The organism is Micromonospora sp. WMMD975 (assembly GCF_029581215.1).
Lineage (GTDB): Bacteria > Actinomycetota > Actinomycetes > Mycobacteriales > Micromonosporaceae > Micromonospora.
On sequence record NZ_CP120739.1, the window covers coordinates 6,460,810 to 6,516,691 of the forward strand.

At 72.1% G+C, this 55,882-nt stretch carries 58 protein-coding genes and 1 tRNA gene (1 of these 59 cut by a window edge); 27 read left to right on the forward strand and 32 right to left on the reverse strand.

Translation table 11 applies throughout. The features are described from left to right. Positions 1–83: 83 nt before the first annotated feature. The 3 genes from O7613_RS29105 to O7613_RS29115 form a co-directional block, all read right to left on the reverse strand. Positions 84–650, reverse strand: coding sequence for a hypothetical protein (locus O7613_RS29105; protein WP_282291068.1), 567 nt, complete (start codon positions 648–650; stop codon positions 84–86). Between the two features lie 62 nt (positions 651–712). Then, entirely contained in the window at positions 713–1,381 is a 669-nt protein-coding gene (locus tag O7613_RS29110; RefSeq protein ID WP_281585150.1) for a response regulator transcription factor, read from the reverse strand. Then, entirely contained in the window at positions 1,378–2,535 is a 1,158-nt protein-coding gene (locus tag O7613_RS29115) for a sensor histidine kinase (RefSeq protein WP_281585149.1), read from the reverse strand. The genes O7613_RS29110 and O7613_RS29115 overlap by 4 nt, the downstream gene beginning before the upstream one ends. A 168-nt stretch (positions 2,536–2,703) precedes the next feature. Here O7613_RS29115 and O7613_RS29120 point away from each other — a divergent pair, with 168 nt between their 5' ends. The 6 genes from O7613_RS29120 (at position 2,704) to O7613_RS29145 (ending at position 7,879) form a co-directional block, all read left to right on the forward strand. Continuing rightward, positions 2,704–3,465: an ABC transporter ATP-binding protein gene (locus O7613_RS29120; protein ID WP_282291071.1), complete on the forward strand. Its 762-nt coding sequence runs from the start codon at positions 2,704–2,706 to the stop codon at positions 3,463–3,465. Beyond that, the gene (locus O7613_RS29125) at positions 3,459–5,888 is read left to right on the forward strand and encodes an ABC transporter permease (RefSeq protein ID WP_282291073.1); all 2,430 of its coding nucleotides are present in this window, start codon (positions 3,459–3,461) and stop codon (positions 5,886–5,888) included. The genes O7613_RS29120 and O7613_RS29125 overlap by 7 nt, the downstream gene beginning before the upstream one ends. A 551-nt stretch (positions 5,889–6,439) precedes the next feature. Next, on the forward strand, positions 6,440–6,925 hold the full coding sequence (locus O7613_RS29130) for an IS110 family transposase (RefSeq protein ID WP_281585146.1): 486 nt from the start codon (positions 6,440–6,442) through the stop codon (positions 6,923–6,925). Positions 6,926–6,953: 28 nt separating this feature from the next. Continuing rightward, entirely contained in the window at positions 6,954–7,100 is a 147-nt protein-coding gene (locus O7613_RS29135; protein WP_282291075.1) for a hypothetical protein, read from the forward strand. Positions 7,101–7,112: 12 nt separating this feature from the next. Then, entirely contained in the window at positions 7,113–7,610 is a 498-nt protein-coding gene (locus O7613_RS29140; RefSeq protein ID WP_282291077.1) for a transposase, read from the forward strand. A gap of 193 nt (positions 7,611–7,803) precedes the next feature. After that, positions 7,804–7,879, forward strand: a tRNA-Arg gene (locus tag O7613_RS29145). A gap of 122 nt (positions 7,880–8,001) precedes the next feature. On the opposite strand, the gene O7613_RS29150 is transcribed toward O7613_RS29145, so the two are convergent. The 10 genes from O7613_RS29150 to O7613_RS29195 form a co-directional block, all read right to left on the reverse strand. Beyond that, the gene (locus O7613_RS29150; RefSeq protein ID WP_282291078.1) at positions 8,002–9,822 is read right to left on the reverse strand and encodes an ABC transporter ATP-binding protein; all 1,821 of its coding nucleotides are present in this window, start codon (positions 9,820–9,822) and stop codon (positions 8,002–8,004) included. Then, positions 9,819–11,531 carry an ABC transporter ATP-binding protein gene (locus tag O7613_RS29155; RefSeq protein ID WP_282291079.1) on the reverse strand — a complete coding sequence of 571 codons (1,713 nt, stop codon included), beginning with the start codon at positions 11,529–11,531 and terminating at the stop codon, positions 9,819–9,821. The genes O7613_RS29150 and O7613_RS29155 overlap by 4 nt, the downstream gene beginning before the upstream one ends. Positions 11,532–11,542: 11 nt before the next feature. Continuing rightward, on the reverse strand, positions 11,543–13,294 hold the full coding sequence (gene asnB, locus O7613_RS29160) for an asparagine synthase (glutamine-hydrolyzing) (protein ID WP_282291080.1): 1,752 nt from the start codon (positions 13,292–13,294) through the stop codon (positions 11,543–11,545). Between the two features lie 2 nt (positions 13,295–13,296). Beyond that, a complete protein-coding gene (locus tag O7613_RS29165; RefSeq protein ID WP_282291082.1) occupies positions 13,297–14,127 on the reverse strand; it encodes a hypothetical protein in 831 nt (276 codons plus the stop codon). After that, positions 14,124–14,963, reverse strand: coding sequence for a DUF692 domain-containing protein (locus tag O7613_RS29170; RefSeq protein WP_281585140.1), 840 nt, complete (start codon positions 14,961–14,963; stop codon positions 14,124–14,126). The genes O7613_RS29165 and O7613_RS29170 overlap by 4 nt, the downstream gene beginning before the upstream one ends. 80 nt (positions 14,964–15,043) lie before the next feature. Continuing rightward, complete coding sequence (locus tag O7613_RS29175; RefSeq protein ID WP_281585139.1) at positions 15,044–15,175, reverse strand: hypothetical protein; 132 nt, start codon at positions 15,173–15,175, stop codon at positions 15,044–15,046. 62 nt (positions 15,176–15,237) lie between these two features. After that, the gene (locus O7613_RS29180; RefSeq protein WP_282291084.1) at positions 15,238–17,163 is read right to left on the reverse strand and encodes a glycosyltransferase; all 1,926 of its coding nucleotides are present in this window, start codon (positions 17,161–17,163) and stop codon (positions 15,238–15,240) included. Between the two features lie 138 nt (positions 17,164–17,301). Continuing rightward, positions 17,302–17,454 (reverse strand): hypothetical protein, encoded by a 153-nt coding sequence (locus O7613_RS29185; protein ID WP_282291086.1) that lies wholly within the window; start codon positions 17,452–17,454, stop codon positions 17,302–17,304. Positions 17,455–17,610: 156 nt separating this feature from the next. After that, entirely contained in the window at positions 17,611–18,357 is a 747-nt protein-coding gene (locus O7613_RS29190) for an SDR family oxidoreductase (RefSeq protein WP_282291087.1), read from the reverse strand. Between the two features lie 36 nt (positions 18,358–18,393). Further along, positions 18,394–19,137: a class I SAM-dependent methyltransferase gene (locus tag O7613_RS29195; RefSeq protein WP_282291088.1), complete on the reverse strand. Its 744-nt coding sequence runs from the start codon at positions 19,135–19,137 to the stop codon at positions 18,394–18,396. Positions 19,138–19,296: 159 nt separating this feature from the next. Here O7613_RS29195 and O7613_RS29200 point away from each other — a divergent pair, with 159 nt between their 5' ends. Both O7613_RS29200 and O7613_RS29205 read left to right on the forward strand, forming a co-directional pair. Next, positions 19,297–20,073 (forward strand): HAD-IIB family hydrolase, encoded by a 777-nt coding sequence (locus tag O7613_RS29200; RefSeq protein ID WP_281585134.1) that lies wholly within the window; start codon positions 19,297–19,299, stop codon positions 20,071–20,073. A 160-nt stretch (positions 20,074–20,233) separates the two neighbouring features. Then, complete coding sequence (locus O7613_RS29205) at positions 20,234–22,039, forward strand: adenylyl cyclase (RefSeq protein ID WP_282291089.1); 1,806 nt, start codon at positions 20,234–20,236, stop codon at positions 22,037–22,039. 48 nt (positions 22,040–22,087) lie between these two features. Here the strand turns inward: O7613_RS29205 and O7613_RS29210 are convergent, their stop codons facing one another. Beyond that, positions 22,088–22,678 (reverse strand): ATP-dependent Clp protease proteolytic subunit, encoded by a 591-nt coding sequence (locus tag O7613_RS29210; protein ID WP_281585132.1) that lies wholly within the window; start codon positions 22,676–22,678, stop codon positions 22,088–22,090. 413 nt (positions 22,679–23,091) lie between these two features. Beyond that, positions 23,092–23,703, reverse strand: coding sequence for a helix-turn-helix transcriptional regulator (locus O7613_RS29215; protein WP_282291091.1), 612 nt, complete (start codon positions 23,701–23,703; stop codon positions 23,092–23,094). A gap of 252 nt (positions 23,704–23,955) precedes the next feature. On the opposite strand from O7613_RS29215, the gene O7613_RS29220 reads away from it, so the two are divergent. Then, positions 23,956–24,969, forward strand: coding sequence for a potassium channel family protein (locus O7613_RS29220; protein ID WP_282291093.1), 1,014 nt, complete (start codon positions 23,956–23,958; stop codon positions 24,967–24,969). A gap of 76 nt (positions 24,970–25,045) precedes the next feature. Here the strand turns inward: O7613_RS29220 and O7613_RS29225 are convergent, their stop codons facing one another. Beyond that, the gene (locus O7613_RS29225; protein ID WP_281585130.1) at positions 25,046–25,507 is read right to left on the reverse strand and encodes a MarR family winged helix-turn-helix transcriptional regulator; all 462 of its coding nucleotides are present in this window, start codon (positions 25,505–25,507) and stop codon (positions 25,046–25,048) included. An 82-nt stretch (positions 25,508–25,589) separates the two neighbouring features. Here O7613_RS29225 and O7613_RS29230 point away from each other — a divergent pair, with 82 nt between their 5' ends. Continuing rightward, positions 25,590–26,237: an NAD(P)H-dependent oxidoreductase gene (locus O7613_RS29230; protein WP_282291095.1), complete on the forward strand. Its 648-nt coding sequence runs from the start codon at positions 25,590–25,592 to the stop codon at positions 26,235–26,237. Between the two features lie 73 nt (positions 26,238–26,310). Here the strand turns inward: O7613_RS29230 and O7613_RS29235 are convergent, their stop codons facing one another. The 3 genes from O7613_RS29235 to O7613_RS29245 form a co-directional block, all read right to left on the reverse strand. After that, on the reverse strand, positions 26,311–27,345 hold the full coding sequence (locus O7613_RS29235) for a 2-oxoacid:ferredoxin oxidoreductase subunit beta (RefSeq protein WP_281585128.1): 1,035 nt from the start codon (positions 27,343–27,345) through the stop codon (positions 26,311–26,313). Continuing rightward, the gene (locus O7613_RS29240) at positions 27,338–29,185 is read right to left on the reverse strand and encodes a 2-oxoacid:acceptor oxidoreductase subunit alpha (RefSeq protein WP_282291097.1); all 1,848 of its coding nucleotides are present in this window, start codon (positions 29,183–29,185) and stop codon (positions 27,338–27,340) included. The genes O7613_RS29235 and O7613_RS29240 overlap by 8 nt, the downstream gene beginning before the upstream one ends. A gap of 201 nt (positions 29,186–29,386) precedes the next feature. Next, entirely contained in the window at positions 29,387–30,046 is a 660-nt protein-coding gene (locus tag O7613_RS29245) for a hypothetical protein (RefSeq protein WP_282291099.1), read from the reverse strand. 124 nt (positions 30,047–30,170) lie between these two features. Here O7613_RS29245 and O7613_RS29250 point away from each other — a divergent pair, with 124 nt between their 5' ends. After that, positions 30,171–30,548: an NADH-quinone oxidoreductase subunit A gene (locus O7613_RS29250; RefSeq protein WP_281585125.1), complete on the forward strand. Its 378-nt coding sequence runs from the start codon at positions 30,171–30,173 to the stop codon at positions 30,546–30,548. 3 nt (positions 30,549–30,551) lie between these two features. Here the strand turns inward: O7613_RS29250 and folP are convergent, their stop codons facing one another. Beyond that, complete coding sequence (gene folP / locus O7613_RS29255; RefSeq protein WP_281585124.1) at positions 30,552–31,421, reverse strand: dihydropteroate synthase; 870 nt, start codon at positions 31,419–31,421, stop codon at positions 30,552–30,554. A 179-nt stretch (positions 31,422–31,600) separates the two neighbouring features. Here folP and O7613_RS29260 point away from each other — a divergent pair, with 179 nt between their 5' ends. The 4 genes from O7613_RS29260 to O7613_RS29275 are packed head-to-tail and all read left to right on the forward strand — an operon-like array spanning position 31,601 to position 33,981. Beyond that, on the forward strand, positions 31,601–32,209 hold the full coding sequence (locus O7613_RS29260; RefSeq protein WP_281585123.1) for a DivIVA domain-containing protein: 609 nt from the start codon (positions 31,601–31,603) through the stop codon (positions 32,207–32,209). Further along, a complete protein-coding gene (locus tag O7613_RS29265) occupies positions 32,206–32,703 on the forward strand; it encodes an SRPBCC family protein (protein WP_281585122.1) in 498 nt (165 codons plus the stop codon). Before O7613_RS29260 ends, O7613_RS29265 begins: the two co-directional genes overlap by 4 nt. A gap of 44 nt (positions 32,704–32,747) precedes the next feature. Beyond that, positions 32,748–33,332, forward strand: a complete 585-nt coding sequence (locus tag O7613_RS29270) for a DNA-3-methyladenine glycosylase I (protein ID WP_282291102.1) — start codon at positions 32,748–32,750, stop codon at positions 33,330–33,332. 25 nt (positions 33,333–33,357) lie between these two features. Then, positions 33,358–33,981: a hypothetical protein gene (locus O7613_RS29275; protein ID WP_282291103.1), complete on the forward strand. Its 624-nt coding sequence runs from the start codon at positions 33,358–33,360 to the stop codon at positions 33,979–33,981. On the opposite strand, the gene O7613_RS29280 is transcribed toward O7613_RS29275, so the two are convergent. Both O7613_RS29280 and O7613_RS29285 read right to left on the reverse strand, forming a co-directional pair. Continuing rightward, positions 33,978–34,769 carry an enoyl-CoA hydratase-related protein gene (locus O7613_RS29280; protein ID WP_281585119.1) on the reverse strand — a complete coding sequence of 264 codons (792 nt, stop codon included), beginning with the start codon at positions 34,767–34,769 and terminating at the stop codon, positions 33,978–33,980. The genes O7613_RS29275 and O7613_RS29280 overlap by 4 nt on opposite strands. Positions 34,770–34,773: 4 nt before the next feature. After that, on the reverse strand, positions 34,774–35,592 hold the full coding sequence (locus tag O7613_RS29285; protein WP_281585118.1) for a PaaX family transcriptional regulator C-terminal domain-containing protein: 819 nt from the start codon (positions 35,590–35,592) through the stop codon (positions 34,774–34,776). 192 nt (positions 35,593–35,784) lie between these two features. Between O7613_RS29285 and O7613_RS29290 the strand changes: the two genes are divergently transcribed. Continuing rightward, complete coding sequence (locus O7613_RS29290) at positions 35,785–35,952, forward strand: DUF3117 domain-containing protein (protein WP_013283866.1); 168 nt, start codon at positions 35,785–35,787, stop codon at positions 35,950–35,952. Between the two features lie 145 nt (positions 35,953–36,097). After that, complete coding sequence (locus O7613_RS29295) at positions 36,098–37,609, forward strand: leucyl aminopeptidase family protein (RefSeq protein WP_282291105.1); 1,512 nt, start codon at positions 36,098–36,100, stop codon at positions 37,607–37,609. 30 nt (positions 37,610–37,639) lie between these two features. Here O7613_RS29295 and O7613_RS29300 read toward each other — a convergent pair whose 3' ends face one another. Further along, positions 37,640–38,212 carry an O-methyltransferase gene (locus tag O7613_RS29300; RefSeq protein WP_282291107.1) on the reverse strand — a complete coding sequence of 191 codons (573 nt, stop codon included), beginning with the start codon at positions 38,210–38,212 and terminating at the stop codon, positions 37,640–37,642. Between the two features lie 293 nt (positions 38,213–38,505). On the opposite strand from O7613_RS29300, the gene O7613_RS29305 reads away from it, so the two are divergent. Continuing rightward, positions 38,506–39,813, forward strand: a complete 1,308-nt coding sequence (locus tag O7613_RS29305; protein WP_282291110.1) for a trypsin-like peptidase domain-containing protein — start codon at positions 38,506–38,508, stop codon at positions 39,811–39,813. A gap of 72 nt (positions 39,814–39,885) precedes the next feature. Continuing rightward, complete coding sequence (locus O7613_RS29310) at positions 39,886–40,338, forward strand: preprotein translocase subunit TatB (protein ID WP_282291112.1); 453 nt, start codon at positions 39,886–39,888, stop codon at positions 40,336–40,338. A gap of 171 nt (positions 40,339–40,509) precedes the next feature. Here the strand turns inward: O7613_RS29310 and O7613_RS29315 are convergent, their stop codons facing one another. Genes O7613_RS29315 through O7613_RS29325 form a run of 3 tightly spaced genes read right to left on the reverse strand, consistent with a single transcriptional unit; the run spans position 40,510 to position 43,563 of the window. Continuing rightward, positions 40,510–41,655: an Mrp/NBP35 family ATP-binding protein gene (locus tag O7613_RS29315; RefSeq protein WP_281585113.1), complete on the reverse strand. Its 1,146-nt coding sequence runs from the start codon at positions 41,653–41,655 to the stop codon at positions 40,510–40,512. 26 nt (positions 41,656–41,681) lie between these two features. After that, on the reverse strand, positions 41,682–42,290 hold the full coding sequence (locus O7613_RS29320; protein WP_281585112.1) for a DUF1003 domain-containing protein: 609 nt from the start codon (positions 42,288–42,290) through the stop codon (positions 41,682–41,684). Next, positions 42,283–43,563 (reverse strand): CBS domain-containing protein, encoded by a 1,281-nt coding sequence (locus O7613_RS29325; RefSeq protein WP_281585111.1) that lies wholly within the window; start codon positions 43,561–43,563, stop codon positions 42,283–42,285. Before O7613_RS29325 ends, O7613_RS29320 begins: the two co-directional genes overlap by 8 nt. Before the next feature lie 33 nt (positions 43,564–43,596). On the opposite strand from O7613_RS29325, the gene O7613_RS29330 reads away from it, so the two are divergent. Then, the gene (locus O7613_RS29330; protein WP_281585110.1) at positions 43,597–44,466 is read left to right on the forward strand and encodes a PhzF family phenazine biosynthesis protein; all 870 of its coding nucleotides are present in this window, start codon (positions 43,597–43,599) and stop codon (positions 44,464–44,466) included. Positions 44,467–44,901: 435 nt separating this feature from the next. Next, positions 44,902–45,435: a hypothetical protein gene (locus O7613_RS29335; RefSeq protein ID WP_281585109.1), complete on the forward strand. Its 534-nt coding sequence runs from the start codon at positions 44,902–44,904 to the stop codon at positions 45,433–45,435. A gap of 152 nt (positions 45,436–45,587) precedes the next feature. On the opposite strand, the gene O7613_RS29340 is transcribed toward O7613_RS29335, so the two are convergent. Continuing rightward, the gene (locus tag O7613_RS29340) at positions 45,588–46,544 is read right to left on the reverse strand and encodes a DMT family transporter (protein WP_281585108.1); all 957 of its coding nucleotides are present in this window, start codon (positions 46,542–46,544) and stop codon (positions 45,588–45,590) included. Between the two features lie 53 nt (positions 46,545–46,597). On the opposite strand from O7613_RS29340, the gene O7613_RS29345 reads away from it, so the two are divergent. Next, positions 46,598–47,293 carry an HAD family hydrolase gene (locus O7613_RS29345; protein WP_281585107.1) on the forward strand — a complete coding sequence of 232 codons (696 nt, stop codon included), beginning with the start codon at positions 46,598–46,600 and terminating at the stop codon, positions 47,291–47,293. Positions 47,294–47,335: 42 nt separating this feature from the next. Further along, complete coding sequence (locus O7613_RS29350) at positions 47,336–49,477, forward strand: APC family permease (RefSeq protein WP_282291114.1); 2,142 nt, start codon at positions 47,336–47,338, stop codon at positions 49,475–49,477. Between the two features lie 4 nt (positions 49,478–49,481). On the opposite strand, the gene O7613_RS29355 is transcribed toward O7613_RS29350, so the two are convergent. Then, positions 49,482–49,769 carry a hypothetical protein gene (locus tag O7613_RS29355; protein ID WP_281585105.1) on the reverse strand — a complete coding sequence of 96 codons (288 nt, stop codon included), beginning with the start codon at positions 49,767–49,769 and terminating at the stop codon, positions 49,482–49,484. A gap of 40 nt (positions 49,770–49,809) precedes the next feature. Continuing rightward, the gene (locus O7613_RS29360; protein ID WP_282291118.1) at positions 49,810–50,634 is read right to left on the reverse strand and encodes an SDR family NAD(P)-dependent oxidoreductase; all 825 of its coding nucleotides are present in this window, start codon (positions 50,632–50,634) and stop codon (positions 49,810–49,812) included. Between the two features lie 125 nt (positions 50,635–50,759). On the opposite strand from O7613_RS29360, the gene O7613_RS29365 reads away from it, so the two are divergent. Then, on the forward strand, positions 50,760–51,716 hold the full coding sequence (locus O7613_RS29365; protein ID WP_281585103.1) for a CoA ester lyase: 957 nt from the start codon (positions 50,760–50,762) through the stop codon (positions 51,714–51,716). Between the two features lie 43 nt (positions 51,717–51,759). Here O7613_RS29365 and O7613_RS29370 read toward each other — a convergent pair whose 3' ends face one another. Next, positions 51,760–52,227: a DUF4190 domain-containing protein gene (locus tag O7613_RS29370; protein ID WP_282291120.1), complete on the reverse strand. Its 468-nt coding sequence runs from the start codon at positions 52,225–52,227 to the stop codon at positions 51,760–51,762. 116 nt (positions 52,228–52,343) lie between these two features. Here O7613_RS29370 and O7613_RS29375 point away from each other — a divergent pair, with 116 nt between their 5' ends. Next, a complete protein-coding gene (locus tag O7613_RS29375) occupies positions 52,344–53,234 on the forward strand; it encodes an SDR family NAD(P)-dependent oxidoreductase (RefSeq protein WP_282291122.1) in 891 nt (296 codons plus the stop codon). Positions 53,235–53,237: 3 nt separating this feature from the next. Here the strand turns inward: O7613_RS29375 and O7613_RS29380 are convergent, their stop codons facing one another. Next, entirely contained in the window at positions 53,238–53,660 is a 423-nt protein-coding gene (locus O7613_RS29380; protein WP_281585100.1) for a DUF4190 domain-containing protein, read from the reverse strand. 176 nt (positions 53,661–53,836) lie between these two features. On the opposite strand from O7613_RS29380, the gene O7613_RS29385 reads away from it, so the two are divergent. After that, positions 53,837–55,033: an acyl-CoA dehydrogenase family protein gene (locus O7613_RS29385; RefSeq protein WP_282294643.1), complete on the forward strand. Its 1,197-nt coding sequence runs from the start codon at positions 53,837–53,839 to the stop codon at positions 55,031–55,033. 45 nt (positions 55,034–55,078) lie between these two features. Here O7613_RS29385 and O7613_RS29390 read toward each other — a convergent pair whose 3' ends face one another. Continuing rightward, on the reverse strand, positions 55,079–55,723 hold the full coding sequence (locus O7613_RS29390; RefSeq protein ID WP_282291124.1) for a hypothetical protein: 645 nt from the start codon (positions 55,721–55,723) through the stop codon (positions 55,079–55,081). A gap of 87 nt (positions 55,724–55,810) precedes the next feature. Here O7613_RS29390 and O7613_RS29395 point away from each other — a divergent pair, with 87 nt between their 5' ends. After that, on the forward strand, positions 55,811–55,882 hold the 5' end (the start) of the coding sequence (locus O7613_RS29395) for a TetR family transcriptional regulator C-terminal domain-containing protein (protein WP_281585097.1). 585 nt of this gene lie beyond the right edge of the window; only the first 72 of its 657 coding nucleotides appear in the window; the start codon lies at positions 55,811–55,813; the stop codon falls past the right edge of the window.

Genomic DNA, 55,882 nt, shown 5'->3' on the forward strand with positions numbered 1-55,882 from the left:
GTAGCCGCCGGCCAGCGCGAAGCCGTATCGGTCGGCGGCCGCGAGTCCGGTACGGGCGAGGCGTTCGTGGAAGGGGTCCACCGCTATGCCGCGTCGCTGCGGGTGGCGGCGAGTTCGGGGAAGGCTTCCTCCCAGCGTTGGCGGAGCTGGGGCGGCAGCCAGAGGGTGGGCCAGAGCCGCCGGAGCAGGTCGGCATCGAGCCAGGTGTTCAGGTCCTCGACCGTGCTGGCTTCGGTGAGCACCACCTTGTACATGCTGGCCAGGCGCGCGGGCCGGTTCAGGTCGTACTCGGCGCGCCCGGACCAGTCGAGGTGACGCGGAAGCGTCACCGTTCCCTCGGTCGGGCCGTGCAGTTCGGTGAGGGTTTCGGCCACGACGTAGGGCTTCCCGTCACCGTAGGGCCGGTAGTCCACCGGCGGCTGGGGTGACGTCCGGCGCCGGTTGAGGTTGGTCGCCCGTCGGACTTCCGGTCGTAGTGCCTGACGGATCGTCTCCCGGCTGTAGCCGGTGACGCGTTGCAGATCCACCGGCCGCCAGCCGGCCGCATGGAAGGCCCGCAGTTGCTCGTCCCGCTCGGTCAACGCGGCCGCACGCGTCGCCTCGTACCGGGAGACAACCGCCTGCAGCTCATCCTCGGAGAACCGGCCCATGCCGGTAAGCCTACTACGCTAGGCCAAGCACGCTTGGTGTCTTCCCACGGAGGGCGATGCCCTCAGCGCGGACCGCCCGGCCCGACCAAGCCCGTTTCGTAGGCGATGATGACCAGTTGTGCCCGATCGCGTACCGCCAGCTTGGTCAACAGTCGTCCGACGTGTGTCTTGACGGTGGCCAGGCTGAGATGGAGATGCTCGGCCAACTCCGCGTTGGACAGGCCGCGGGCGATCAGTGTGAGCACCTCCCGTTCTCGCTCGGTCACCTCCGCCAGCCGCCGTGGCAGCGGCCGGGCCGGCTCCGGCCGACGCGCGAACTCGTCGATCAGCCGGCGGGTCACCGTCGGCGCGAGCAGCCCTTCGCCGGCGGCCACCACCCGGATGCCGGTCAGCAGGTCCGCCGGCGGGGTGTCCTTGAGTAGGAAGCCGCTGGCTCCGGCGCGCAGTGCCCCGTAGACGTACTCGTCCAAGTCGAATGTGGTCAGGATGACGACGCGGGTGCCGGCTGTCGCCGGCTCGGCGCAGATGCGTCGGGTCGCCTCGATGCCGTCCATCTCCGGCATCCGCACGTCCATCAACACCACGTCCGGGCGGTGCTCGGCGGCCAGCGCCACGGCCTCCACGCCGGTGCCCGCCTCACCGACTGTATTGAAATCCGGGGTCGAATCGACCAACAGTCGGAAGCTGCCGCGCAGCAGCGCCTGGTCGTCGGCGATCAGCACCCGGATCACGCGGCCACCCGGTAGGGCAGGGTGGCGGTCACCGCGTAGCCGCCGCCGGAGCGCGGCCCGGCGCGGAACTCGCCCCCGTGCAACGTCGCCCGTTCCCGCATGCCGATCAGCCCGTGCCCCTCCCCGCCGATCAGGACCGGACGGCGGCCGTCATCGGTCACCTCGATCCTGACCTCGCGAGGCGTGACGGTCACCGTTGCTCTGCAGGTGGCCGGTGCCGCGTGCTTCACCACGTTGGTCACCGCCTCCTGCACGATCCGGTAGACCCCCAGACCCACCGACTCCGGCACCGCTGCGGCCGGTTCCTCCTGCCGTACGTCAAGCCGTACGTCGACACCGGCGATCGCCGCCTGCTGGGCCAGCGCGGGCAGTTCGTCCAGCCCGGGAGTCGGGGCGTACGGGGTTTCCTCGCGCAGCGCGCCGAGTACCCGACGCACGTCGGTCAGTGCGTTGCGGCCGGTCTCCTCGATCACCCGCAGGGCGGCCCCCGCCTCGCCGGGATCGGTCCCGGCGACGTGATTGGCGACGGCCGCCTTCACCACGATGAGGCTCAGCGTGTGCGCGACGACATCGTGCAGCTCCCGGGCCACCCGTAATCGCTCCTCGGCAGCGGTCCGGCGGACCAGGTGCTCGCCCTCACGGGCGGCGATGGCACGCCGCTCGCGGACCAGCCAACCGATCAACCAGGCGGGCGCGATCATGACGGTGGCGTAGACGACTCCGCCGGTTCGCGACCAGAGGTCGCTCTCAGTCAGCACCAGGGCGACGCTCACCAGAGCGAGACAACCGGCGGCACACAGCAGTGACCGACGCATTTGCGTCGACACGGCCACCGTGTAGAAGGACAGGCCGATGGCGAGCCCGGGCGCGGCGGCGGCATAGTTGGGAATCACGCCGGTGATCAGGGCGACGGTGGCCACGGAGCTGATCACGATGGCGACGGTGATCGGCCACCGCCTCCGGACGGCCAACGGCAGCCCGAGGGCGAACCCGACGATCACCGACACCAAGAGCGGTTCGCGCACACCACCGTGCAGCGGCGATTCCAGCGCCGCGTACGGGCCGAGGAGCCCGCCGACCGCCACGGCGAGCACGGCGTCCACGATGGCCAGTTCCGCCGGCCGCAGCCGCCGGGTCAGCAGGAGGGCGGTCACCTGTCGAAGCGTATCGGTGGGCCGGTTCGGCCGCGTCCACCTGCGGGTGGTCATCCTCGGGTACGACGTCAGGCTCGTCCCGGACCCGGGCTCCGCCCGGGGGAGGGCCAGAATGTGCCCGCGCCGGCACGACGCGCGGCACCTGCCGGAGCCGGCACCCTGACGGTCATGACCACACAGGCAGTGACCCTGACAGGGCTCCGCGCGGTGTACGGCACCGGAGCACGCCGAGTGACGGCGCTCGACGGCGTGACGACCAGCTTCGCCAGCGGCACCTTCACGGCCGTGATGGGCCCGTCGGGCTCGGGCAAGTCCACCCTGCTGCACTGTGCGGCCGGGTTGGACAAGCCGACCGCAGGGACCGTCACGATCGACGGCAGGCGTCTCGACGACCTGGACGAGGACGAGCTGACCCGGTTGCGCCGCGATCGGATCGGTTTCGTGTTCCAGGCGTTAAACCTCGTGTCCACGCTGACCGCTGCCGAGAACGTCGAGTTGCCGCTGCGCCTGGCGAGGCGCCGTCCCCCGGCCCGGAACGTCCTCGCCGCGCTCGACGCCGTGGGACTGACCGACCGGGCCGGGCACCGGCCGAGCGAACTGTCCGGCGGCGAACAGCAACGCGTCGCCGTGGCCCGAGCGTTGATCACCTGTCCCGCGGTCGTCTTCGCCGACGAACCGACCGGGGCACTGGACAGCGCGGCGTCCCAGCAGATCCTCCGGCTGCTGCGCGTGCTCGTCGACGACCACCGGCAGACCGTCGTGATGGTGACCCACGATCCCACCGCGGCCGCGTACGCCGATCGGGTCCTCCTGCTCGCCGACGGCCGCGTCGTCGACGAGTTCACCGGCGGGATCACCGCAGCGGTCGTCGCCGCGCGGATCGCCGAGCGGGACACGGTCCCGGCGCGTCCCGTGGAGCCGTCGTGCTGAGCATCCGGCGGTCGGCCGGTGCGTTCATCGCCGTCGCCGTCGGCGTCACCCTGGTCACGGCGACCACCCTGCTGCTCGCCTCCGGCCGCCCACAGGTGCCCGATCGGCTGGCGTACGCAGCGGTCGTGGTGCAGAGCCCTGAGGCCGGTGCGCCGACCGACTCGTTCGCGCCCACCCGGCCGTGGTCGGCCGCCAGGACGGCGGAACTCACCAGCGGGCTGGCCGAGGTGCCGGGCGTTACGGCGGCAGTGCCGGACCGGACCTTCTACGCCCAGGCGCTCGTCAACGGCCGGCCCCCGGCCACCGATGCGCAGCGGGAGGACTCTCACCAGGGGCACGGCTGGTCCAGCACCCGGCTGGGTGGACTTCGTCTCACGGCCGGCGAGCCGCCCCGGCGGGCCGGCGAGGTGGTCGTCGACAGCGCGCTCGGGCTGCCTCCCGGCGGGCCGGTCACCCTGCTCACGGCAGCGGGACCGGAGCCGCACACCGTCACCGGTCTGGTCGATGCGCCCGGTGTCTACGTCGCGGACGAGGTCGCGGCCGTGCTCGCGCCCGGCGTCCGGGCCATTGGCCTGCTGGTCGCTCCGGGCGCCGACCCCGAGGCGATCGCCAAGGCGGCTCGCGGTGTCCTCGGCCGCGACGGGCGGGCGTTGACCGGGGACGGCCGCGCCGCTCTGGAGCCTCGGGGGGATGCCCGCACCCGCTGGATCGGCATGCAGGTGCTCACCGCCACGGCGGCTCTCGCGGGTTTCGTCACGGTCTTCGTGGTCGCCTCCACCTTCGCGATCACCGTCGCGCAGCGTCGCCGTGAGCTGGGCCTGCTACGCGCCGTCGGGGCCACCCCCCGTCAAGTCCACCGCATGGTCCACGCCGAGGCGCTGGTCGTCGGCGCCACGGCCGGACTCACCGGCCTCCTGGCCGGCGTAGCGCTCGCCCCGGTGTTGGGCGGGCTGCTCGTCGACGTCGGCTTCGAGCCGGCGACCTTCCGGGGCCGGTACGAACCCTGGCCGGTCGCGGTGTCAATCGTCGCCGGTCCGATGATCGCGCTGCTGGCCGTCTGGTCGGCGTCGCGCCGAGCGGCACGCGTACGCCCGCTGGAGGCGTTGCGCGAGGCGGCGGTGGAACAGCGGCCGATCGGACGGCTGCGAGTCGCCACCGGGGTGCTCCTCGTCGCGGCGGGGCTCGCCCTCAGCCTTGGCACGGCGACCGCCGACCAGGCCCGCGACGCTGCCACGTTCGCCCTCTACGCCGTGATGGCCCTGGTGGCCGGCGCCACCGTGTTGGCCCCGGCAGCCGTCGGCCCCGTGGTGCGGCTGCTGCGGTCGCCGGTGCGTCGACCGGGTGGTGCAATCGGGATGCTGGTCCGGGCCGGGGCGTCGACCGCGACCCGGCGGACGGCGTCGATCGCCGCCCCGGTGCTGCTCACGGTCGCGTTCGCGGTGCTGATCTCCGGGATGGTGCGCACCACCACGGCCGCCTACGCGGCGAGCCGGGCCGACAACGTGAACGCCGGCTGGGTCGTCGTGCCCGACCGCGCACCGGGCCTGTCGGACCAGGTCGTCGCGGCGGTTGGGGGGACCGCCCTGCTGCCGACGACGGTCTTCGAGAGCGACCCGGACTCGTCGCCGGCGAACCAGCCGTTGACCGCGCACGGCGTGGACCCTGCGGGCTTCGCCGCTGCCAACCGGGCGCTCACCGTGGTTGCCGGCTCACTGGACGACCTGAGCGGTGGTGACACGGTGGTCCTTCCCGCCTCGGCGAACCGGCAGCCGTCCGAGCCGTACGCGTTGGTCTTCGCCGATGGGGAGGTGGTGTCGCTGCGCGTCGTCGCGGTCGTCACCGACGACTCGATCCCCGGCGACCTGCTCCTGCCCCGGTCGATGGTCCGGTCGCACGACCCCTCGGCGCTCACCTCCGCGGTGTACGTCCAGAACCGGGTCGACCCTCCGGCCGGAGCGCGGATCGTCGACGTGGCCGGGTGGGCGGCCGAGGCGGACCGCGCCGAGGACCGCCTCGTTTGGCTGTTCACGCTGCTGCTAATCGGTGTGTCGGCCGGTTATGGGGCTGTCGCGGTGGCGAACACGCTGTTGATGGCCGCCGCCGGCCGGGTGGTTGATCTGCGGCTGATCCGGCTGGCCGGGGCGACCCGGCGGCAGGTCATCTGGCTGGTCACGGCCGAGGCCGCCCTGGTGGTGCTGATCGGCGCTCTGCTCGGCGGGGCTGTCGCGTTCGTCGGTCTGCTGAGCGTCCGTGCCGGCCTCGCCGAGCAGGCCGGCGTACCGGTCGACTTGGTGGTGCCGTGGTCGGTGGTCGGCTCGGTGGTGGGGCTCTGCCTGCTGCTGGCGGTGCTGGCGAGCGCGTTGCCGACCTGGCGGTCACTGCGTCACCGCCCCGCGCGGTCCCCCGTCGGCATCATGGGGTGAACCCGTGCCACCGCTCTCCCAGCTGGGCGGTCGCGCCGCCACCGCACACCGACGCGATCCATGCACCGAAATTCGCTCTCTCAGTCACTGTGCTCCTTCCCCCGCTCGACGGGGGTCTGATGCCCGCGGGCCGCACACCAAGTCCGAGATGCCGGCGGCAGGTGCGGCAGACTGGCGCCGCCGCGCCCACAGGGCGGGGAGTGGGGATGGCTGTGTGTGTTCCGCCGTGATTGTGGCTGAGCCTCGAGGTGCCACCCACTTCTCGCCTCGCGGGCAGGCCGGGTTGAACGGGCGCGGCCCTGGTGGCCGTAGACCCTGATGCCCGGGAGCGATGGGTATGGCTGCGTGTGTTTCGTCGAGATCGCTTGGCTCACGGTAGGAGATGCCACCCGCTGCTTCGTCGTCTGCGAGATTCGGTAGACCGCTGATGGAGATCCGCGACCTGCGTTCGCATTGACAGAAGATGCCGGCTAACCCGAACCCAGACGAGGCACATTCGAGCAAACCGACCGACGAAGGAGAGTACGACGGTGGCGAAGCTGTGAATCGGCGTGGACATCGGCAAGACCCACCACCACGTCGCCGCCGTCGACGGCGAAGGCCGGCTCGTCTACTCCCGCCGAGTAGCCAACGACGAGACCTCACTGCTCACCGTCATGGCCGAGGTGTCGACACACGGCCGTGCGGTCTGCTGGGCAGTCGACGTCACCACCGGCCTGTCCGCCCTCCTGCTGACCCTGCTCTGGCGCCGCCAGGTGCAGGTCCGCTATGTCTCCGGCACCGTCGCGTTCCACATGGCCGCCGCGTTCGCCGGAGAGAACAAGACCGACGCCCGCGACGCGGTCGTCATCGCACAGACGATCCGTATGCGCCCCGACATCCCCGTCCTGGAACCGTCTGACCGGCTCCTGGCCGAGCTAACCGTTTTGACGGGTTACCGCGGGGACCTCGTCGGGCAGCGCGTCGCCACCCTGTTCCGGTTGCAGGAACTCCTCACCGGGATCAGCCCCGCCCTCGAACGGGGGCCGTGGACCTGAACCGCAAGGCCCCGATGATGGTCCTCGCGTGCTGGCAGACACCGGCCGCGATCCGGCACGCCGGCGTCGACCGGATCACCGCTCTGCTCCGCCGCGGCACGTCAAGAACGCCGTCCAGGTGGCCGAGGCGATGGTCGCCGCCGCCCGGCAGCAGACCGTCACCCTGCCCGGCTAACGTGCCGCAGCCGTGGTCGTCGGGCAGATGGCCACCGAGATCCTCGCCATCGAACAACGCATCGCCGCCGTCGACGACCTCATCGCCGAGCAACTCGACCAGCACCCCTTGACGCCGATCATCGGGAGCCTGCCCGGCATGGGTCCCCTGCTCACCGCCGAACTGCTTGTCCACACCGCCGGCATGACCGAGTACGACAGCCCCGCCAAACTCGCCGCCCACGCCGGCCTGGCCCCAGTTTCTCGCGACTCCGGAACGGTCTCCGGGAACCATCGCCAGCCCCGCCGATACCACCGAAGACTGCGCCACATTCTGTGGATGGCCGCCTTCACCGCCGCCAGAGAATGCCCCACTTCGCGCGCCTACTACGAGAAGAAACGCGCCGAAGGCAAAAACCACCGCCAAGCCATACTCGCCCTCGCCCGACGACGCGTCGATGTCCTCTGGGCACTCATCCGCGACCGCAAAACCTTCACCCGACCGGCGCCAGCGATCCGCGCCGCAGCCTGAACCAGCCCGCTCCACGCCGACACGAACCCATCGCGCCGGCCACTCCACCCTGCCCGCCAAGATCAACCAGAGTCACATGGAGACTCGGGGTGTGGTCCTGGGCTGGGCGAACGGCGGTCCGGGGAACGTGGGTGAACGTGGGCCACTCCCTGCCACCCCAGGTGAACCCCAGGTCGCTAGACTAGGCGCTCGCGCCCTCGTAGCTCAGGGGATAGAGCATCGGTTTCCTAAACCGTGTGTCGCAGGTTCGAATCCTGCCGGGGGCACCAATTCGAGGTCCTGACCAGCAAAAGTCGGCCAGAGCCTTGATTCTTATCTATGCGACGAAGGCGCTGACCAGCCGGTTCGCTGCCCTCGCGGCAATATCACCCACTGCGCACATCAGCGGAGATCAACTCAGGTCCGTCCGTATGCCGACCGTCGGCACCGGTTCCTCGGCATAAGCGGCGGGCTGGCCGTGGGTCGCGAGGGTCGGCCGCTGGATGCCCTCGGACAGCCAGCGCTCCGTGGCCAGCAGTTCCGCAGGCGTCCCGTACGCCACCACCCGCCCGTTCCGCACCAGTGCTACCGAGTCGGCGTCCAGGCTCCGGAGCAGGTCGTGCGTTACGACGATCATGGTGCGCCCGGTCCGGAGCAGGCGGGTGGCGTCCTGAACCCTCTGGTCGGTCTCGACATCCAGGCTGCTGGTCGCCTCGTCCCAGATCAACACCGTCGGGTCCGCCATCCACGCGCGCAAAATCGCGATCACCTGGCGCTGGCTCGCGGACAGAGCCGTACCACGCACCCCGACGGGTGTGTCGAGCCCCTCAGATGTGGTGGACAGGACTGACCAGACTCCAAGCGTGCGTGCGGCGGCTTCGATCTCGTCGTCGGTGGCCGTCGGGCTGCCCATCCTGATGTTGTCCGAGATGGAACCGGTGAACAGGTATCCCTCCTGCGGCACGTAGGCGATCGCGCGACGTAGGTCCGAGTGGGCCAGTCGACGCACGTCGACCCCGTCCAGCGTGACTCGCCCCCGCTGAGGGTCGTAGAAGCGCAGCATCAGTTTCACCAGCGTGGACTTGCCGGCGCCGCTGGGGCCGATGATGACAAGGGTGCTGCCCGCGGCAACGGCCAGGTTGACGTCGTGCAGCACGTCCGGTCCGCTGAGGCCGTCGTGGTCGGGGTAGGCGAAGGTCACGTCGGACAGGGTGACCGCGCCGCGTGGGTCCGGGAGTCGCGCCGGCGACGCCGGTTCGGACACCGTCACCGGTGTCGCCAGGATGTCGATGACCCGTTCGGCCCCCGCCACGGCCGACTGGAGGGTGTCGTACACGGAGGACAACTCGTAGATCGGACTGAAGAAGCCCCGCAGGTAGAGAAGGAAGGCGGTGAGGGTGCCGATCTCCAGCCCCTCGGCCGAGACGGAACGAGCCCCCATGGCGAGGACGGCGACGGTGGCCAGGGCCGAGCAGAGGTCGAGGGTGGGGAAGTAGACCCCGGCCGTGCGGACCGTGGCGGCTTTGGCCTGCCGCTCCTCGCCGTCAGCCGCGGCGAACCGGTCGAGTGTCGTCCGCTCGTGGCGGAGCGCCTGGATGACCGCGATGGCGCTCAGGGCCTGCTGCAACTCGACGGTGACTGCGGTCGCGGTCTCCCGTACCTGTCGCCAGGCGACCGCCGACCGACGGCGGAACCATCTCGTCGCCAGTGCCAGCACGGGCATCACGACGAGGCAGGCGACCGCCAGCCCGGGGTCGAGCAGAAGGAGCACGACCGCCGTACCGGCGAGGGTGAGCGTACTGACGAAGAGGGTGACGAATCCCTGGGTCAGCAACCCGCTCATCGCTTCGATGTCCGCGGTCAGGCTGGCGACCTGCCGCCCCGGACGGTGGTGTTCGTGGTACTGCATCGGCAGCCGTTGCAGGTGCGCGAAGAGCGCGACCCGAGTGCTGGAGAGCATGCCGTGCCCGGCGCGGGCCACCGCGCGGATCTGTGTACGGGCCGCGAGCACCTCCAAGCCGGCCAGCGCGACGCCGGCCAGTGCCGCGAGGGACAGCACCGTGACGTTCCCGACCAGGATTCCGTCGTCGATGGCGACCTTCATCAGGTACGGGATGGTGAGCGCGGCAGCGGTCTGGAGGATGGCAGCACCGAGGCCGAGCAGGACCGGCCCTCGGTGCGTCCGGAGCAGCGGACGCAGGAACGCGACCACGCGACCTCGTCGCGCGGTCACCGCTGACCACCGCCCGCGCCGGTGGTCTCGCACAGCGCACCGTCGGCGGTCAGGGTGACCACCCGCCCGCGAGGTTGTCCCCCAACTCCGGGTCGGGTCAGATGCAGGATGGTGACCGCGCCGGCCAGTTCATCGAGCCGGTGGCGAACGCGTTGCCTGGTCTCCGTGTCGATCTGGGTCAGTGCGTCGTCGAGGACGAGGACCCGGGGTTCTGGCAGGACTGCGCGGGCCAGGGCCAGCCGCTGGCGCTGCCCGCCGGACAGCAGATGTCCGTGTTCACCGACGACGGTCTGCAATCCCTCGGGCAACGTCCGCACCAACTCGTCGGCGGCGGCCAGGCGCAGCGCCCGGTCGAGTTGGGCCGCGGTCGCGGTGGGGTGACCGACGAGGAGGTTGTCGCGGACGGTGCCGTTGAACAGGACGGCGTCCTGTGGCACGTAACCTACCGCGGCGCGTACCGAGCCGAGCGTGAGGTCGGCGACGTCGATGCCGTCGGCCATCAGGCGGCCGGAGTCCGGCAGCCAGAGTCGCACCAGCAGCCCGGCCAGCGCCGACTTGCCGGAACCACCGACGCCCTCGATTGTCACGTGTTCACCTGCGGCCACGTCCAGTCGGATCCGGCGCAGGCCGGGCCAGGTCCCGCCGGGGTACCGGAAGCAGAGGTCGTCGAAGGTGACGGAGGCGCCACCTGACGCTCGGGGCAGGTCGACCGCACCGGGACGGTCAGCCACCGTCAAGGGCTCGTCCAGAACCGCGTAGACCCGAGCGGCGCTGGCGGCGGCCCGCCGGGCGGAGCCGAACAGCCCGACCATGGAGCTGACCGGCCACACCAGCAGAGCCATGTAGGTGCTCAGCGCCACGAGTGTGCCCACGGTCAGCGATCCCCGGATCGTCAGGTAGCCGCCGAACCATACGATGAGCACCAGGCCGACCTCGGGTAGGCCGATCGTCCACGGCAGGTAACGGGCCTGGAGCGCGGACAGGGCGACATTGTGGTCACGGACCTCGGCCGACCGGCGAGTGAACGCCTCAACTTCCTCGTTCTCGCGGCCGAGGCCCTTGATGACGCGCATCCCGGCCGCGTTCTCCTCGGCGTGCGTGGTGAGGGCGGCCACCCGTTCCTGAAGCCCGGCGGAAGCGGCGAACGTCCGACGCCCGTAGCCGATGGTGACCAGCCCGAACAGCGGCAGGACAGCGGTGGCGGCCACCCCGACCGGCCAGGACAGGAGCCAGATCTGTATCAGGGCGGCGGCGGCGGTCAGCGTGTTGAGGATGATGAACAGGGCGGAGTAGGAGACGAAGGCGCGAACGATTCGCAGGTCGGAGCCGACGAGGGAGAGCATCCGCCCGGCCTCCGTGCGGCCGTGCCAACCGGCGTCCAGCGAGAGCAGGTGCCCGAAGAGCCGGGCCCGTAGATCCGCCTCCAGACGCAGCCCGACCTGGCCGCTGACCTCTCGGCGTACCACGTCCGCGAGCCAGCGGAGGGCGGCGAGCCCGAGCAGCAGGGCGAGCCCGGCGGTCGTGGCGTCGCTGTCGTCGGGCAACAGGCCGTGGTCGATGATGCGCCGGATCACCAGCGGCAGCGCATTGGTCAGCAGGATGACCACGACACCGAGTGCCACCGCGGTCGCCGCCGCCCACCACCGCCGTCGCAGCAGGCCCAGGACGCGGAGCAGGGCGTCCCGCTGGTGCGCGGTGTCGGTTGGCATGCCGGGCGAGCTCAGCCGGCCACGGACAGGGCCGGCCGGCGAGCCTGCTGCGCCATGAAGTCCAGCATGGTGAACCCGTCGGGAAGCACGCCGCGGCATCGGACGAAGATCTCCTGGTAGAGGTTGAAGACCAGCAGGTCGGACTTCTGTTCGAAGTACGCGCCGTACTCGTCGTCGCGGAGATAGTCCGCCGGCAGCACCTGTTCGCAGAGGCGGATGAACCGCTCCCGGTGCCCGAGGACCGAGGTCGGCGCGCCGATCTTGCGTCGCAGCACACTGCCCACCAGATCGACCTCGTCACCCCAGGTCCTCAGGACGGCCTGCTTGAGCAGTCGCTTGGTGATGCCCAACTCCCAGTCGACCCGGTGGGCCAGCGGTTGACGAAACGCGAACTCGACCACGTGGTGGTCGAGGAACGGCACCCGCATCTCCAGGCTCGCTGCCATCGACGAAGCGTCCAGGAGTTCGAGGTGGTCCCGGGTGAGCTGCTCCCGCATGTTCTCCGCGAACAGCTTCCGCAGGTAGTGCGGGAACGGCTGGTCCGCGGTGAGCGAGTCGAGGTATTCCCGCCCCCGTCGGCTGACCGGACGACCCGACGCTTCGAGAGCGGCGAGACGGTCGACCATCCGCCGGGTCCGGAACGACCGGTTGACGTACTCGCCGTAGCCGCCGAAAACCTCGTCCGCGCCTTCCCCGTTGAGGCACACCTTGACGTCCTCGCCGATCCGCCGGCACAGGAAGTTGAGCGCGATGCCGCCGAGACCGGCGGGCTGCTCGGCGGCGGTGAGGTAGGACGGGATGGTCGCGACGAAATCCTGGAACGTCAGGATCGACACATGGTGGTTCAGGCCGAGTCGCGCGGCCAGCCGCCGGGCCTGGACCACGTCGGGATGGTCCGCGTGGTCCCCGATCGTGTAGGCGCGGATCGGACCGTCGTGCAGTTCGCGCATGAGCCGCGCGAGGATCGTCGAGTCGAGGCCGCCGGAGAGAGTGATCCCGATCTCCACCTCGGCCATCAGGTGCGACCGGACGGTGGCCCGCAGCAGTTCCGTCAGGTCGGCGGCGGCCTCCGCGAACGGCATCGGGTCGGCTTCCGCCTCCGGCAGCGTGTGGTAGCGGGTGACGGAAGTGACAACCTGGTCGTCCGTTAGAACCGCGCTGAGCGTGTGGCCGGGTGGCAAGCTCACCACGCCCCGCAGCAAGGTGCCGGGACCGGCGGGATGACCGAACACGGCCGTGTCGGCCAGCGCTTCCTCATCGATCTGCGGGGTCAGCAGCCGGCTCTGTAGCAGCGCCTTGACCTCCGACGCGAACAGCAGGCCCGCGCCTACCTCGGCGTAGTGCAGCGGCTTGATACCGAAGCGGTCCCGGGCCAGCAGCAGGCGGTCCCCGTCAGCGACCGCGAACGCGAACATCCCCTGTAGATGCTCGACGCACCGGTCGCCGTACTCCTCGTAGAGGTGCACGATGACCTCGGCGTCCGAGTCCGTGCCGAAGTGGTGTCCCCGCCGCCGCAGGTCGTCACGGAGCTGCCGGTAGTTGTAGATCTCGCAGTTGGCCACCACGTACACGTCGCGTCGGTCGCCGCGGATCGGCTGGGCGCCGTTGTCGATCCCGATGATGCTCAGACGCCGGTGGCCCATGCCCGTGAGCTTGCCGAGGTACCGGCCTTCGTCATCGGGGCCGCGGTGACGCAACGAGTCCGTCATCGCCGCCAGGGCCGAGTGGTCGGCCGTACCGAAGATCCCGGTGATGCCGCACATCCTCAACACGTCCTTTCGGCGGTGAAGGCGATCGCCCCGAAGCGGTTCAAAGCGCGGAGCGCCGTCACGACCGGTTGCGGGTCGGGGTAGCGGGACGCGATGTCGTCCACCGTGCGGGTGCCATCGCACCGGAGCCACACCGACTCCATCCCGGCGTTGAGCCGGCAGGTCTGGACGAGCGCCTTCAACGGCCGCTTCACGAACATCATCCGCATCGGCTCCGCGAGCGGCGGGGCGTCCTCGGGCACCTCGCCGGCCTGCAACCTGGGCAGCAGGGCGGTCAGGTCATGCTGGAAGTGGTCGACGAGCACATGCGCGCCGGTGATCGGGACACAGTCGCCGAGCAGCTCCGGCGGTGCCGGCCGACGGGCGAACTCGGCGGCGTCGTGACAGGACGCGGCGCCGAATCCCTGCACCAGTAGGTGCTTCTCGTAACGGAGCAGGTCCCAGGCGTACGCGGGCCGCAGCTCCCCGTCGGCGAAGAGCCGCTCGGCGAAGTCGCACAGCCGTGTCGTGGCCAGGATGACGGCGCTCTCCGCGGCCGGAACCGGCGGGTACTCCCGGCAGAAGCGCACCAGGTGCCGATCGAGTTGACCGTGCAGGACCAGCGCGGAGAGCGGAGCCGACTTGAGCGCCAGGCCCATCCGGGCGTGAGCCAGGTTGCCGGCGTGCAGCCGGAGCCGCTTCCGGTCCATCCGGCGCAAGCTGTCCAGCTCCCGCTCGGTCAGGTCGTACCCTGATGGCGCCTCCGCGTCCTCGCCGAAGAACTCCCGTTCGAAGTGGGGATCGGTGAGCAGCCGGCTGAACGCCCGTTGCATGTCGAGCAGGCTCATGACCCGGCTTTCGCCGGGGCGGGCAGCAGGTCGCGAGCCCGGTCGAGGTGGTCCAGCAGTTCGGCGAACTCCGGCCAGTCGGAATCCCATTCGAGCAGGATCGCCTTGACCGGCGCCCGTTCCACGACGTGGGCGGCCAGCGCCCACACCTGCTCGTTGACGGCGCTGCTGTGAGTGTCGACGAGCATTCCGGCCAACTCGACCCCGCCGGCGATGTGCATCTGCACCACCCGGTCCAGTGGAATCGAATTCAGGAATTCGTACGGGTCGAAGCCCAGGTTTACTGAGTTGATCCAGACGTTGTTCACGTCGACCAACAGGCCGGTGTCGGTTTCCTCGAGCACCCGCGTGATGAACTCGGCCTCGCTGAGGTCGTTGTCCGGGATCGGGAAGTAGTAGGTGACGTTCTCCAGCAGGAACGGCGGTTCCGGGATTCGCGCCTTCAATTGCCGCACGTTGCGGCAGACCGCTTCGAGGCTCTCCTCCGTGAACCACACGGGGGTGAGTTGTTCGACATCGACATCGGGCGTTCTGGTGAAGCTCAGATGGTCGCTGAACCAGTGGCCACGCGTCGCCTCGACGAATTGCGCCAGCCGATCGAGGTAATCGCCGTCGAGGGGAGCCGCCGTACCGACGGACAGGCCGACCCCGTGGGGAATGAGGGGGAACGCGTCGCCAAGCTCCAACAATCGCAGGAGCTTCTCCGGCGGTGCGTACAGATATTGGTCGGAGATGACTTCGAGAAAGTCGATCCGGTCGGCGTTGGCGACGATGTCCTGATGTAGCGCCGTGCGGTACCCCAGGCCGGCGCCGAGCCGTGGTAGAGCCTTGCTCATTGCATCCTCCTGTGGAAGCTTGTGAGGGTGCGGGCTGCGGTGCCGGCCTAGGGCCTGCGCGGCGTGGGCGGGAGGGCTGGTCAGTTCTCCATGCCGCAGCCCGTGCACCCACCGCAGCTCGAGCAGCTCGCGCAACCGGGGGCCTCGATGTCCGAAACGTTGCTGAGCGAAAGCTCCTCCATCTCGAACACGATGTTCTCCAAGGTCTCCATGTGATTCACCTCCCTCCCGCTGGCAGTTGCCGACCGGCGGCGCGGGCCGCGCCGCCGGGGTATCAGGGCGTGCCCTGGGCGGCGTCCTCCAGCACCACGACGCCCTCTCGGCGGAGGTCGACGAGGGCCCGGAGAACGTCGGCCTCCGCGGCTGGAGCCAACGCGGCCACCAGGTCACCGACGGTGCGGTGGCCGTCGCAGAGGTCGAGCAGCCGATCGGTGGCGGCGTTGAGCCGCAGCTCGCGGTGGTCAAGGTTCGGTCGGCGGACGAAGCAGACGACACTCCGCTCACCCGGCTGCGTGGTCCTGACGCCGACCGGGCCCGTCGGCCGACAGAACAGGTCGGTGACGTTGTGGTCGAACGACTCCACCCGGACCGTGCCGGCGCGACGGGGTGCCATCTGCCGCAGCAGCGCCGGGGAGAACCGGATGCCGGCGTGCCCGTCCCGGTCGTGTGGACCGTCCTGACTGGCCCAGAGTCGGGCCTGTTGGAAGCGCAGCGCGTCGGCCAGGTAAGCGGGACTGACGCCTGCGGCCAGCGCGGCTTGGTCGAGTCGTCGGGTCAGATGCTGACAGAACGCCTCCGCGGCGGCGAAGTCGCCGGAAGCGGCGTCGATGTCGCATGCCGCCTCGAACTCGACGACGACGCCCGGCCACGCCGGCCCGAACAACTCGGCCAGTTTCGGCGTGAATTCGACCAGCAGGTCGGCCGTGGTGCGGGGCGCGGGAACCCGCCGAGCCGGCGACTCGATGTCGACAAGTGACTCCCAGGCATCGGCGAAGGTCTCGAAGCTGTCGAAGTCGGCACCGAGCGCACCACCGGCCGCGCCGATGCGGGCGGCCCCCGCCGGGTCCCGAACGACGATCTCGAGCTGGGCCGCCAGCTTCTCGTGTTCCTTGGGGTCGGTGACGACCAGAACGTTGCCCTGGTCGGTGAGGCGGTGTGCGTACGACTGCTTTTCGAGGATCTCCCCGGAGAGCACCAGGCAGACGCCGCAGGCGAGCACCTCCCGCGGTACCACCGGGCCGTGGATGCCGATCGGGAAGTCCCGCTCCAGGAAGCACACGGCGTCGCAGGTGCGAATGAAGCGGCCGACCCGCCACGGCGGCACGAAGTCGAGAATCGTGGTCCGGTCGGCGAGGCCGGCGGCGCGGAGGTCGGCGCGCATCCGGTCCAACTGGGACCGCCCGCTGAGGAAGAGCGCGTTGAACCGGAGCCCGCGACCGGCGAGGACAGCCAGCGCGGCGATCAGGTCGAAGGTGCCCTTCCGGTCGCCGGGCTTGCCGTACATGCCGATCGTCGGCAACGCCGGATCGAACCGGGAGCCGAACTCGTCGATGGACGCCGCGGCGATCTCCCCGGGGTCCAGGGGTACGGCCTCGGGTGAGAACGCCGACGTCGGTAGCGGGTACGGAGGCCCGAACCGCAGCGCCTCGCGGGCCACCCCCATGCCGAGGAAGCGGTGCACCAGAGACGGTTTGGTCACCACGGTGGCCGCCGACCGCAGGATCTCCTTGTAGACCGTTGCCAGCTCGGGCACGCGCATGAGCCGATCGAGGTCGCTGCCGGCGTGCTCGACCATCATCGGCGTGCCGGTGAACGTCGACGCCAGGTGACCGGCTACCACGTACGGCTCGAAGTAGTAGGCGACGATGAGTTCGCAGCCATTTTCGCGGATGGTTGCGGCGGCCAGGCCGGCCAGCTTCGACACGGACGGGTTGCTCGACGGGATGTGCGCCATTCGACGTGGCGTCATCGGCTCCGGACGAATCACTCTGACCGCGCCGCCGGTGGCCGGGAATTGCGGTTCGTAATCTGCCGCCTCGGCACCGTCGAGACGTTGCCGGAAACGTTCCTCGACCTCATTTGAATTGGTCACGACATAGACCTCGTGACCGCGTGAGGCCAGCGCTGCCGCGGCCCAGTAGTTCTGTGCGCTGACTCCGCCCTCGATCGGAGGATATTTTCCGACGAAACAGATCTTCAATGATCTACTCCTCCGATTCGACCGGGAGTCACAAGAGGCAGAGTAAAGGAGGTGGAGCGCCGCGTCAATGTATCAATTATTGCGAATCCCATGAGCGGGAATTCCGATTGGTGTATTTGTTTGACGACCCGCCTAAGCTCATCCGGTACCGGCCCCACCGCGCGGCAGCCGGATCTCCAACACCGGGTGACTGCGCCGCGGTCGCATTTGCACGAAGTTGTCGGCGATGCCATCGCGGGCGCGTATTTGGATGGCGAAAAGGGGAATGGCCCGGTTGAGCAGACTGGTCATCGTCAGGAACCGGCTGGTGATGTGTCCTGGGCGACCAGGACTGCGGGTAACGGGACCGCTCGATGTCCCGGTACTCGATGGTGCGGATGATGTGCGCCTCGTCGGTGGGACCGAGCTGGATCTCCACCGCGTACCGGGTGGGCTCGTCCGGCTCGCCTACCGCAGGAAACGCCCGCTGTTCACATCGACCACCGTCCCGGTCATGAACTCGTTGACCGGGCTGGCCACGAACGCGACGGCCTGGGCGACCCGGCGGCTCGTCGCGTACGCCTGGAGCAGCAGGTTGCGTTGGGCGTAGTCGGGCGCCAGCGCGTCGATCGTGTCGCGGCCCATCGGCGTGATCGTGATGCCTGGTGCCACGCAGTTGACCCGGACCGCCGGGGCGAGTTCGCGGGCCATCGACCGGGTCAGGTTGACCAGTCCGGCCTTCGCGGCGGCGTAGTGCGGGTGGTGTGGCGCGCCGGTGTGGGCGGCGATGCTGGCCACGGTGGTGATGGAGCCACCGGGCCGGATCGCCGGGGCGAGCGCCTGGAGGGCCAGGAACGGTCCGGTCAGGTTCACCTCGACCAACTCGCCCCACTCGGCGGCGGTCACGTCGGCGAACGGCGTGACGATGTTCTTTCCGGCGCAGAGCACCACCAGGTCGAGTAGTCCGGTCTCGTCCACCGTGCGGCGCGTCGCGTCCGTCACCTCCGTACGCCGTGCCAGGTCCAGCGGCATGACCCAGCTTCGGCGGCCGAGTTCGCGTACCCGGGTGGCGACCTGCTCGGCGCCGGCCACCGACTCGCGGTAGGTCACGGCCACGTCGCAGCCTTCGGTGGCGAACACCTCGGCCAGGTCCGCGCCGATGCCGCTGGAGCCGCCGATCACGAGCGCCGTCTTACCGGTGAGTTCGAGGTCCACGTGTCGATACTGGCACCCGCGAGGCGTCCGGGCAGGTCAGGGCAGCGGGGGAAGCCGGTAGACCGACACGTGGTTGCGGGACTCGGCGGTGAACTCGGCGCCGGTCCAGTCGGCGTGCCGGCTCTCCAGGGTGAAGCCGGCCAGCTCGCCCATCAGGTCCAGCTCGGAGGGCCAGATGTAGCGGTGTGGGGTGCGGAAGACACGCGCCTCCCGGCCGGCGCCGAAGCGGAAGTGGTGCGACACGACCTGCTGCCGCAGCACGTCGTAGGTGTCCAGGCCGATGTAGCCGGCCTCGGTGTGCCACACGGTCGCCTGCTGGCCCGGGGGGAGTTTGCGCAGCTCCGGTACCCACAGCTCGATCACGAACCGTCCGCCCGGCCGGAGGTGGCGGGCCGCGTTGCGGAAGCAGGCCACCTGCTCGGCCTGGGTGAGCAGGTTGGCGATGGTGTTGTAGATCAGGTAGACCAGGCTGAATTCGCCCGGCACGGTAGTGCCGGCCATGTCGCCGACCTCCACCGGGATCGTCGCCGCGTCGACCTTCGTCCGCAGCCGCTCCACCATCGGTACGGAGAGTTCGATCCCGCTGACCCGCACGCCGCGTTCGGCGAGGGGTACGGCGATCCGGCCGGTGCCGATGGCGAACTCCAGGGCCGGGCCGCCGTCGGCGAGCGCGGCGAGCCGGTCGACGGTCGGCCCGAGCACCTCCGGCGCGAACATCCCGCTGCCCGGCGTGTCGTAGTCCCGGGCGGCTTCGTCGTCCCAGATCTCCTCCTTGCGCATGCGCCTCACCGTGGCCGTCGACGCGGATGCTGTCGAACGCTTTTCCACAACCCGGCATGCCGAAATTGTTACCCTCCGTCAACGAGGGCGCTCAGGACGGCGTCAGGTCATGTCGGTACCCTGCTAAGCCGACCCGTCGCGACGACACATGAGGTATTCGTGAACGATCTTCGAGTGGTGGCATTCGACCTCGACGACACGCTGGCGATCTCCAAGTCCCAGATCGATCGTCGGATGGCGGACCTGCTCGGCCACCTGCTCACCGAAGTGGACGTTCTGATCATCTCCGGCGGCCGGTTCGAGCAGTTCCAGTCGCAGGTGCTGGCCCACCTCGACCTGACCGGGGAGCAGCGTGACCGGCTGCATCTGATGCCGACCTGCGGCACCCGCTACTACCGCTGGTCCGACGACGACTGGCGGCTGGTCTACGCCGAGGACCTGAGCGAGGCCGACAAGGCGCGCGTGATCGCCGCGCTCACCGAGTCGGCGCGGGCGCTCGGCCTGTGGGAGTCGAAGACCTGGGGCGACATCGTCGAGGACCGGGGCAGCCAGATCACGTTCTCCGCGCTGGGCCAGTCCGCGCCGCCGGCCGAGAAGTACGGCTGGGACCCGGACGGCAGCAAGAAGCAGCGGCTACGCGACGCGGTCGCCGCGAAGCTGCCCGAACTGGAGGTCCGTGGCGGCGGCTCGACCTCGATCGACGTCACCCGTAAGGGCGTGGACAAGGCGTACGGCATGCGGAAGCTGCTGGAACACCTCGACCTGAAGATCGACAACGTGCTCTTCGTGGGGGACCGGCTCGACGTGGGTGGCAACGACTACCCGGTCAAGGCGATGGGCATCCGCAGCGTGGCGGTCACCCGCTGGGAGGAGACCGCCGACTACGTCGAGACCCTGGTCGACGACCTGGTGAAGCGGCGCGCCGAGCGCGCCTGACCGACTGGCGCGCCTGACCGCCGGTTGCGGCGGGCAGGCGCGGCCCGGTCGCGGTGCGCGGCGTCCCGGTTCCGGAACCCGGAAGGCTGGCGAGATCGACGGGGATGAGGTAGGAACGGCGAGAGAGCGCTCTCCGTCCCATCACCGAACAGGCAGGCAGATGCGATCACCCGACCCCTCCCGCCGCCGCTTTCTCACGCTCACCGCCTCCGCGGCCTCCCTCACCTCGCTCACCGCACTCGGCCTCCCGGCCGGCGCCGCCGTCGCGTCCCCGGCCGCGCGCCCCGCCCGACCGGCCCACGAGCCCGACTTCGGCCCGAACGTCTTCGTCTACGACGAGAGCACGCCGGTCGCGGAGATCCAGTCCACGCTGGACCGGATCTTCGCCGCTCAGGAACGCAACGAGATGGGCCTCGACCGGTACGCCGTGCTGTTCAAGCCCGGCCGCTACGAGGTGGACGCCCGGCTCGGCTACTACACGACGGTGGCCGGTCTCGGCGCCCACCCGGACGACGTGGAGATCCACGGCGCGGTCCGGGTGATCGGCCAACCCGACCCGAACTCCCCGGCCGGGATCTCCGCACTCACCAACTTCTGGCGCTCGGCGGAGAACCTCGCCGTCACCCCGACCGACTGGTCGAACCAGTGGGCCGTCTCCCAGGCGTCGCCGATGCGCCGGGTCCACATCAAGGGCGTCCTCTGGCTGGAACCCGGCAACGGCGGCTACTCCAGCGGCGGCTACATCGCCGACTCCAAGGTGGACGACGTCACCATCAACGGGTCCCAGCAGCAGTGGCTCACCCGGGACAGCGAACTCGGTGGCGAGTGGACCAACGGCGTGTGGAACCAGGTCTTCTCCGGGGTGGTCGGCGCGCCCGCCCAGGGTTTCCCCGACCCGCCGTACACGACGCTGCCGACCAGCCCGGTGACCCGGGAGAAGCCGTACCTCTTCGTCGACGGCGCGGGCCGCTGGCGGGTGGCGGTGCCCCGCCTGCGCCGCGACACCGCGGGCACCACCTGGGCCGCCGGCGGCGCGCCGACGCCCTCGCTGCCGCTCACCGACTTCTTCATCGCCCGGCCCACCGACTCGGCGAAGCGGATCAACGCCGAGCTGGCCCGGGGCCGGCACCTGCTGCTCACCCCCGGCGTCTACCGGTTGGACCGGGCGCTGCGGGTCCGCCGCCCGAACACCGTCGTGCTCGGCCTCGGCATGCCCAGCCTCGCGCCGACCACTGGCGACGCGGCCCTGCGGATCGAGGACGTGGACGGGGTACGGATCGCCGGCGTGCTCGTCGACGCCGGGCCGGTCGAGTCCGACGTGCTGGTCGAGGTCGGCGGGCGGCACTGCCACCGGTCGCACGCCGGCAACCCGATCTCGTTGCAGGACGTCTTCTTCCGCATCGGCGGCCCCTACGCCGGGCGCGCGGTGACCAGCCTGGTGATCAACAGCCGGCACACGCTCATCGACAACATCTGGGCGTGGCGCGGCGACCACGGCAACCCGGGCACCATCGGCTGGACCGTCAACACCGCCGGCACCGGCGTGGTGGTCAACGGTGACGACGTGACCGCGTACGGGCTCTTCGTCGAGCACTACCAGCGTTGGCAGACCATCTGGAACGGCGAGCGCGGCCGGACCGTCTTCTACCAGAGCGAGCTGCCCTACGACCCGCCGAGCCAGGCGGCATGGCGCAGCCCGACCGGCAACGGCTGGGCGTCGTACAAGGTGGCCAACCACGTCCGCACGCACGAGGCGTGGGGTCTGGGCGTCTACGCCTACTTCAACCAGGGGGAGGACATCCGCTGCGACCGGGCGATCGAGGCGCCGCGCCGGGCCGGGGTGCGGTTCCACGACGCGATCACGGTGTTCCTGGACGGCAGCGGCGGGATCGAGCGCACCATCAACGACGTCGGCACCCCGGTCGTCGGCTCGTACGGCACCAGCCCGGTGATCAGCTACCCCTGACCGAGACGGGCGGCCCGGCCGGCGGCACGCCGGCCGGGCCGTGCCCGCTCAGGCCGCCAGCTGGTCCACGCGGGAGAGCACCTGGTCGACGAGGCCGTACTCGCGGGCTTCCTCGGCGGTGAACCAGCGGTCCCGGTCCCAGTCGCGCTGGATCTCCTCCAGCGTGCGCCCGCTGTGCTCGGCGATCAGCTCCTGCATGGTGCGCTTCACGTGCAGCATGTTCTCGGCCTGGATGGTGATGTCGGCGGCCGTGCCGCCCATCCCGCCGGACGGCTGGTGCATCATGATCCGCGAGTGCGGCAGCGCGAACCGTTTGCCCGCCGCCCCGGCGCAGAGCAGGAACTGCCCCATCGAGCCGGCCATCCCGAGCGCCAGCGTCGCCACGTCGTTCTTCACGTACCGCATCGTGTCGTAGACGGCCATGCCGGCGCTCACCGAGCCGCCCGGCGAGTTGATGTAGAGGAAGATGTCCCGCTCCGCGTCCTCCGCCGCGAGCAGCAGGATCTGCGCGCAGATCTGGTTGGCCGAGTCATCGGTGACCTCGGTGCCGAGGAAGATGATCCGTTCCTTCAGCAGCCGTTCGAAGACCCGGTCGCCGAAGGCCGGCTGCCCGTCGTCCCGCATCCAGATGCCACCCATGACCGCCCACCTCCGTAGCGCCGGCGGGCGGGGGACCGCCCGGCGATCCGGCGGTTTCCAGCGTCCGCCGGCCACCCCCGCGCGGCCCAGGCTTTCTGCCCGGGGCAGATCCGCCCTCGGCAGAAGCCGGGCCCGCGTCGACGCCGCGCCCGGACCGGCCTTCGCCCGCCCGAACCGCGAGCGCCAGGACCACGACCCGGTGCCACGTCGTGCCGGGGCCGCCGTCGGGCCGCCCGGGCCGTGACGCGGCGCTTGTGTCGTGACCGGCCGCCGTCGGGCCGCCCGGGCCGCGAGGCGGCGCTTATCTCGTGACCGGCCGTCGTCGGGCCGTCCGGGCCGTGACCCGGCGTTACGTCGTGACCGGCCGTCGTCGGGCAGCCCGGGCCGCGAGCGCCGGGGCCATGAGCCGGTGGCTACGCCGTGACCGGGCGTCGTCGGGCCGCCCAGACGCGTCGCCGGGCGAGTGCCGGTGAGGTACGCGGGCGCGGGCGGGCGGCCGGCGTCGGGATCAGCCAGATCCGGGTGCCGGTGCCGAGCAGCTCCGGCGTGCCGTGGCCGAGCGGCATGGGGGGCGGACCCACCTGGCGCAGCGCGCCGCCGAGTAGCGGGGTTGGGTGGACCGGGCGGGCGGCGTACGCCGGCACCGGAATGTGCGGGCGGGCCGGGTGCGGGCCGGCCGGGCGGCGGGTGACGTGCAGTCGGGGCGGGCCGACCCGGAGGTGCGGGCCGCCGCGGGCGGCGGGCACCCGGTCGAGCCGGGCCGGCGGGACGCCGGAGCCGACCGGCGTGGGCCGCTCCCGGCGCAGCTCGTCCCGCGCCTCCTCCAGCAGGTCCGCGAGGTGGATGCCGAGCGCCCGGCAGATCGCGGCCAGCACCTCGGAGGAGGCTTCCTTGCGGCCACGTTCGACCTCGGAGAGATAGGGCAGGGAGACTCCTGCCGCCTGCGCCACCTCGCGCAGCGTGCGGCCCTGACGCAGGCGGATCCGCCGCAGCACCCCACCGATCACCCGTCGCAGCAACGACATGCCGGCCTCCTCGCGGTCGCCGTTCGCCGACGCCACCATCATGCCCCGTCCCGGCGACACGGACCGGCCCGGTCGGCGCCCCTGGCACCGAACGGCCGGTCGCGGATCGGCGACAGTCGGGATTCTCCCGGCAGGGTGTCGAGGTCCCGCGCCGCTCGTGCAGCGGGACCGGTTCCCCGCCCGCCGGGCCGGCTCGGGGCGTACCCGCTATCTTGAGGGCGTGCAGGCGACGGTGGCGGAGCGGGACCGACGGTGATCCATTTTCCCGCGCAACGGCGGGGGCCGCTGAGCGCGCTGAGCCTGCGCCTGCTCGCCGCGCTCGGGTTGGTCCTCGCCACGGTCTTCGTGGTCTGGCTCGACCGCGACGGCTACCGCGACACCAACGGCGACGGGCTCACCCTGCTCGACTGCTTCTACTACGTGGTGGTCTCGCTCTCCACCACCGGGTACGGCGACATCGCCCCGGCCAGCCCCTCGGCGCGCCTGGTGAACGTCCTGTTCGTCACCCCCGCCCGGGTGCTCTTCCTGATCATCCTGGTCGGCACCACCCTGGAAGTCCTGACCGAGCAGTACCGGACCGGCCGTCGCCTGTCGCGGTGGAGGAGAACCGTGAAGGACCACGTCATCATCTGCGGCTACGGCACCAAGGGGCGGAGCGCGGTCTCCGCGCTGCTGGAGAACGGGGCGGACAAGGCCAGGATCGTGGTGGTCGAGCGGAGCGCGGCGGCGTTGCGGCAGGCCACCTCGAACGGGCTGGTGACGATCGAGGGCTCGGCGACCCGCTCCTCGGTGCTGGAGGAGGCGCACGTCCGCACCGCCAAGGCGGTCATCATCGCGACCGACAGCGACGACGCGTCGGTGCTCGTGGCGTTGACCGTCCGGCAGCTCACCGCCGGTCAGGTCCGGATCATCGCGGCGGTCCGGGAGGCGGAGAACGCGCCGCTGCTCAAGCAGAGCGGTGCGCACCACGTGATCGTCTCGTCCGCGACCGCGGGCCGGCTGCTCGGCCTCTCCACCTCGGCTCCGCCGCTCATCGACGTGGTGGAGGATCTGCTCACTCCGGGGCAGGGGATGGCGCTGGCGATGCGTTCGGCCGAGCGGAGCGAGGTGGGCCGCTCGCCACGTGAGTTGGAGTCGCTGGTGATCGCGCTGGTTCGCCGGGGCAAGGTGATCACGTTGAGTGACCGCGCCGGCGCGCTGATCGAGACCGGGGACATGCTGGTCCACGTCCGCGACGACCGCCCCCAGGCGACCACCACGGCCTGACCGGGCCGGCGATGAGCTGTTAAGCGGGGCCCCCTGCTCTACCGCAGGCGTTAAGCGGGGGCCCCTCCTTACACCGTCAGCAGGTTTCGGCGCAGGGGGGTGGGGCGCAGCCCTGGCTGGCCCGCCTCAGCAGGTCGTAGAGCAGGTTCCGCTCGTCGGGGGTCAGCGCGCTGAGCACGTCGTCCTCCGCGCCGGCGAGCCCGCACTCGGCCTCGCGGAGCCGCGTCGTGCCGGTGCCGGTGAGGCTCACGACGTGCCGGCGGCGGTCTTCCGGCGAGCGGCGTCGCTCGACCAGGCCGGCGGCCTCCAGCTCGTTGAGCAGCCCGACCACGTTCGTGCCGTCGAGCTGCAACGTCGCGGCGAGCCCCTGTTGGCTGATGCCGCCGGAGTCGCGCAGCACGGTGAGTGCGACCAGGTGCCGGGGGCGCAGGCCGAGCGGCGTCAGCGCCGACTCCGAGCGCAGCTGCATTCGCCGGGCCAGGTGCTGGAGCAGCGGCCCGGAGCGGCGCTCCGACTCGTGGGTGGGCCCGGCTGACATGTGACCCAGTCTACGCGGAGCAGGGAACATCCATCTGCTATAAATAGTTGGCGCTACACAAACGATCTGCGGAGGAGCAGCAATGGCACACCTGTTGCACATCGACTCGAGCATCACCGGGGAGCGGTCGGTCAGCCGCCGTCTCACCGCCCGCGCGGCGGACGCCTGGCACGCCGCCCACCCGGACGGCACGGTCACCTACCGGGACCTCGGCCGGGACCCGCTGCCGCACCTCGACGCCGCCGGCGGCCTCGCCCGGGCGGTGCCGCCCGACCAGCACACTCCGGCGCAGCGCGAGTCGTGGCGGCTCAGCGAGGAGCTGGTGGCCGAGGTGAAGGCGGCCGACACCGTCCTGCTCGGCCTGCCGCTCTACAACTTCGGTCCGCCGAGCAGCGTGAAGGCGTGGGTCGACCACCTGATCGCGCCCGGCATCGCGCTCGACCCGGACACCGGGGCCGGGCTGCTCGGCGGTCGCCAGTTCATCGTGTTCGGCACCCGGGGCGGCGGTTACGGCGCGGGCACCCCGCGGGCGGGCTGGGACCACGCCGAGCCCTGGCTCCCGCACGGACTGTCGCGTACCGGCCTCGAACCGCGCTTCATCTCGGCCGAGCTGACTCTCGCCCCGGTCAACCCGGCGATGGCCGAGCTGATCCCGCTGTACGAGGCGAGCCTCGCCGCCGCCGAGCGGGCCATCGACGAGCTGTGGGTGCCGGCCGCGGCGGTCGCCTGAGCCGCGTTGACGCCGAGAAGGGCGGGCCGTTCCGAGGGGAACGGCCCGCCCTTCCGTGCGGATCAGCGGTGACTCAGAGGATCGTCCAGGTGTCGCCGCCGGCGAGCAACGCCGAGAGTTGCTCCTCCGGGGCCTGGTCGACGCCGGCCCGGGCCGACGCGACCTGCTCCTGCACCACGCTGTCGTAGGAGGGGCGGCGCACCGACCGGAACACCCCCATCGGCGTGTTACGCAGGTCGAGCCCGGGCAGCCGGGACAGCGCGAAGGCGTACGCCGGGTCGGCGACCGTGGCGTCGTGCACGACGATCTCCTCCGCCGGGGTGACCGCGGTTTCCCGGACCTCAAGCCCGAAGCCGCCCGGCGGGTGGACGACGCAGAACTGCCCGCCTGCGCCGAACGTGATCGGCTGCCCGTGCTCCAACCGGATCAGGAAGTCGTCCCGGGTGGCCGGCTCCTTCAGCGGCTCGAACGCGCCGTCGTTGAAGATGTTGCAGTTCTGGTAGATCTCCACGAACGCGGAGCCCTGGTGCTCGGCGGCGGCCCGCAGCACCGACTGGAGGTGCTTGCGGTCCGAGTCGAGGGTCCGGGCCACGAACGTGGCCTCGGCGCCGAGCGCCAGCGACAGCGGGTTGAACGGCGCGTCCGCCGAGCCGAGCGGCGTCGACTTGGTGATCTTCCCGACCTCCGAGGTCGGTGAGTATTGTCCCTTGGTCAGCCCGTAGATCCGGTTGTTGAACAGCAGGATCTTCAGGTTGACGTTGCGGCGCAGCGCGTGGATCAGGTGGTTGCCGCCGATCGAGAGCGCGTCGCCGTCACCGGTGACCACCCACACCGACAGGTCCGGCCGGGACACCGACAGGCCGGTCGCGATCGCGGGGGCCCGGCCGTGGATCGAGTGCATGCCGTACGTGTTCATGTAGTACGGGAAGCGGGACGAGCAGCCGATGCCCGAGATGAAGACGGTGTTCTCCCGGGGGATGTTCAGCTCCGGCATGAAGCCCTGCACGGCGGCCAGGATGGCGTAGTCACCGCAGCCGGGGCACCAGCGCACCTCCTGGTCGGACTTGAAGTCCTTCGCGGTGAGCTTCAGGGCGACGGGCTCAGACATTCTTCAGGACCTCTTCCAGCATCGTCTCCAGCTCGGCGGCGGTGAACGGCAGGCCGCGGACCTGGTTGTAGCCGATCGCGTCGACCAGGTATCGGGCCCGGATCACGTGGGCGAGCTGGCCGAGGTTCATCTCGGGAATGACCACCTTGTCGTAGGCGCGCAGCACCTCGCCGAGGTTGGCCGGCATCGGGGCCAGGTGCCGCAGGTGCGCCTGGGCCACCGGGAACCCGCGCTGGCGCAGGCCCCGGCAGGCGGCGCCGATCGGGCCGTACGTCGAGCCCCAACCGAGCACCAGCACCCGGGCGTCGCCGTCCGGATCCTCCACCTCGACGTCCGGCACCGGAATGGTCTCGATCCGGGCCGCCCGGGTCCGCACCATGAAGTCGTGGTTCGTCGGGTCGTACGAGATGTCGCCGGTCTTGTCGGCCTTCTCCAGGCCGCCGATCCGGTGCTCCAGCCCGGGGGTGCCGGGCACCGCCCACGGACGGGCCAGGGTCTGCGGGTCGCGCAGGTAGGGCAGGAACGTGGTGCCGTCCTCGCCGTTGGGGCGGGTGGCGAACTCGACCCGCAGGTCGGGCAGCGACTCCACGTCCGGCAGCAGCCACGGCTCGGAGCCGTTCGCCACGTAGTTGTCCGACAGCAGGATGACCGGGGTGCGGTAGGTGAGCGCGATCCGGGCCGCCTCCAGCGCCGCGTGGAAGCAGTCCGACGGGGACTTCGGCGCGATCACCGCGACCGGCGCCTCGCCGTGCCGCCCGTACAGGGCCATGTTCAGGTCGGCCTGCTCGGTCTTCGTGGGCATGCCGGTGGACGGCCCGGCGCGCTGCACGTCGACGATGACCAGCGGCAGCTCCAGCGCCACCGCCAGGGAGATCGTCTCGCTCTTCAGGGCCACGCCCGGGCCGCTCGTGGTGGTGACGCCGAGCGAGCCGCCGTACGAGGCGCCGAGGGCCGCGCCTACCGCCGCGATCTCGTCCTCGGCCTGCATGGTGACCACGCCGAACTTCTTGTGCTTGCTCAGCTCGTGCAGGATGTCCGAGGCCGGCGTGATCGGGTACGCGCCGAGGAACACCGGCAGCCCGGAGCGCACCCCGGCGGCCACCAGGCCCAGCGACAGCGCCGCGTTGCCGGTGATGTTGCGGTAGGTGCCGGGCAGCATCCGGGCCGGCTTGACCTCGTACCGGACGGAGAAGTCCTCGGTGGTCTCGCCGAAGTTCCACCCGGCCCGGAACGCGGCCACGTTCGCCGCCACCAGCTCCGGCCGGGCGGCGAACTTGCGCTCCAGGAACCGCAGCGTCGAGGCGTACGGGCGGGAGTACATCCAGCTCAGCAGCCCGAGCGCGAACATGTTCTTGGCCCGCTCGGCATCCTTCTTGGACACGTCGTGCTCGGCCAGCGCGCCGATCGTCATCGAGGTGAGCGCGACCGGGTGCACCGCGTAGCCGTCGAGCGAGTCGTCGTCGAGCGGGCTGCTCGCATAGCCGACCTTGGCCAGGTTGCGCCGGGTGAACTCGTCGGTGTTGACGATGATGTCCGCCCCGCGCGGCAGGTCGGCCAGGTTGGCCTTGAGCGCCGCCGGGTTCATCGCCACCAGCACGTTCGGGGCGTCGCCCGGGGTCAGGATGTCGTAATCGGCGAAGTGCACCTGGAAGCTCGACACGCCGGGCAGCGTGCCGGCGGGGGCGCGGATCTCGGCCGGGAAGTTGGGCAACGTGGAGATGTCGTTGCCCAACTGCGCCGTCTCCGAGGTGAACCGGTCGCCGGTGAGCTGCATGCCGTCGCCGGAGTCACCGGCGAACCGGATGACCACCCGGTCCAGCTGACGGATCTGCTTGGTCACTCCACGCACCTCGCTTCGCTGAGCGCCGTCGCCCACACCGGCACGGCCCGCTCCGTTTCTCACGTCAGAGCCTACGTCGGACGGTTAGGGCGGCCTTGGTGGAGGTCCGACGTGTGGGACTCGTTTGCGCAGGTGTATGCCCTGCTTTGCGGGCTTTAGTACCCCACCCCGTAATCCAACTCACCAAGATTTAGGGGGGTGTCAGCGGTCCGCGGTGGGGTCCGCCACGGTGATGTCGCTGCGGCGCCGCAGCGATCGGGTGGCGAGTGTCAGCGCGAACACGACGAGCAGCCCCGACATGACGATCAGGACGATCGCGATCCGGCGCGCCGGCGTACCGGGTCCGCCGGACCGCCCGGCCACGGCGCGCATGCCCTGCGATGCGGTCGGGGCGGGGTCCGTGCTGACCTGCGCCCCCAGCGGTCCGGCGGCCGGCTGGGGCTGGGTTGGCGGCGGGGGCTGCACGGGCGGCACGACCGGTGGTTGCGCCGGGGCGGTGGTGGTCGGCGCGGTGGTGATCGGCGTCGTCGTCGTCGGCGGGGCCGGTGCCGTCGTCGTCGGCGGTGCCGTGGTGGCGGCCGGCGCCGCGGGCGTGGTGGGGGTCGGGGCCTCCTCGGTCGGCGGCGCCGGCGCCGTGGTGGTCGTCGCCGCCTCGGTGGGCGTCGGCTCGGTCGGCTCGCCGCCGGGATCGCCGCCCGGGTCGCCGGGCACGTCCGGGCCGGCCGCCCGGACCACCCCGGCCGGCGGCGCGGGGGTGGCCGCGGCCCATCCCGGTGCCACCGCGACGACCGCTGCGGCTGCGGCGACCAGCGCGGGCGCGAACAGCGCGAGGGTACGGCGGGGCGCGCGGGCGCGGGTCATCTGACCTCCGGGGCGGTGACGAGGTCTCATTATTCGGTCACAGTTGCCATCCGGCACCAGTCCCGCCAGGAAACAAATTCGTAACGTGTTCGAGACGCCTCGACGGGACCGGTACGCTCCGGTCGTGACCGGATATCTCGGCTCGTACGCCACGCTCGGTCTGCTGTTGCTCGCCGCCGTGCTCTTCTTCGTCACGGCGTTCTCCGCGAACCGGGTGTTACGTCCGGCCCGTCCGGCCGAGCCGTGGGGCAAGCGGGCCCCGTACGAGTGCGGGCTCGACCCGGTCGGCGGCGACTGGGCCCAGATGCAGATCCGCTACTACGTCTACGCCTACCTCTACGTCCTGTTCGCGGTGGAGGCGGTCTTCCTGTTCCCGTGGGCACTCGTCTTCGACCGCCCCGGGTTCGGCGCGACCACGGTGGTGGAGATGGGCGTCTTCGTGGCGATCGTCGCGCTCGGCATCCTCTACGCCTGGCGGCGTGGCGTCCTGCGCTGGACGTGAGACCTAGGCGAGCCCGCGACGGGTCGCCGCCGGCGGCCGGTCCCCCCGGATCGACGCCACCATGTCCAGCACCCGCCGGGTCTCGCGGACCTGGTGGGCGCGGAACACCCGGGCGCCGAGCCAGGCCGAGATCGCGGTGGCGGCGAGCGTCCCCTCCAACCGCTCGGCCACCGGCAGGTCGAGCGTCTCGCCGATGAAGTCCTTGTTCGACAGCGCCACCAGCAGCGGCCAGCCGGTGTCGGCCAGCTCGGCCAGCCGCCGGGTGATCTCCAGTGAGTGCCGGGTGTTCTTGCCGAAGTCGTGCGCCGGGTCGATCAGGATGCCGTCCCGGCGTACCCCCAGCCCGGCCGCGCGGTCCGCCAGCCCGGTGACCGTGGTGACCACGTCGGCCACCACGTCGTCGAAGGCCGCCCGGTGCGGCCGGGTCCGCGGCGCCAGCCCGCCGGCGTGCGAGCAGACCAGCCCGGCGCCGGTCGCCGCGGCGACCTCGGCCAGCGCCGGGTCCGCCCCCGACCAGGTGTCGTTGAGCAGGTCCGCGCCGGCCGCGACGGCCTCCACCGCCACCTCCGCCCGCCAGGTGTCGATCGAGACGACCACCTCCGGAAAGGCGGACCGGACCGCGGCGATGGTGTCCACCGTCCGGCGGATCTCCTCGGTCACGTCGACCTCGTCGCCCGGTCCGGCCTTCACCCCGCCGATGTCGATGATCTCCGCGCCCTCGGTCACCGCCCGCTCGACCGCCCGCAACGCGCTGTCCCGGGCGAAGGTGGCGCCCCGGTCGAAGAACGAGTCCGGCGTACGGTTCACGATCGCCATCACCACCAGCTCACCCGGCGTGAAGGTCCGCCCGCCGAGCCGCAAGCTCCCCGCCATACCCGTCCCTCCCTCGTACCCACGCGCCCCTCGACACGGCGACGCTCCGAGATCTTGGTACGAAACTGCCCCTCCGGGGGAACTTTCGTCCCAAGATCTTCGCGTTTTTCGCCACTTCGTTCCGGACCGGAGGCTCCGGAGGGCTCGCCCGATTGCGGCCCGCATGCCACGATCTCTGCATGGGTCAGGTTCTGCTCCTCTTGGTCGTCGCGCTGACCGTCGCGGCTGTGGTGTTCGGAGTGACGGTGCTGGTCTCCGGACGGGATCCGGGCTTGGTGCCGGCCGAGCCGGACGGGCGGTCGGTGCCGCTGCCGGGCGCGCGCCCGCTCGGCGAGTCGGACGTGACCGGGGTCCGGTTCGACACCGCGCTGCGCGGATACCGGATGGCCCAGGTCGACGCGGCGCTTCGGCGGGCCGCCTACGACATCGGCTACAAGTCCGAGCTGATCGGCGTGCTGGAGGCCGAGAACACCGCGCTGCGGGAGGGGCGGACCGAGGACGCCGACGCGCTGCGCCAGGCTCGCGAGGAGGCCGCCGCGACGAGCCTCGAAGCCGATCCGTCGGACGCCGATCCGTCGAGCACCGGGCCGGTGGTCATCGACCTGTCGGCGCCCGAGTCACCGGCCACCGCCGAGGCGGGCGTGGCGGAGGCGCCGGCCGCCGCCGCGGTGGAGGACACCACCTCCCCCGCGACCGGGGCCGCACCGGCGCCGGCCGGTGAGAGCGTGCGCACGACCGACGCCGACGACCGGGAACGCGGGGCGCCGCTCCGCTCGGAGTCGGCGTGACCGGCGCGGAGGGCTCCGCCGGCTTCACCGAGGCGGCCCAGCCGGGTGCCGCCGAGGTCACCGCCACGGTGATCGTCGACGCGCCGGCCGAGCGGGTCTTCGCCGCCCTGACGGCGTGGGAACGGCAGTCGGACTGGATCCCCTTCACCACGGTCCGGGTGGTCGAGGGGGACGGCGGCGAGGGGAGCCTGGTCGAGGCGGTCACCGCGCTCGGTCCGGCCGCGCTGCGCGACGAGATGCGTGTGGTCCGGGTCGACGCGCCGTACGAGGTCGGCGTCGTCCACTGCGGCAAGCTGCTGCGCGGGCCGGGCGTGCTGCGGTGCACCCCGATGGAGCGGGGCCGAACCCAGGTGGTGTGGCACGAGTGGTTCCACCTGCCGGGCGGTGCGGCCGGCCGGGTCGCCTGGCCGCTGCTCTGGCCCGGCCCGAAGGTCAGCCTGACCCAGGCGTTGAAGCGGTTCGCCCGGTTGGTCGAGCAGGGCCGCCTGCCCTGAGCTGGCAATCCAGCCTGTCGGTGCCTTGACCTACGGTGTACGGCGTGACTGACCTGGTGACCGGTGCCGACGGCCTGCCCCGCTGCGCCTGGGGAGCGAGCACCATCGACTATGCCGTCTACCACGACGAGGAGTGGGGCCGGCCGCTGCGCGGCGACGACGCGCTCTACGAGCGGCTCACGCTGGAGGCGTTCCAGTCCGGCCTGTCCTGGCTGACCATCCTGCGCAAGCGGCAGGCGTTCCGGCTCGCGTTCGACGGGTTCCGGATCGAGAAGGTGGCCGACTACGGCGAGGCGGAGGTGGCGCGGCTGCTGGCCGACGTCGGGATCGTCCGCAACCGGGCCAAGGTCGAGGCGGCCATCGCCAACGCCCGCGCCGCGCTGGAGCTGCCCGAGGGCCTCTCCGCGCTGCTCTGGTCGTTCGCGCCCCCGCCCCGGCCGGCGCGCCCCCGGTCCTTCGCCGAGGTGCCGGCGCTCACCCCGGAGTCCACCGCGATGGCCAAGGCGCTCAAGAAGCGGGGCTTCCGCTTCGTCGGCCCGACCACGGCGTACGCGCTGATGCAGGCCACCGGCATGGTCGACGACCACCTCGCCGGCTGCCACTCCAGCGGTGACCGGGCCGGGGTGTGACGACGCGGCGTGATGGGATTGGGGCATGACCGACACCGAGCCGCGGACGAGCGGGACGACCGACGGTGACCCCACGGCGGGCGCCTGGGCGGTGCTGCTGCCCGCCGAGCGCTACCAGGCCGAGCGGCTGGTGCACCACGACGTGCTGGAGCTGACCGGGCTGCCGGGGGCGGGCCGGCCCCGCCCCGGTGACCGGGTGGCGGTGCTGATCGAGGCGCCGTTGCGGCTGGTGGCGCTCGGCCGGGTCGCCCGGCCCGGCGCCGGGGGCCGGGAGGATCCGGACGACCCGCAGTCCGACGCGACGGGCGGGGCGTTCGTGGTGACGTACACCCGACGGGCGCTCGACGAGCCGGTGGCGGTCGACGGCCCGGCCCCCGACGGGCCGGTGGCCGCGCTCGACCCGGCGCGGTGGCGGGCGTTGGCCGACCGGATCGGCCCGCCGCCGGCCCGGCGCACCTGGCTGGTCAGCCTGGACCTGCCGATCGAGGCGGCCTCGCGGGCGGAGGCGGTCCGGATCTTCTGGTCGTACGTGCAGGAGTTGGGGCCGCGCGAGCTGCCCGCGTTCGTCTCGCCCGCCGGCGACGAGTTGGCCATGCAGGCGTTCGTGCTCGGCGCCGAGGCCAACCAGGACCCGGAGGAGGACGACTAGCGGCCCTCGAAGACCGGCTTCCGCTTGCCGACGAAGGCCATCGTGGCGGCCCGGTGGTCGGCGGTGGCCCCGCAGATCGCCTGCGCCTGCGCCTCGGCGGCAAGCGCGTCGGCCAGGGTGCCCGCGTCGGCGACGGAGAGCTGGCGCTTGATCGCCCCGTAGGCGACGGTCGGGCCGGCGGCGAGCCGGGTGGCCAGTTCCTGCGCCGACGGGAGCACCTGCTCGTCGTCGTCCACCAGCCGGGTGAGCAGGCCAAGCCGGCAGGCGTCCTCGGCACCCACCGGTTCGGCGAGCATGAGCAGCTCGACCGCCTTGGCGTGGCCGACGAGGCGGGGCAGCGTCCAGGAGGCGCCGGTGTCGGCGGCGAGCCCGACGCCGGCGAACGCCATCAGGAACCGGGTCTTCGGGCCGCCGATGCGGAAGTCGGCCAGGAACGCCAGCGAGGCGCCCGCGCCGGCGGCCATTCCGCGTACCGCCGCGACCACCGGCTTGGGCAGGTTGGCCAGCCGGGCGGCGATCGGGTTGTAGTGCGCCCGGACGGTGCCGAGCGGGTCGGTGTCCGCCGACTCCAGCGTCTGCACGTGCTCCCGCAGGTCCTGCCCGGCGCTGAACGAACCGCCCGCGCCGGCCAGCACCACGGCCCGGCAGGAGCGGTCGGTCTCCAACTCGGCCAGGGTGTCCCGGAGCGCCTCCTTGAGCGCCACGTCGAGCGAGTTCATCGCCGTCGGTCGGTTCAACGTCAGGGTGACGACGGCGTCGGTGCGGTCGACGAGCAGCGGCTCGGTCACGTGTCTAACGACCCTTCTGTCGGGCGAGGCGGTTGCCGGCGTCGAGGCACTGCTCGACGTACCGGTCGGCGGCGGGCCGGAGCCGGGCCGCGTGCCGGTCGAAGAACCCGGCCGCGCTGGTGCCCGGCCAGCGCTCGGGGAGCAGCGCCGGTGGGAGCTGCGGGTCCCGGAACAGGAACGTACGCCACGCGTGCACGAGTCGGAACCGGGCCGCGTACGCCTCCTCGTCGCCGCTGCGTACCGTGACGCCGTGCAGCAGCGGTTTCTGTTCGGCGACGAAGCGCTCGTACGCCCGGCCGATCTCGGCCAGGTCCCAGGCGCGACGGACCACGCCCATGGCGCCGGGGGTGCCGGCGGCGTGCGCGGCGGTGAACCGCTCGAAGCGCACACCCGCCTCGGCGAGCAGCAGGTCGACGTCCTCACCCGGACGGGTGGCCACCCAGGTGCAGTCGTCGAGGGTGCCGTACCCGAGGAAGCTGAGGTTGGCGGCGAGCCGCTGCCGGTCCCGGCGCGACGGGGGCGCCGTGAGGACGATGAGATCGAACCGTCCGTCCCAACTGTGCCGGCCGGTCCGGTAGATCCGGGAGGCCGCCTCGTCCAGTCGACGACCCGCTTTCGGGGTGATCGAATACCCGGGTCCGGAGGCGAGCCGCAGCGGTTCCAGCCAGCCCTGGCGCACCATCCGGGAGACCGCGGTGCGCACGGCCGGTGGGGCTATCCCGAGCGGTGCCAGCAGCTTGACCAGGGCAGCGACGGGCGCGCGGCCACCCCTGGCGCGGAGGTGGTCGCCGTAGAGGTCGAAGAGTGCCGACCGTGCCTGCATGACCGCACATTGTGACAGGCCTATCCAAGATAAGCTAGGTGCTGTTACATCAATACTGCTTCGGTTTGGGTCCGGCGGTGTTCATCAGGGAAAATCGTTTGTTGACGCCTCCGCGACGGTTGCGGCTGGCGATTGGCGAATGTGGCTGTGGGGCAACCCACCGACCCTGGTGTAGGTCTGAGGGGAGACAACATGGCGGCGATGAAGCCGCGGACGGGCGACGGTCCGCTGGAAGTCACCAAGGAGGGCCGGGGCATCGTCATGCGGGTCCCGCTGGAGGGTGGTGGCCGGCTCGTCGTCGAGATGACTCCCGACGAGGCCACCGCACTGGGTGACGCGCTGAAGGCGGCCGCCGGCTGATTCGAGGAGCAATCCGCACGACCTCCGGTCGTGCGGGCGGTTCGTCCTACCCTGAGCCACCGGCTTGGCCGGTGGCTCAGGGCCTTCATCGGCCGGTGAGTGGCAACCTGTCCGCCTTGAAGCATTTTCGGAGGTACGTTCCAGCGTGCTGGCCATTCGTCTGGTGAGCGGGTCCACGGGACCCGACGCCCTCGTCCTGCCCGTTCGTCCCGGTGCCCCGGACGCCCCGCCCGAGGTGGTGCCGACCGCGACCACGCCCGGCGACGACATCCGGGCCGAGGTGGCCGCGCTGCTGCCGGTCGCCCGCCACACCGGCGCCGCCGGTGAGATACGCGAGCACCTGCGTCCCGGCGGCGCCCCGAGCCGCCTCTGGCTGCTCGGTGTCGGCGACGGCGACGAGCGGGACTGGCGGTCCGCGGGGGCCGCGCTGGCCCGCGCCGCGAAGGATGAGACGCAGATCACCATCGCGCTGCCCGAGCGGGCCGAGGCGGCGCCGTCCGGCCAGGTCGAGGCGGCGCCGTCCGGCCGGGTCGAGGCGGCGCTGCGCGGACTGGCCGAGGGGCTGCTGCTCGGCTCCTACCGCTTCCGCCTCAGCGAGACCGGCGCCCGGCCCGCCGCCCTGGCCCGGGTCGACGTGCTGGTGGCCGATCCGGACGCGCTTGCCGACACGCTGGCCGCCGCCCGGGCCACCGCCGAGATGACCCGGCTGGCCCGGGACCTCACCAACACCCCGTCCTCGACGAAGCACCCGGAGTGGTTGGCCGACCAGGTGGCCGCCGCCGCGTCCAGGCGGCCCGACCTGCACCTGCGGGTCCGCGGCCCGGAGGAGCTGGCGGCGGAGGGCTTCGGCGGCATCCTGGCCGTCGGCGCCGGGTCCGCGCGGAGCCCGCGCCTGGTCGAGCTGGACTGGCGGCCGGCCGACGCGCGCACCCACGTGGTGCTGGTGGGCAAGGGCATCACGTTCGACACCGGCGGGATCTCGATCAAGCCGGTGCCGGCGATGAAGCTGATGCGCAAGGACATGGCCGGCGCCGCCGCGGTGCTCGCCGCGACGCTCGGCGCGGCCGAGCTGCGCCTGCCGGTACGGGTCACCACGCTCGCCCCGCTCGCCGAGAACATGGTCAGCGGCTCCGCCTTCCGGCCGGGCGACGTCATCCGGCACTACGGCGGGCTGACGAGCGAGAGCACCAACTCCGACGCCGAGGGGCGGCTGGTGCTGGCCGACGCACTGGCGTACGCGGTCCGGGAGCTCAAGCCCGACCTGCTCGTCGACCTGGCCACGCTGACCGGGGCGAACGCGGTTGCCCTGGGGAAGCGGCACGCGGCGCTCTACAGCGACGACGACGACCTGGCCACCGACCTGCTGGCCGCGATCAATGCGGCCGGCGAGGGCGCCTGGCGGATGCCGCTGACCGACGACTACCTGGAATATCTCGCCAGCGACATCGCCGACCTGCACAGCTCCCCGGCCCGGGGCGCCGGCTCGGTGGTGGCGGCGCTCTTCCTCCGCGAGTTCACCGGCGACCTGCGGGGCCGCTGGGCGCACCTGGACATGTCCGCCCCGTCGTGGTCCGACGACGTGCACGGCGAGCTGGTCAAGGGCGCCACCGGCTGGGGCGTACGCGGTTTGCTGCGCTGGCTGGCGACGCTGGGCTGATTCCGGCGTTCAGGGAACGCCGGGCTGGCCTCAGCTTTTCACGGCGGCGAGCAGGCCGTGGCCGACCGGCAGCAGCGCGGGCACCCAGTGCTCCGACTCGCGGATGGCCTTGATGGTCTCCCGCACGGTGACCGTCTCCACGTCCCGTGCGGCCGGATCGCCGATCCGGCCGGCGGCCAGCGCGCCGTTGAGCGCGAGCACCCCGCCGGGGCGCAGCAGCCGCAGCGCGGCGTCCACGTACGCCGCGAAGCCGGTCGCCGCCGCGTCCGCGAAGACCAGGTCGTAGACGCCGTCCGCGAGGCGCGGCAGCACGTCGAGCGCCCGGCCCGTGATGATCCGGGTACGCCCCGACGGGACGCCCGCCTCCTGGAACAGCCGCCGGGCGATGCGCTGGTATTCGACCTCCACGTCGATCGTGGTGAGCACGCCGTCGGGGCGCATGCCCCGCAGCAACCAGACGCCACTGACCCCGGTGCCGGTGCCGATCTCGACCACCGCGCGGGCGTTGCCGGCGGCGGCGAGCAGTCGCAGCGCGGCGCCGGCGCCGGGCGTCACCGCCTCCACGCCCACCTCGTAGGCGAGGGCGCGGGCCGTGCGCAGCACGATGTCCTCGGTGACGTACGACTCGGCGAACTGCAGCGCCTGGGCCGTCGAACTGCCGTGACCGGCGACCGTGGCGATGGGACACCTCCGGGTGCGGGGCTGGTGCGAGGGGTCGGGTGGGCACTGTGAGCGTAGAGCCGGGCCGGTACCCGCGCAGCCGCGAGTCGGCCGTCGGACGATCACGGGGGGCAACCCCTGACTCCACCCGTGCCGTTCGTGCAATCCTGGATGGGTCCCGCGCGTCTCGGTCGTCCGGCTCCGCCGGCGTCCGGCGTGGGACGCGCGGGACGAAAGTGGGAGGCACGGACGTGACCGACGGCTGGGACTGGCGCCAGCCCGGCGGGGCCGGGGCGCCGGGGGGAGGCCCGTCACCCGGGCAGCCGCCGCAGGGCGCCGGGGGCGGTACGACGTCGCCCTGGTGGTCCGACGCGCTGGCCGACCCGTGGCGGGATCCGTACGCGCCCGCGGCGGTGGTGGTGCCGGCTGCCGCGCCCGCCGGGTCCGGTGAGCCGGAGCCGGTCACCGATCCGGACCAGCCGACCCGGCCGGGGCTGCGCCAGGTGGTGCTGATCTCGTTGATCTCCGCGCTGCTTGCCGGTTCGCTCGGCAGCGCCCTGACCTACGCGTTCCTGCGCGGCGGGGACGTGCCGACGCTCGGCGCGCAGACCGGCCAGGCCCCGGCGCTCGCCCAGCGCAAACCCGAGTCACTGGCCGGGGTCGCCGAGCGGGTGCTGCCCAGCGTGGTCACCATCCGGGTGGCCAGTTTCGGCGGGACCAGCGAGGGCTCCGGCTTCGTGGTGAGCACCGACGGGCACATCATCACCAACGACCACGTGGTCGCGGACGGCCCGGGCAAGGCCACTGTGCTGTTCAACGACGGCAGCACCGCCGCCGGCACCGTGGTCGGGCAGGACCCGGAGTCGGACATCGCGGTCATCAAGGTGACCCGCAGCGGACTGACGCCGGTGCAGTTCGGCGACTCGGACGCGCTCGCGGTGGGCGATCCGGTGCTCGCCATGGGCTCGCCGCTGTCGCTCGCGAACACCGTCACCGCGGGCATCGTCAGCGCGCTGGACCGCACCATGCAGGCGGGCGAGCCGGGCGGCCCGACCCGCTACTACGCGGCGATCCAGACCGACGCCGCGGTCAACCACGGCAACTCCGGCGGCCCACTCGTGGACGGCGGCGGCCGGGTGGTCGGCGTGAACTCGACGATCAAATCGCTGGTGGCCGACGGGCAGGAGGCCGGCAACATCGGCCTCGCCTTCGCCATCCCGATCAACCAGGCGAAACGGGTCACCGAGGAAATCATCGGCACCGGCAAGGCCCGGCGTACGGTGATCGGCGCCTCGGTCGGCGGCACCGGCGCCACCGGCGGCGGGGTCCGCCTCAACGCCGTCGAGCCGGCCGGGCCGGCGGCGGCGGCGGGGATGCGGACCGGGGACGTGGTGCTCCGGCTGGACGGCCATCCGATGACCGACCAGACCGACCTGGTGGCGCTGGTGCGCAAGTACGCGCCGGGCTCGGTGGTGACGGTGGAGTACCGGCGCGGGTCGTCCCGGCAGAACGCGTCGGTGACGCTCGCCGCGGACGCGAAGTGAGGACCGGTCACCCCCTCCCCGGAGGTCCCCTCACGTGCGTAGTCTTGCCCTGACACGGACGAGGAGGCCGGAGTGTTCGAGAACCTGAACATGTGGGAGGTCGGCGTCCTGCTGCTCCTGGCGTTGCTGATCTTCGGGGACCGGCTTCCCAATGTGATCAGCGACGGCCTCCGGATGGTCCGCAACCTGCGGAACATGGCGCGTAACGCCACCGGCGACCTGAGCCGTGAGCTGGGCACCGACATTCAGCTGGAGGACCTGCACCCCAAGGCGTTCATCCGCAAGCATCTGCTCAGCGAGGACGACGAGCAGGCGATCCGGAAGCCGCTCCAGAGCATGTACGACAACCTGCGCTCCGACGTCACCGGCGTGCACGACGAGCTGAAGGACGTGGCCAGGGCGGCCGACCTGCGCACCCCCGCCCCCCGCCCCGCGGTGACCAGCCCGGCCACCCCCGCCTCCACCCCCGCCGCCCCCACCCACACCCCGCCCGCCCCCCGCCCCTCCTACGACGACGCCACCTGACCCACCCCCACCCCACCCCACCCGGGGCGGTGGCGCGTGATCATGAAGTTGACGGCGCGACACGCCGATCCGGCGACCGCCAACTTCATGATCGACGCGGAGGGGGGAGACGCGTACCGCCCCTCCCCGGTGGACCGGGAAGGGGCGGTGGCGGGGGAGCGGGGACCGGGTCTAGCGGGTGGTGGGCTTGAGGCCTAGAGGCTTGCCGAGCAGCGACTCGCGGCGGACCGCGAGCCGGTCGGCGATCTCGAACATGGCCTTCGCGGCCGGCGCGTCCGGCTGGGCCAGCACGATCGGCTGGCCCGCGTCGCCGCCCTCACGGACCCGGGTGTCCATCGGGATCTGCCCCAGCACCGGCACCTGGGCGCCGATGGTCCGGGTCAGCGACTCGGCCACCGTCGCGCCGCCACCGGCGCCGAAGACCTCCATCCGGGAGCCGTCCGGCAGCTCCAGCCAGGACATGTTCTCGATCACACCGACCACCCGCTGGTGGGTCTGCAGCGAGATGGCGCCGGCCCGCTCGGCCACCTCGGCGGCGGCCGTCTGCGGGGTGGTGACGACCAGGATCTCCGCGTTCGGCAGCAGCTGGGCCACCGAGATCGCGATGTCGCCGGTGCCCGGGGGCAGGTCGAGCAGGAGGACGTCCAGGTCGCCCCAGTAGACGTCGGCCAGGAACTGCTGCAACGCCCGGTGCAGCATCGGGCCGCGCCAGACGACCGCCGCGTTGCCGGGGGTGAACATGCCGATCGAGATGACCTTCACGCCGTGCGACTGCGGCGGCATGATCATGTCTTCGACGCGGGTCGGCGCGCCCTCGGCGCCGAGCATCCGGGGCACCGAGTGGCCGTAGATGTCGGCGTCCACCACACCGACCGACAGGCCGCGGGCGGCCAGCGCGGCGGCCAGGTTGACCGTGACGCTCGACTTGCCGACGCCGCCCTTGCCGCTGGCCACCGCGTAGACGCGGGTCCGGGAGCCGGGCTGGGCGAACGGGATCACCGGCTCGGCGGTGCCGCCGCCGCGCAGCTTCGACTGCAATTCCTGGCGCTGCTCCGGGCTCATCACGTCGAAGATGATCTCGACGCGGCTGACGCCGGGCACCGCGCCGACGGCGGCGGTGATGTCGCTGCGGAGCTTGTCCTTCAGCGGGCAGCCGGCCACGGTGAGCAGCAGCTCCACCCGGACCACGCCGTCGTCGTCCCGCTCGGCGGAGCGGACCATGCCGAGCTCGGTGATCGGCCGACGGATCTCCGGGTCGTTGACGGTGGCCAGCGCGGCCTGGATCGCGTCGGAGATGGTGCTGACGGGTGCTGACATGCCCGTAATGCTACGTCGGTGCCGGCTCAGCTCTCGTAGCGACCGTCGTGGGCGTAGTCACCGTCGAGCTCGTCGCGGGGCTCGTCGAGCGGGTCGCCGCCGGCCGGTCGCCGGGCCTCCCGTTCCTGCCGCCGCTGCTCCAGCTTGCGCCGCCGCTCCGCCGCCTCGTCCAGCTCCTCGGCCAGCCGGGCCAGCTCCGAACGGAGGAAGTCACGGGTCGCCACGTCCCCCATCGCGATCCGCAGCGCCGCGATCTCCCGGGCCAGGTATTCCGTGTCCGCCTTCTGCATGGTGGCCCGCCGCCGGTCCTCGTCGAGCGAGACCCGGTCCCGGTCCGCCTGCCGGTTCTGCGCGAGCAGGATCAGCGGGGCCGCGTAGGAAGCCTGGAGGGAGAGCACAAGCGTCAGAAACGTGAAGGTGTACGGGTCGAAGCGCAGGTGCGCCGGGGCCAGCGTGTTCCACAGGAACCAGGCGGCGAGGATCAGGGTCATGTAGACGAGGAAGTTGGCCGTGCCCATCCCCCGGGCGATGCCCTCGGCCCAGCGGCCGAACGAATCCGCGTCGATCCGGGGCAGGTGGAGGCCCCGGGGGGCGCGCGGCTGGTCCAGCCGCTCGCCGCGTCGCTGCTCAGTCATCGTCCACGATCCCGTCGTCGGTGGCGGACGGGGTCGGCGCCGCGTCCCGGTCCCGCCAGTCGCGCGGCAGGGAATGATCAAGCACGTCGTCCACGGTCACCGCGCCGACCAGCCGGTTGTTCCGGTCCACCACCGGCATGCCCACCATGTCGTAGGTGGCCATCCGGCGGGTGATCTCGGTAAGCGGGGTCGACGTGCGGAGCGGGTCGATGTCGTTGAGCACGATCCCGCCGAGCAGGTCGGCCGGGGGCTCGCGGAGCAACCGCTGGAAGTGCACCATACCCAGGTAGCGCCCGGTCGGCGTGGTCAGCGGGGCGCGGGTCACGAAGACCTGCGCGGCCACGGCGGGCGGAAGTTGCGGCTCCCGGATCCGGGCCAGGGCCTCGGCCACGGTCGCGTCCGGCGGCAGGATCACCGGCTCGGAGGTCATCACGCTGCCGGCGGTGCCGGAGGCGTAGCGCAGCAGTTGGCGTACCGGGTCGGCCTCGTCCGGCTCCATCAGGTCGAGCAGCACGTCCTGCTCCGGCGGGGGCAGCTCGTTGAGCAGGTCGGCGGCGTCGTCCGGGTCCATCTCCTCCAGCACGTCGGCGGCCCGTTCCCGGTCCAGCGCGGCCAGGATCTCCACCTGGTCGCGCTCGGGCAGCTCACTCAGCACGTCGGCCAGGCGTTCGTCGTCAAGCGCGGCGGCCACCTCGTTGCGCCGGGCGTCCGGCAGGTCCTGGAGGGCGTTGGCCAGGTCGGCCGGGCGCATGTCCTCAAGCACGGCGAGCAGGTTGGCCGTACCCCGGTTGTCGCCCACCGCGCCGAGACCGTGGACCCGGTCCCACTCGACCTGGTGCAGGTGGCCGCGGCGGGTGAGTCGGTTGGTCTGTTCGCGGACGGCGACCCGGGTCAACGCCCACTCGCCGCCGCGGCTGCACTCCATGGCCACGTCCACCACCGAGCCGGCCGGCCCGGTGTCGAGATGGACCCGCCGGTCGAGCAGTTCCTGGAGGACCAGCAACTCGTTCGGACGCTTCTCGAAGCGGCGCAAGTTGAGGGTGCCGCTGCCGAGCACCACGGCGTCCGGGTCGATCGAGGTGATCCGGTTGATGGAGAGGAAGATGCGTCGCCGCATCGGCATCTCGGCGACCAACCCCACCACCTCCGGCGGTCGCTGAGTCGCACGGATCCGGGCGACCGCGTCCCGGACCCGGCCGACCTGGTCGCCGTTCGGGTCGAAGACGGCGACTCCGGCGAGTCGAGCGATGTAGACCCGGTTCGGCGTGCTCACGGGCACCAGCCTAAGGGCCTACTCTCTAACAACATGTCGACCTTGGCCTACGAGATCGTGGACGTCTTCACCGACCGCCCGTTCGCCGGCAACCCGCTGGCCGTGGTGTTCGGCGCGGAAGGGCTCGCCACCGAGCAGATGCAGGCGCTCGCGCTGGAGTTCAACCTGTCCGAGACGGTCTTCGTGCTGGTGCCCACGCAGGCCGGCGCGACGTACCGGGCCCGGATCTTCACCCCGACCGCCGAGTTGCCGTTCGCGGGGCATCCGAGCGTCGGCGCCGCGGTCACCGCGAGCCGGCGCGGCGTGTTCGGTGTGGGCAGGGTCACCCAGGAGTGCGGCGCCGGCGTGCTGCCCATCGAGGTGACCGCGACCAGCGCGACGCTGACCGGGGGTTCGCCGACGCTCGGCCCGGAACTCGACCCGGAGCCGCTGCTGGAGATCGCCGGCCTCACCGCGGCCGACCACGCCGGCCCGCCGCCGCGCGTCGCCGGCTGCGGCCTGGAATTCCCCTACCTTCCGGTACGCCCGGACGCGGTGGCCCGGGCCAGGCTGAACGCGGTGGCGGCCGAGCGGTACGGCGTGGAGCACGTCAGCCTCTTCTCCTGGGACGCCGACTCGCAGACCGCGCACGCCCGGGTCTTCGTGCCCGGGCTGGGCGTGCCGGAGGACCCCGCCACCGGCTCGGCCGCTCTGGGCCTGGGCGTCTGGTTGGTCGCCAGCGGGCTGCTGCCCGGCGAGGGCCGGACGCCGTACGCGGTGCGCCAGGGCATCGAGATCAACCGGCCGTCGTCGCTGTTCTGCACCGTGACCGCGGCCGGCGGCTCGGCGGTCGGCGCGACCGTCTCCGGGCAGGTGATGCCGGTGGCCCGCGGCGAGATCGCCGTCCCGCCCTTCATCGGCTGAGCCGCTCCCGTCCGCCGCCCTCGCGCCTGACTGTTCGTCCGCCCGGGCCGCTCTCTTGGGCCTGTTGCGCTTTCGGTCGGTTGGGCGCTGGTTCGGTCGTCAGCGCCTTTCGAGCTGAGTCGTTGGTGCTCTCGCGCGGCTCGGTCGTCGACGGCGCGATGTCAGCGACTCGGCTGAGTCGTTTCTGCTATCAGCTCGAAAGGCGCTGAGCGGGCGTGTCGTCGCACTCCCCGAGGCCGTGCGGGCCGTGGGCTTCGGGGTCGACCGGGCTCGGCCGTGGACGGGCCGTGGACGGGACGGTGAGGGCGTGCCGGCCGTGGGCGTGCCGGCCGTGGGCGGGACGGGACGGTGAGGGCGTGCCGGGTTGCCGGGGGAGTGGGGAACGGCGGGTCGGGCCGTCGACGCGGAGGCGAGCCGCGCGCGTCGTCGCGGGGGATGCGGGAGGATGGGCGGGTGAGCGACGAGGTGGACGAGCGGGTGACGCCGGCGCTTGTGGACGAGGCGGTGAAGAAGGCCGCGGTGTGCTGGGCCAGCGTCGGTGACGGCCCGGCGTACGCGCTGTGGTGCCTGCCGCTGGACGGCTCGCTGCTTGTGGTGACCGGCCCCGGCGAACAGGCCGCGCCCGGGCTGGCCGACAGCGACGCGGCCGAGGTGACGTTGCGCGGCGACCACGGCGGCCGGATCGTCTCCTGGTCGGCCCGGGTGACCCGGCTGCGGCCCGGCACCGAGGAGTGGGACACCACCGCGCCGCTTGTCGCGGCGAAGCGGCTGAACGCCTCCGGTTCCGCCGTCGACCTGGTGGCACGGTGGGCGGCCGAGGGTTGCGCGCTCAGCCGGCTGACCCCGGCCGGCACGGCGGTGACCGGCGCCGACCTGCCGGCCGGCGCGCTTGCCGAGCAGCCCCGGCCGGCGCCTGTGGTCCGGGCCGTCCGCAAGCCGTTCCGCCTGCACCGGGTCCGCCGCCGCTGACCGCTGCGAGGTCGCGGCCCGCCTGGTGGCGCGGCGGCCGGTCGGGTGCCGGCGCGGTGGTCGGTCGGGTGCCGGCGCGGCGGCCGGTCGGGTGCCGGCCGGTGGGGTGCCGGCGTGGCGGTCGGTTCGGTGGCGGCGCGGCGGCGTGGCGGTCAGCCGCGCGGCGGCGCGGTGTCGGCGGGCACGGCGGCCGGCTCGGGGCGGTGCCCGGCGCGCGCACCGCCGAGCACGACCACAGCGACGCCGGCCAGCAGCAGCGCCAGCCCCGGCAGGGCGAGCGGTCGGGGCAACTGGCCCAGCCAGACCCAGCCGATCAGGGCCGCGCCCGGCGCCTCCAGCAGGATCAGCACGCTGACCGTGGTCGCGGAGACCCGGTGCAGCGCGTAGTTGAACATCGAGTGGCCGAGCAGTTGGGCACCGGCCACCATGCCCAGGATGGCCAACCAGGTCCCGCCGTCGTAGCCGTGCAACCGCACCCCGCCGATCAGGCAGACGACAAGCAGGAGCACCGCGCAGACGCCGTAGCAGACGGTGGTGTAGGTGATCGTGCTGACGCTGGCCCGGGCGCGTTCACCGAACGCGGTGTAGACGGCGGCGAACACGCCGCCGACCACGGCCAACAGGTCACCGGCGAACGCGCGGCCGGAGACCGCGACGTCGGCGCCGGTGGCGAGCGCCGCGCCGAGCACCGCCACCGCGATGCCGGCCCAGACCGCGGCGGGCAGCCGCCGCCCCTGCCCGCGGGCGATCAGGCCCTGCCACACCGGCTGCGTCGCGCCCAGCGCGGTCGCGGCGGCGACCGAGGTGAGCTTCGCGCTCGGCATCCACGTGGCGAAGTGGGCGGCCAGTGCGACCCCGGAGAGTACGCAGTAGAGCCCCTCCCGGCGACCCGGCCCGACGGTGAGCGCGCGGAGTTCGGCCCGTCGGCGGGTCACCGCGACCGGACCGAGCACCGCCACCGACAGCACGTTGCGCCAGAAGGCGATGGCCAGGGCGGGTGCGGCGGCGAACGCCACGAGCGGCGCGGAGGACGAGATGGCGGCGACCGCGAGCGCGAGCGCGCCGAGGGTCAGCGCGTCGAGCGGGGGGCGACCGGGAGTGATGGGCACGTTACGATCATGCGCGTTCCGGCGATCCGCTCGACGACCGGAGGCATCTCCCCATGCCCAGGTTCCACGCGGTCCTGTTCGACTTCTTCGGCACGCTCACCCACGGCGTCCGGCGCGGCGACGCCCACCGCGCCGTCGCGGAGCAGCTCGGCTGCTCGACCGAGGCGCTGGTCGAGGTGCTCAACGGCAGCTACTACGAACGCGCCAGCGGGTTCTTCGGCGACGCCGAGTCGACCATGCGGTGGGTCTGCGCCCAGGTCGGCGTACGCCCCTCGGACGCCGCGGTACGGGCCGCCGTCGCCGCCCGCCACCGGGCGGTGCGGGCCGACACCCGGTTGCGCGCGGAGGCGGTGCCCGTGCTGGCCGCGTTGCGCCGCCGGGGCGTACGGACCGGGCTGGTCAGCGACTGCACGCACGAGCTGCCGGCATTCCTGCCGCAGCTCGCCGTCGCGCCGCTGCTCGACACCCGGGTCTTCTCGGTGCGGGTCGGCGTCTGCAAGCCGGATCCGGCGCTCTTCCTGACCGCCTGTCACCGGCTCGGCCGTGCCCCGGCCGACTGCCTCTACGTGGGGGACGGCGGCAGCCAGGAACTCACCGGCGCGCAGCGGGTGGGCCTGCGCGCCGTCCGGCTGGCCGCCGCGGACCTCACCGATCATCTGGTCTTCAACGCCGACCACGGATGGGACGGGCCGGCGCTGACCTCCCTCACCGGTGTGCTCGACCTGCTCGATCCGGTCACCGTCGACTGATTCCGCTCACCGGACGGGTCGGTCTGCACGAAAGTGCGGAGGGTGGAGGCGGGCCGGGACGACGCGGAGGAGCGGGGGACCGTCGTCACGCCGTCGGCCGAGTTCCCGCCGCTGGACGCCGAGGAACGGGCCGCGCTCGGCCGGATCGGCGCGCGCTGGCGCGGCCCTCGCCGCCCGGATGATCTGCCCGTCGACCCGACGCTGGGTCGACACGACCACCGTCCCCGGCCGACCCGGTTCGGCCGGCTGACCCCGATCGACCTGTTCACCGTGGCGGAGCCGGACGAACTGGTCGCCACCGGGCCGGCGTACCTGCCCGGCGGCCGGGCCGGCCGGGTGGCCGCCCGACTGCGCCGGGCAGTTGTCGGCCCGCCGCTTGCCAGCAGCTCCGTGCTCTACGAGCGGATGCGCAAGCTGGTCGCGCTGCCGGTGCTCTCGTCGGACCTGCTCAGCTCCGTGGCGTACGGGCCGGAGGCGATGCTCGCCGTGCTGGTGCTTGCCGGCGGCGCCGCGCTGGGGCTCGCCCTGCCGCTGGCCGCCCTGCTGGCGGTGCTGATGGTCGGGGTGGGGCTCTCCTACCGGCAGACCATCCCGGCCTACCCGCACGGCGCCGGGTCGTACCTCGTCGCCGGGGACAACCTGGGGCGTACGCCGGGACTGGCCGCCGCAGCCGGGCTGATGCTCGACTACGTGCTGACCGTGTCGGTGTCGGTGGCCGCCGGCGTGCACGCGGTCACCTCGGCGGTGCCCGGGATCACCCGGTGGGCGGTGCCGCTCGGGGTGCTGGTGATCGTCGGGCTGCTCGCCGGCAACCTGCGTGGCGTACGCACCGCCGGCAACATCTTCGTGCTGCCCACGTACGCCTTCGTGGCGGTGGTTCTCGCGGTGCTTGCGGTCGGCTACGCGAAGGCCGCGGCGCGGGGGTTCGCGCCGACGCCACCGCCGGCGGTGCCCGCCGCGGAGGGGTTGGGGTTGCTGCTGGTGCTGCGCGCGTTCTCCTCCGGCGCGGTGTCGATGACCGGCATCGAGGCGGTCTCCAACGCGGTGCCGGCGTTCCGCCCGACGGAGTGGCGCAACGCGCGTACCACGTTGGGTTGGACGCTCGTCACGCTCGTCACGCTCTTCGCCGGCCTGGTCGGGCTGATCCACCTCGACGGCCTGGTGCCCCGGGCGGACGAGACCGTGCTGTCCCAGCTCGGTCGGGTCACCTTCCCGACCGGCCCGTGGTACGCGATCCTCCAGGCCACCACCGCGCTGATCCTGCTGCTGGCGGCGAACACCGCGTTCAACGACTTTCCCCGGCTGCTGTTCTTCATGGCCCGGGACGGCCACGCGCCGCGCCGTTTCCTGCACATGGGCGACCGGCTGGCGTTCAGCAACGGCCTGGTCGCGCTGGCGCTCGCCGCCGCGTCGGTCTTCGTCGCGTTCGGCGGGCACACCGAGCGGCTGATCCCGCTCTACGCGGTAGGTGTCTTCCTCGCCTTCACGTTGTCGCAGACCGGGATGGTGGTGCACTGGCGGCGCCGGCGGGGGCGCGGCTGGCGCCGCCGGCTCGTGGTGAACGCGGTCGGCGCGACGCTCTCCGGGTTGGTGCTGCTGACGGCCGCGGTCGCCAAGTTCACCGAGGGCGCCTGGGTGGTGGTGGTCGCGGTGCCGCTGCTGGTGCTGCTGTTCCGGCGGATCCACCGGCACTACGCCACGCTGCACCGCGCGCTCGCGCTGCATCCGCCGCCGCCCGGCCCCGCCGGGCCCGTCGAGGGCGAGGAACTGCCCCAGCAGGTACGCCACCTGGTGGTCGTACCGGTGGCCCGGCTCAACCGGGCGTCGCTGCGTGCCCTGGCGTACGCGGCGTCACTGGGCCGGCCGGCGCTGGCGGTGCACATCGCGCCGGAGGACGCCGAGGCGGACCGGTTCCGGGAGCAGTGGCGGGCCTGGGGCGACCACCTGCGGCTGGAGACGATCGTGTCGCCGTACCGTTCGGTGATCGGGCCGCTGGCGCACTATCTGGAGGCGCTGCACGCCGCCCGCCCGGAGCTGACGCTCACCGTGATCGTGCCGGAGGTGGTGCTGCGCCGACGCCGGCACCGGCTGCTGCACAGCCGGGCCGAGCAGCGGCTGCGGGCCGCGTTGCGGGCGCTGCCCGGCGTGGTGGTCACCAGCGTCCCGGTGCACGTCGCGCGGTGACGCCTCAGACGTCGCGGACCTCGAGCACCCGGGTGGTCGGAGCGGCGTCGCCCAGGTCGGCGCGGAGCGCGGCGCGGTCCGGGTCGGCCAGGAACGCGTCGAGCCCGGCCCGCGCGGCGAACCGGATCACGTGCACCTCGGTCTCCCCGTCGCCGGTGCGCAGCCGCCGTTCCAGCCGCCCGCCGTGCCGGTCGAGCAGGGCCAGCACGGCGTCTTCGTACCGCCGGCCGGCCTCGGCGTCGGCGCTCAGGTCGACAAGCGCGACCAGCAGGACCTCGTTCCCCGTCGTCATGGCGTCGAGTGTCCCAGTCGGCCGACCGTCGCGGTGCCCCTCAACCCTCGACGCCGACTGCCTTCGCGCTCGCGGTCCAGAGCCGGGCGGCGAGCGCCGGGTCGGCCGCCTTGGGACGCGGCCGGTGCGGCTTACGGTCGACGTAGTAGCCGCCGCTGACCAGTCGGGACGGGTCCTGGCGGGCGAGCCAGACGAGCGTCTCGGCGCCCTTCTCCGGGGTGCGGAACGGCAGCAGCCGCATGCCGAACGCCACCAGGCGGCTCTCGTTGCCGAAGCGGGTGCTCACCACGCCGGGGTGGAACGCGTACGCCGGGACCTGCGGCCAACGCCGGGCCGCCTCGGCGGTGAACAGGATGTTCGCCTGCTTGCTGGTGCCGTACGCGCGGAACGGCCGGTAGTGGCGCAGCGCGGCGTTCAGGTCGCCCGGGTCGAGCACGCCGCTGCGGTGCGCGTCGGAGCCGGTCACCACCATCCGCCGGACGCGGTCGCGCAGCAGGTTGCTGAGCAGGAACGGGGCGAGGTGGTTGGCCTGCATGCTCAGCTCGAAGCCGTCGACCGTGGTGATCGGTTCGAGCACGATCGCGCCGGCGTTGTTCGCCAGCACGTCGATCCGGTCGTAGCCGGCGCGCAGTCGCTCGGCGAGCCCGCGTACGTCGTCGAGGACGGCGAAGTCGGCCCGGAACAGCTCCGGCTGCTCGCCGCAGGACTCGCGTACCTTTTCCCCGGCGGCGCGCAGCCGCGCCGGGTCCCGGCCGACAAGCACCACCTGGTCGCCGCGGCGGGCCAGCTCCACCGCGGCGGCCAGCCCGATGCCCGAGCTGGCGCCGGTCACCACCACGATCCGCCGCTCAGTGAGATCTTCCACAGGTCCATTCACCCCGGTCACGGCACGAGGTTACCGTGGCGTAGCCCGTCCTTTGGGATCGTTAAGTTCTCGACATCCACCGCCGCGTCGGCGTGTCGCCGCCGGACGCGGGAAGGAGCGCATCCATGACCGCTGTCGGTCGTCCCCGCCGGTCCTGCCTCGCGGTACCCGGCTCCAGCGTCAAGATGCTCGGCAAGGCCCAGGGCCTCCCCGCCGACCAGGTCTTCCTGGACCTGGAGGACGCGGTCGCCCCGCTGGCCAAGCCGGACGCGCGCAAGAACATCGTGGCCGCGCTGAACGAGGGGGACTGGGCCGGCAAGACCCGCGTGGTCCGGGTGAACGACCTGACCACGCCGTGGACCTACCGCGACGTGATCGAGGTGGTCGAGGGCGCCGGGGCGAACCTGGACTGCATCATGCTGCCGAAGGCGCAGAACGCCGAGCAGGTGCACTGGCTGGACCTGCTGCTCACCCAGATCGAGAAGACGCTCGGCCTGGAGGTGGGTCGGATCGGCATCGAGGCGCAGATCGAGAACGCCGCCGGGCTGGTGAACGTGGACGCCATCGCCGCCGCGTCGCCCCGGATCGAGACGATCATCTTCGGCCCGGCCGACTTCATGGCCTCGATCAACATGAGGTCGCTCGTGGTCGGCGCGCTGATTCCGGACTACCCGGGCGACCCCTACCACTACATCCTGATGCGGATCCTGATGGCCGCCCGGATGCACGACAAGCAGGCCATCGACGGTCCGTTCCTGCAGATCCGGGACGTCGACGCGTTCCGCGAGGTGGCCAAGCGCTCGGCGGCGCTGGGCTTCGACGGCAAGTGGGTGCTGCACCCCGGTCAGGTCGACGCGGCGAACGAGGTCTACTCGCCGGCGCAGGACGACTACGACCACGCCGAGTTGATCCTCGACGCGTACGACTACGCCACGTCCGAGGCGGGCGGGAAGCTCGGCGCGGTGATGCTCGGCGACGAGATGATCGACGAGGCGTCCCGCAAGATGGCGCTGGTGATCGCCGCCAAGGGGCGGGCCGCCGGGATGACGCGTACCTCCTCGTTCACCCCGCCCGCGCAGTGACCGTGCGCCGGGCCGCCCCCGGCGCGGGGGCGGCCCGGTCGCGTCAGTAGCTGCTGGAGCTGCCCGAGTTGACGGCGATCACGATCATCACGATGTAGAAGATGATCAGCGCGACCAGCAGGCCGGTGAGGATCCAGCCCACGATGATGGCCGCCTTCGCCATGCCCTCGCCCTGCTCGCCGGTCTCCCGGATCTGCTTGCGGGCGACGTGGCCCATGATCGCGCCGATCGGCGCGGTGATGCAGGAGGTGAATCCGACGAGCGAGAGCACCAGGGCCACGATGGCAAGCGTGTTCGTCCGGCTCGGCGGCACGTATCCGGGGTACGGCGGCGGGTATCCGACCGGCACCGCGTACGGGTCGCTGCCGGGCGACGGGTATCCGGGCGGCGCGTAGGGCGACTTGGCGACCGCGTACGGGTCCGGCGGCGCGTAGGGGTCGGCCGGCGGGGTCGAGTGCGGGCCGGCCCCCGCGGGGTCCTGCCAACCACCGGGTGGCGGGGGATAGGTCATCAGTTTCATCTCCAGAGGCGTGGTCCGGTCAGGGTAGCCACCGCCGCGTAACCCGGTGGACCGGAGTTCCGGGTGCCGCATTGCCCGGAAGGTCCACAGCGGGCAGGATCTTCGGCATGGCACTTGACGCACGTGGGGGTCGGTCGCGACGGGACATGAGCCGGCCGGGGTCGGTTCGCCGCCCGCGCGGCGGGGAGTCGGCGGGCGCCGTCGACCAGGACCGGGCCGAACCGCTCCCGGAGACCGCCACCATGCGGCTGGACGGCCGGGTCGCCCTGGTCACCGGCGCGGGCAGTGCGGACGGCATCGGGTACGCGACCGCACGCCGGCTGGCCGACCTGGGCGCCCGGGTGGCGATCGTGTCGACCACCAGGCGGATCCACGACCGCGCCGGCGAGCTGGGGGTGACCGGCTTCGTCGCCGACCTCACCGACGAGTCCGAGGTGGGCGCGCTCGCCGACGCGGTCGCCGAGCAGCTCGGCGACGTCGAGGTGCTCGTCAACAACGCGGGTCTGGCCAGCCGCGCCAGTCCCGAGGTGCTGCGGCCGGTGGCCCAGCTGACGTACGACGAGTGGCGCGGCGAGATCGACCGCAACCTGACCACCGCGTTCCTGTCCAGCCGCGCGTTCATCAACGGCATGTCCGAGCGCGGCTGGGGGCGGATCGTCAACCTGGCGGCCACCGCCGGGCCGGTCAACGCCTTGCCCACCGAGGCCGCCTACGCGGCGGCGAAGGCAGGCGTGGTCGGGCTGACCCGGGCCCTGGCGATGGAGATGATCGCCGACGGGGTGACGGTGAACGCGGTGGCGCCGGGCATCATCCACACCGCGGCGTCCACCATGGTGGAGATCAAGCAGGGCCACGGCACGCCGGTGGGTCGCCCCGGCACGCCGGACGAGGTGGCCGCGGCGATCGCGTTCCTCTGTTCGCCGGCCGCGTCGTACATCACCGGGCAGATGCTCGTGGTCGACGGCGGCAACAGCGTGCGGGAGGCGCAGTTCCGCTGACGGTCACCAGCCGTTGTTGTCCGCCCTGGCCCAGAACGCCAGGCCGATCCAGCCGCAGCAGGCCAGCAGGCCGAGCGCGGTGAAGACGTAGCTGAGGATCAGGCCCCAGGTGGCGAGCTGGTCGCCCTCCTCGCCGGTCTGCCGGATCTGCCGCTTGGCCAGGTGGCCGCAGACGATGCCGGCCGGGGCGAAGACGAACGCGAAGACGAGCGACAGGATGGCGAGCACGTTCGGGCCGCCGGACGGTCGCGGGCCCTCGGCCGACGGACCGTACTGACCGTAGGGCGGCTGCGGGGCGTACGGCGGCTGCTGTCCCCACTGCGGGTGTTGCTGCCCGTACTGCGGTTGCCCGTACGGCTGGCCGTGTGCCGGCGGCTCGTCGGGCGACGGTCGCTCGTACGGCGACGGTGGCTGCTCGTCGGTCACGCTCGCGCCCTCTCGATCGCAGGTCAACCGCCCTCTCTCTTGCGGACGCTACAGGCAGCGGTGAACCTTTTCACAGTGGTTGTGTGGACCGGTCACCTTGGCGCGGCCGGCCCCGGGGCCGATACTTACCGAGCGTTCAGTTACCCATGAGTAATGCACCGACCCCGGAGGCTGACATGGCCCGACTCGCCCAGACACCCGGCCTGACCGACGTGCAGCGGTCGATCCTGGAAACCGTGCGGGAGTTCGCCGACAAGGAGATCATCCCGCACGCGCAGCGGCTGGAGCACGCCGACGAGTACCCCACCGACATCCTCGACGGGATGCGCGAGATGGGGTTGTTCGGCCTCACCATCGACGAGGAGCACGGCGGCCTGGGCGAGTCGCTGCTCACCTACGCGCTCGTGGTCGAGGAACTGTCCCGGGGCTGGATGTCGATCTCCGGCATCGTCAACACGCACTTCATCGTGGCGTACCTGATCTCCCAGCACGGCTCCGCCGAGCAGAAGGCCCGGCTGCTGCCCCGGATGGCCACCGGCGAGGTGCGCGGCGCGTTCTCCATGTCGGAGCCGGAGTGCGGCTCGGACGTCTCGGCGATCAAGTCCAGGGCCGTCCGTCAGGGCGACAACTACGTCCTCGACGGACAGAAGATGTGGCTGACCAACGGGGCGTACTCCGCGGTGGTGGCGACCCTGGTCAAGACCGACACCGGGGCTGACTCGGTCTACGGCAACATGAGCACGTTCCTGCTGGAGAAGGAGCCCGGGTTCGGCGAGACCGCGCCCGGGCTGACCATCCCCGGCAAGATCGACAAGATGGGCTACAAGGGCGTCGAGACCACCGAGATGGTGCTCGACGGCGTCACCGTCCCCGCGTCGAGCGTGCTCGGCGGCGAGGAGAAGGTCGGCCGCGGCTTCTACCAGATGATGGACGGCATCGAGGTGGGCCGGGTCAACGTCGCCGCCCGCGCCTGCGGCATCTCGATCCGGGCGTTCGAGCTGGCGGTCGCGTACGCCCAGCAGCGCAGGACGTTCGGCCAGCCGCTGGCCCGGCACCAGGCGATCGCGTTCAAGCTCGCCGAGATGGGCACGAAGATCGAGGCCGCGCACTCCCTGATGGTCAACGCGGCCCGGCTCAAGGACGCCGGCCAGCGCAACGACGTCGAGGCCGGCATGGCCAAGCTGCTCGCTTCGGAATACTGCGCCGAGGTGGTCCAGGAGGCGTTCCGCATCCACGGCGGTTACGGCTACTCGAAGGAGTACGAGATCGAGCGCCTGATGCGCGAGGCGCCGTTCCTGCTGATCGGCGAGGGCACCTCGGAGATCCAGAAGACCATCATCTCCCGCGGCCTCCTCAAGCAGTACAAGCTGTAAGGCGGGGCCCCCGCTTAACGTTTCCGGTAGAGGCGGGGCCCCTTCTTAACGCTTCGGGCGGCGCGTGACGTGGTCAGCGGCGGAGAGCTGCCGCCGGGCGTGGTCGACAAGCGCCGCCGGGTCGTCCGCGTACAGCCGGATCTCCCGGACTCCGGTGCTCGGCCCGTTCGGCAGCGGCACCGATCGCGGCTCCCGCAGCACCAGGTCGACCGCCGTCTGACTGCCGACGCCGAGGTTGAGCACCGTCGGGTCGTCCTCGTCGTACCGGTACGCGCGGCTGGACGTCAGCGACCGCCGGCGCACCGACACCCCGGCGACGGCGTCCCACGGGATCGTGAGGTCGAGCGAGGTCCCGTTGCGCAGTCGCAGGCCGGTGCCGTCGACGACGTGCGGGTGTAGCCGGAGGCTGGCCATCAGCCCGACCATCCACAGCACGCCCCAGACGCCGATCCCGATCGCGGCGTGCCGGATCGTCGGCGAGTCGACTGTGTGTCGCAGGATCACGTCCAGGATCGGGATCTCGATCGTGGACAGGACGAGGAAGGCCAGCAGGATCGGCTGCACGCCGCCGACGTAGGCGAACGTCGCCGCGTCCGGCGCCACCGGGTAGGGGCGACGCAGCACCCATCGGGCGAGGCTGCGCCACATGCCCCATTCGTACGCCACCACACGTCGCGCCAACCGCCACATCGCTCCGCCTCCTCTTCTCAATACAGTCGTAATGTAAAGGCGTTCGCCGTACGAGTCAATGCAGTCGTATTGTGAAAGCATGGAGGCATGCCGAAGCGGGTCGACCACCGGGAACGCCGGGCGCTGATCGCGGACGCGCTGATGCGGGTCGCGGCCGAA

Coding starts and splice junctions, on each gene's coding strand:
- O7613_RS29390 (WP_282291124.1), bottom strand. CDS start 55,723: ATGTGGCGGTTGGCGCGACGTGTGGTGGCGTACGAATGGGGCATGTGG.
- O7613_RS29205 (WP_282291089.1), top strand. CDS start 20,234: ATGCGATCACCCGACCCCTCCCGCCGCCGCTTTCTCACGCTCACCGCC.
- O7613_RS29185 (WP_282291086.1), bottom strand. CDS start 17,454: ATGACCAGTCTGCTCAACCGGGCCATTCCCCTTTTCGCCATCCAAATA.
- asnB (WP_282291080.1), bottom strand. CDS start 13,294: ATGTGCGGCATCACCGGGATCTTCGGTACGGCCGACCACTCGGCCCTG.
- O7613_RS29215 (WP_282291091.1), bottom strand. CDS start 23,703: ATGTCGTTGCTGCGACGGGTGATCGGTGGGGTGCTGCGGCGGATCCGC.
- O7613_RS29175 (WP_281585139.1), bottom strand. CDS start 15,175: ATGGAGACCTTGGAGAACATCGTGTTCGAGATGGAGGAGCTTTCGCTC.
- O7613_RS29330 (WP_281585110.1), top strand. CDS start 43,597: ATGTCGACCTTGGCCTACGAGATCGTGGACGTCTTCACCGACCGCCCG.
- O7613_RS29245 (WP_282291099.1), bottom strand. CDS start 30,046: ATGACCCGCGCCCGCGCGCCCCGCCGTACCCTCGCGCTGTTCGCGCCC.
- O7613_RS29260 (WP_281585123.1), top strand. CDS start 31,601: ATGGGTCAGGTTCTGCTCCTCTTGGTCGTCGCGCTGACCGTCGCGGCT.
- O7613_RS29355 (WP_281585105.1), bottom strand. CDS start 49,769: ATGACGACGGGGAACGAGGTCCTGCTGGTCGCGCTTGTCGACCTGAGC.
- O7613_RS29235 (WP_281585128.1), bottom strand. CDS start 27,345: ATGTCTGAGCCCGTCGCCCTGAAGCTCACCGCGAAGGACTTCAAGTCC.
- O7613_RS29375 (WP_282291122.1), top strand. CDS start 52,344: ATGGCACTTGACGCACGTGGGGGTCGGTCGCGACGGGACATGAGCCGG.
- folP (WP_281585124.1), bottom strand. CDS start 31,421: ATGGCGGGGAGCTTGCGGCTCGGCGGGCGGACCTTCACGCCGGGTGAG.
- O7613_RS29290 (WP_013283866.1), top strand. CDS start 35,785: ATGGCGGCGATGAAGCCGCGGACGGGCGACGGTCCGCTGGAAGTCACC.
- O7613_RS29370 (WP_282291120.1), bottom strand. CDS start 52,227: ATGACCTATCCCCCGCCACCCGGTGGTTGGCAGGACCCCGCGGGGGCC.
- O7613_RS29105 (WP_282291068.1), bottom strand. CDS start 650: ATGGGCCGGTTCTCCGAGGATGAGCTGCAGGCGGTTGTCTCCCGGTAC.
- O7613_RS29345 (WP_281585107.1), top strand. CDS start 46,598: ATGCCCAGGTTCCACGCGGTCCTGTTCGACTTCTTCGGCACGCTCACC.
- O7613_RS29385 (WP_282294643.1), top strand. CDS start 53,837: ATGGCCCGACTCGCCCAGACACCCGGCCTGACCGACGTGCAGCGGTCG.
- O7613_RS29275 (WP_282291103.1), top strand. CDS start 33,358: ATGACCGACACCGAGCCGCGGACGAGCGGGACGACCGACGGTGACCCC.
- O7613_RS29225 (WP_281585130.1), bottom strand. CDS start 25,507: ATGTCAGCCGGGCCCACCCACGAGTCGGAGCGCCGCTCCGGGCCGCTG.
- O7613_RS29285 (WP_281585118.1), bottom strand. CDS start 35,592: ATGCAGGCACGGTCGGCACTCTTCGACCTCTACGGCGACCACCTCCGC.
- O7613_RS29170 (WP_281585140.1), bottom strand. CDS start 14,963: ATGAGCAAGGCTCTACCACGGCTCGGCGCCGGCCTGGGGTACCGCACG.
- O7613_RS29165 (WP_282291082.1), bottom strand. CDS start 14,127: ATGAGCCTGCTCGACATGCAACGGGCGTTCAGCCGGCTGCTCACCGAT.
- O7613_RS29335 (WP_281585109.1), top strand. CDS start 44,902: ATGCGGGAGGATGGGCGGGTGAGCGACGAGGTGGACGAGCGGGTGACG.
- O7613_RS29315 (WP_281585113.1), bottom strand. CDS start 41,655: ATGTCAGCACCCGTCAGCACCATCTCCGACGCGATCCAGGCCGCGCTG.
- O7613_RS29210 (WP_281585132.1), bottom strand. CDS start 22,678: ATGGGTGGCATCTGGATGCGGGACGACGGGCAGCCGGCCTTCGGCGAC.
- O7613_RS29320 (WP_281585112.1), bottom strand. CDS start 42,290: ATGACTGAGCAGCGACGCGGCGAGCGGCTGGACCAGCCGCGCGCCCCC.
- O7613_RS29120 (WP_282291071.1), top strand. CDS start 2,704: ATGACCACACAGGCAGTGACCCTGACAGGGCTCCGCGCGGTGTACGGC.
- O7613_RS29155 (WP_282291079.1), bottom strand. CDS start 11,531: ATGCCAACCGACACCGCGCACCAGCGGGACGCCCTGCTCCGCGTCCTG.
- O7613_RS29230 (WP_282291095.1), top strand. CDS start 25,590: ATGGCACACCTGTTGCACATCGACTCGAGCATCACCGGGGAGCGGTCG.
- O7613_RS29365 (WP_281585103.1), top strand. CDS start 50,760: ATGACCGCTGTCGGTCGTCCCCGCCGGTCCTGCCTCGCGGTACCCGGC.
- O7613_RS29195 (WP_282291088.1), bottom strand. CDS start 19,137: ATGCGCAAGGAGGAGATCTGGGACGACGAAGCCGCCCGGGACTACGAC.